The sequence below is a fragment of the Engelhardtia mirabilis genome, assembly GCF_007748095.1.
Lineage (GTDB): Bacteria > Planctomycetota > UBA1135 > UBA1135.
Map to the genome: position 1 here is coordinate 2,133,848 of NZ_CP036287.1, position 57,001 is coordinate 2,190,848.

Annotated in this window: 52 protein-coding genes (2 of these 52 cut by a window edge); 32 read left to right on the top strand and 20 right to left on the bottom strand. The window is 69.5% G+C overall.

The window, feature by feature from the left end:
* The 3 genes from Pla133_RS07750 to Pla133_RS07760 all read left to right on the top strand — a co-directional run.
* Positions 1-754: the 3' portion of an SPFH domain-containing protein gene (locus Pla133_RS07750; protein ID WP_145064345.1), read on the top strand. Its footprint begins 464 nt before the window's first position; only the last 754 of its 1,218 coding nucleotides appear in the window; its start codon lies off the left edge, out of view; its stop codon occupies positions 752-754.
* A gap of 1 nt (position 755) precedes the next feature.
* The gene (locus Pla133_RS07755) at positions 756-1,835 is read left to right on the top strand and encodes an SPFH domain-containing protein (RefSeq protein ID WP_419192227.1); all 1,080 of its coding nucleotides are present in this window, start codon (positions 756-758) and stop codon (positions 1,833-1,835) included.
* 328 nt (positions 1,836-2,163) lie between these two features.
* Positions 2,164-2,373, top strand: a complete 210-nt coding sequence (locus Pla133_RS07760) for a hypothetical protein (protein ID WP_145064347.1) — start codon at positions 2,164-2,166, stop codon at positions 2,371-2,373.
* A gap of 34 nt (positions 2,374-2,407) precedes the next feature.
* Here Pla133_RS07760 and Pla133_RS07765 read toward each other — a convergent pair whose 3' ends face one another.
* The 6 genes from Pla133_RS07765 to Pla133_RS07790 all read right to left on the bottom strand — a co-directional run bounded on the left by Pla133_RS07765 (position 2,408) and on the right by Pla133_RS07790 (position 8,732).
* Entirely contained in the window at positions 2,408-2,965 is a 558-nt protein-coding gene (locus Pla133_RS07765; protein ID WP_145064348.1) for a hypothetical protein, read from the bottom strand.
* Positions 2,962-4,419 (bottom strand): 4Fe-4S binding protein, encoded by a 1,458-nt coding sequence (locus tag Pla133_RS07770; RefSeq protein ID WP_145064349.1) that lies wholly within the window; start codon positions 4,417-4,419, stop codon positions 2,962-2,964. Before Pla133_RS07770 ends, Pla133_RS07765 begins: the two co-directional genes overlap by 4 nt.
* Entirely contained in the window at positions 4,416-4,895 is a 480-nt protein-coding gene (locus tag Pla133_RS07775) for a FixH family protein (protein ID WP_145064350.1), read from the bottom strand. Before Pla133_RS07775 ends, Pla133_RS07770 begins: the two co-directional genes overlap by 4 nt.
* A gap of 4 nt (positions 4,896-4,899) precedes the next feature.
* Positions 4,900-5,511: a hypothetical protein gene (locus Pla133_RS07780; protein ID WP_145064351.1), complete on the bottom strand. Its 612-nt coding sequence runs from the start codon at positions 5,509-5,511 to the stop codon at positions 4,900-4,902.
* Positions 5,512-6,076: 565 nt separating this feature from the next.
* A complete protein-coding gene (locus Pla133_RS07785) occupies positions 6,077-7,828 on the bottom strand; it encodes a methyltransferase domain-containing protein (protein ID WP_419192228.1) in 1,752 nt (583 codons plus the stop codon).
* Between the two features lie 10 nt (positions 7,829-7,838).
* Complete coding sequence (locus tag Pla133_RS07790) at positions 7,839-8,732, bottom strand: hypothetical protein (RefSeq protein ID WP_145064353.1); 894 nt, start codon at positions 8,730-8,732, stop codon at positions 7,839-7,841.
* A 282-nt stretch (positions 8,733-9,014) separates the two neighbouring features.
* On the opposite strand from Pla133_RS07790, the gene Pla133_RS07795 reads away from it, so the two are divergent.
* The 14 genes from Pla133_RS07795 to Pla133_RS07860 all read left to right on the top strand — a co-directional run bounded on the left by Pla133_RS07795 (position 9,015) and on the right by Pla133_RS07860 (position 23,840).
* The gene (locus Pla133_RS07795; protein ID WP_145064354.1) at positions 9,015-10,013 is read left to right on the top strand and encodes a hypothetical protein; all 999 of its coding nucleotides are present in this window, start codon (positions 9,015-9,017) and stop codon (positions 10,011-10,013) included.
* A gap of 85 nt (positions 10,014-10,098) precedes the next feature.
* Positions 10,099-11,184 (top strand): phosphotransferase, encoded by a 1,086-nt coding sequence (locus Pla133_RS07800; RefSeq protein ID WP_145064355.1) that lies wholly within the window; start codon positions 10,099-10,101, stop codon positions 11,182-11,184.
* Position 11,185: 1 nt separating this feature from the next.
* Positions 11,186-12,265, top strand: coding sequence for a T3SS effector HopA1 family protein (locus Pla133_RS07805; RefSeq protein ID WP_145064356.1), 1,080 nt, complete (start codon positions 11,186-11,188; stop codon positions 12,263-12,265).
* Positions 12,234-13,550, top strand: a complete 1,317-nt coding sequence (locus Pla133_RS07810) for a lanthionine synthetase LanC family protein (RefSeq protein WP_145064357.1) — start codon at positions 12,234-12,236, stop codon at positions 13,548-13,550. The genes Pla133_RS07805 and Pla133_RS07810 overlap by 32 nt, the downstream gene beginning before the upstream one ends.
* A gap of 147 nt (positions 13,551-13,697) precedes the next feature.
* Positions 13,698-14,546, top strand: a complete 849-nt coding sequence (locus Pla133_RS07815; protein ID WP_145064358.1) for a nitrilase-related carbon-nitrogen hydrolase — start codon at positions 13,698-13,700, stop codon at positions 14,544-14,546.
* Between the two features lie 655 nt (positions 14,547-15,201).
* Positions 15,202-16,386 (top strand): acetyl-CoA C-acetyltransferase, encoded by a 1,185-nt coding sequence (locus Pla133_RS07820; protein WP_145064359.1) that lies wholly within the window; start codon positions 15,202-15,204, stop codon positions 16,384-16,386.
* Complete coding sequence (locus tag Pla133_RS07825) at positions 16,386-17,243, top strand: 3-hydroxyacyl-CoA dehydrogenase family protein (protein WP_145064360.1); 858 nt, start codon at positions 16,386-16,388, stop codon at positions 17,241-17,243. Before Pla133_RS07820 ends, Pla133_RS07825 begins: the two co-directional genes overlap by 1 nt.
* 57 nt (positions 17,244-17,300) lie before the next feature.
* A complete protein-coding gene (locus Pla133_RS07830) occupies positions 17,301-18,443 on the top strand; it encodes an acyl-CoA dehydrogenase family protein (protein WP_145064361.1) in 1,143 nt (380 codons plus the stop codon).
* 272 nt (positions 18,444-18,715) lie between these two features.
* Positions 18,716-19,060, top strand: coding sequence for a helix-turn-helix domain-containing protein (locus Pla133_RS07835; RefSeq protein ID WP_419192229.1), 345 nt, complete (start codon positions 18,716-18,718; stop codon positions 19,058-19,060).
* Between the two features lie 159 nt (positions 19,061-19,219).
* Positions 19,220-20,404, top strand: coding sequence for an acyl-CoA dehydrogenase (locus tag Pla133_RS07840; protein WP_145064362.1), 1,185 nt, complete (start codon positions 19,220-19,222; stop codon positions 20,402-20,404).
* A complete protein-coding gene (locus Pla133_RS07845) occupies positions 20,401-21,297 on the top strand; it encodes an MBL fold metallo-hydrolase (protein WP_145064363.1) in 897 nt (298 codons plus the stop codon). The genes Pla133_RS07840 and Pla133_RS07845 overlap by 4 nt, the downstream gene beginning before the upstream one ends.
* 10 nt (positions 21,298-21,307) lie before the next feature.
* Positions 21,308-22,096, top strand: a complete 789-nt coding sequence (locus Pla133_RS07850; RefSeq protein ID WP_145064364.1) for a helical backbone metal receptor — start codon at positions 21,308-21,310, stop codon at positions 22,094-22,096.
* Between the two features lie 167 nt (positions 22,097-22,263).
* Positions 22,264-22,818 (top strand): hypothetical protein, encoded by a 555-nt coding sequence (locus tag Pla133_RS07855; RefSeq protein ID WP_145064365.1) that lies wholly within the window; start codon positions 22,264-22,266, stop codon positions 22,816-22,818.
* Complete coding sequence (locus Pla133_RS07860; protein ID WP_145064366.1) at positions 22,815-23,840, top strand: hypothetical protein; 1,026 nt, start codon at positions 22,815-22,817, stop codon at positions 23,838-23,840. The genes Pla133_RS07855 and Pla133_RS07860 overlap by 4 nt, the downstream gene beginning before the upstream one ends.
* 48 nt (positions 23,841-23,888) lie before the next feature.
* Here Pla133_RS07860 and Pla133_RS26080 read toward each other — a convergent pair whose 3' ends face one another.
* Positions 23,889-24,278 (bottom strand): IS3 family transposase, encoded by a 390-nt coding sequence (locus tag Pla133_RS26080; RefSeq protein WP_419192230.1) that lies wholly within the window; start codon positions 24,276-24,278, stop codon positions 23,889-23,891.
* Between the two features lie 50 nt (positions 24,279-24,328).
* Entirely contained in the window at positions 24,329-24,475 is a 147-nt protein-coding gene (locus tag Pla133_RS26085) for a hypothetical protein (protein ID WP_419192231.1), read from the bottom strand.
* A 454-nt stretch (positions 24,476-24,929) separates the two neighbouring features.
* Between Pla133_RS26085 and Pla133_RS07870 the strand changes: the two genes are divergently transcribed.
* The 3 genes from Pla133_RS07870 to Pla133_RS07880 all read left to right on the top strand — a co-directional run bounded on the left by Pla133_RS07870 (position 24,930) and on the right by Pla133_RS07880 (position 28,362).
* Positions 24,930-25,739, top strand: a complete 810-nt coding sequence (locus Pla133_RS07870; protein ID WP_145064368.1) for a hypothetical protein — start codon at positions 24,930-24,932, stop codon at positions 25,737-25,739.
* Positions 25,740-25,840: 101 nt separating this feature from the next.
* Positions 25,841-27,088, top strand: a complete 1,248-nt coding sequence (locus tag Pla133_RS07875; RefSeq protein WP_145064369.1) for an IS256 family transposase — start codon at positions 25,841-25,843, stop codon at positions 27,086-27,088.
* Between the two features lie 866 nt (positions 27,089-27,954).
* Complete coding sequence (locus tag Pla133_RS07880; RefSeq protein ID WP_145064370.1) at positions 27,955-28,362, top strand: hypothetical protein; 408 nt, start codon at positions 27,955-27,957, stop codon at positions 28,360-28,362.
* Positions 28,363-28,473: 111 nt separating this feature from the next.
* Here Pla133_RS07880 and Pla133_RS07885 read toward each other — a convergent pair whose 3' ends face one another.
* On the bottom strand, positions 28,474-28,884 hold the full coding sequence (locus Pla133_RS07885) for a 2Fe-2S iron-sulfur cluster-binding protein (protein ID WP_145064371.1): 411 nt from the start codon (positions 28,882-28,884) through the stop codon (positions 28,474-28,476).
* Positions 28,885-28,913: 29 nt separating this feature from the next.
* The gene (locus Pla133_RS07890) at positions 28,914-31,376 is read right to left on the bottom strand and encodes a DEAD/DEAH box helicase (protein ID WP_145064372.1); all 2,463 of its coding nucleotides are present in this window, start codon (positions 31,374-31,376) and stop codon (positions 28,914-28,916) included.
* 182 nt (positions 31,377-31,558) lie between these two features.
* On the opposite strand from Pla133_RS07890, the gene xth reads away from it, so the two are divergent.
* Positions 31,559-32,326, top strand: coding sequence for an exodeoxyribonuclease III (gene xth, locus Pla133_RS07895; RefSeq protein WP_145064373.1), 768 nt, complete (start codon positions 31,559-31,561; stop codon positions 32,324-32,326).
* A 10-nt stretch (positions 32,327-32,336) separates the two neighbouring features.
* On the opposite strand, the gene Pla133_RS07900 is transcribed toward xth, so the two are convergent.
* Together Pla133_RS07900 and Pla133_RS07905 are read right to left on the bottom strand one after the other, a co-directional pair.
* On the bottom strand, positions 32,337-32,954 hold the full coding sequence (locus Pla133_RS07900; RefSeq protein ID WP_419192232.1) for an LON peptidase substrate-binding domain-containing protein: 618 nt from the start codon (positions 32,952-32,954) through the stop codon (positions 32,337-32,339).
* Positions 32,955-32,964: 10 nt separating this feature from the next.
* A complete protein-coding gene (locus tag Pla133_RS07905) occupies positions 32,965-33,945 on the bottom strand; it encodes a transglutaminase family protein (protein ID WP_419192233.1) in 981 nt (326 codons plus the stop codon).
* A 265-nt stretch (positions 33,946-34,210) separates the two neighbouring features.
* Here Pla133_RS07905 and Pla133_RS07910 point away from each other — a divergent pair, with 265 nt between their 5' ends.
* The 9 genes from Pla133_RS07910 (at position 34,211) to Pla133_RS07950 (ending at position 43,976) form a co-directional block, all read left to right on the top strand.
* Positions 34,211-35,443, top strand: coding sequence for a thiolase family protein (locus tag Pla133_RS07910; RefSeq protein WP_145064376.1), 1,233 nt, complete (start codon positions 34,211-34,213; stop codon positions 35,441-35,443).
* A 164-nt stretch (positions 35,444-35,607) separates the two neighbouring features.
* Entirely contained in the window at positions 35,608-36,501 is an 894-nt protein-coding gene (locus Pla133_RS07915) for a 3-hydroxyacyl-CoA dehydrogenase family protein (RefSeq protein ID WP_145064377.1), read from the top strand.
* Positions 36,498-37,463, top strand: a complete 966-nt coding sequence (locus tag Pla133_RS26090; RefSeq protein ID WP_419192234.1) for a peptidylprolyl isomerase — start codon at positions 36,498-36,500, stop codon at positions 37,461-37,463. The genes Pla133_RS07915 and Pla133_RS26090 overlap by 4 nt, the downstream gene beginning before the upstream one ends.
* Positions 37,464-37,475: 12 nt before the next feature.
* Complete coding sequence (locus tag Pla133_RS07925) at positions 37,476-37,967, top strand: peptidylprolyl isomerase (RefSeq protein ID WP_145064378.1); 492 nt, start codon at positions 37,476-37,478, stop codon at positions 37,965-37,967.
* A 202-nt stretch (positions 37,968-38,169) separates the two neighbouring features.
* Complete coding sequence (locus Pla133_RS07930; protein WP_145064379.1) at positions 38,170-38,952, top strand: enoyl-CoA hydratase-related protein; 783 nt, start codon at positions 38,170-38,172, stop codon at positions 38,950-38,952.
* A 30-nt stretch (positions 38,953-38,982) separates the two neighbouring features.
* Positions 38,983-40,188, top strand: a complete 1,206-nt coding sequence (locus Pla133_RS07935) for an acetyl-CoA C-acetyltransferase (protein ID WP_145064380.1) — start codon at positions 38,983-38,985, stop codon at positions 40,186-40,188.
* A 97-nt stretch (positions 40,189-40,285) separates the two neighbouring features.
* Positions 40,286-42,295 (top strand): aconitase family protein, encoded by a 2,010-nt coding sequence (locus Pla133_RS07940; RefSeq protein WP_419192235.1) that lies wholly within the window; start codon positions 40,286-40,288, stop codon positions 42,293-42,295.
* A 92-nt stretch (positions 42,296-42,387) separates the two neighbouring features.
* Entirely contained in the window at positions 42,388-43,452 is a 1,065-nt protein-coding gene (locus Pla133_RS07945; protein ID WP_145064381.1) for a 3-isopropylmalate dehydrogenase, read from the top strand.
* 86 nt (positions 43,453-43,538) lie between these two features.
* Positions 43,539-43,976 carry a VOC family protein gene (locus Pla133_RS07950; RefSeq protein ID WP_145064382.1) on the top strand — a complete coding sequence of 146 codons (438 nt, stop codon included), beginning with the start codon at positions 43,539-43,541 and terminating at the stop codon, positions 43,974-43,976.
* Between the two features lie 39 nt (positions 43,977-44,015).
* On the opposite strand, the gene Pla133_RS07955 is transcribed toward Pla133_RS07950, so the two are convergent.
* From Pla133_RS07955 to Pla133_RS07980, 6 genes are all read right to left on the bottom strand, one after another.
* The gene (locus tag Pla133_RS07955) at positions 44,016-44,858 is read right to left on the bottom strand and encodes a PP2C family protein-serine/threonine phosphatase (protein WP_145064383.1); all 843 of its coding nucleotides are present in this window, start codon (positions 44,856-44,858) and stop codon (positions 44,016-44,018) included.
* 132 nt (positions 44,859-44,990) lie between these two features.
* On the bottom strand, positions 44,991-45,740 hold the full coding sequence (locus tag Pla133_RS07960) for a hypothetical protein (RefSeq protein ID WP_145064384.1): 750 nt from the start codon (positions 45,738-45,740) through the stop codon (positions 44,991-44,993).
* Positions 45,741-45,912: 172 nt separating this feature from the next.
* Complete coding sequence (gene egtD, locus Pla133_RS07965; RefSeq protein ID WP_145064385.1) at positions 45,913-46,935, bottom strand: L-histidine N(alpha)-methyltransferase; 1,023 nt, start codon at positions 46,933-46,935, stop codon at positions 45,913-45,915.
* 21 nt (positions 46,936-46,956) lie between these two features.
* A complete protein-coding gene (locus tag Pla133_RS07970; protein ID WP_419192236.1) occupies positions 46,957-47,805 on the bottom strand; it encodes a class II glutamine amidotransferase in 849 nt (282 codons plus the stop codon).
* 11 nt (positions 47,806-47,816) lie between these two features.
* Entirely contained in the window at positions 47,817-49,124 is a 1,308-nt protein-coding gene (locus Pla133_RS07975; protein ID WP_145064387.1) for an SUMF1/EgtB/PvdO family nonheme iron enzyme, read from the bottom strand.
* 5 nt (positions 49,125-49,129) lie between these two features.
* Positions 49,130-50,524, bottom strand: a complete 1,395-nt coding sequence (locus Pla133_RS07980) for a glutamate-cysteine ligase family protein (protein ID WP_419192237.1) — start codon at positions 50,522-50,524, stop codon at positions 49,130-49,132.
* 189 nt (positions 50,525-50,713) lie between these two features.
* On the opposite strand from Pla133_RS07980, the gene Pla133_RS07985 reads away from it, so the two are divergent.
* Together Pla133_RS07985 and Pla133_RS07990 are read left to right on the top strand one after the other, a co-directional pair.
* Entirely contained in the window at positions 50,714-51,394 is a 681-nt protein-coding gene (locus Pla133_RS07985) for a response regulator transcription factor (RefSeq protein ID WP_145064389.1), read from the top strand.
* Positions 51,391-52,800 carry an ATP-binding protein gene (locus Pla133_RS07990; protein WP_145064390.1) on the top strand — a complete coding sequence of 470 codons (1,410 nt, stop codon included), beginning with the start codon at positions 51,391-51,393 and terminating at the stop codon, positions 52,798-52,800. Before Pla133_RS07985 ends, Pla133_RS07990 begins: the two co-directional genes overlap by 4 nt.
* A 306-nt stretch (positions 52,801-53,106) precedes the next feature.
* Here Pla133_RS07990 and Pla133_RS07995 read toward each other — a convergent pair whose 3' ends face one another.
* Both Pla133_RS07995 and Pla133_RS08000 read right to left on the bottom strand, forming a co-directional pair.
* Positions 53,107-53,718, bottom strand: a complete 612-nt coding sequence (locus Pla133_RS07995) for a hypothetical protein (protein ID WP_145064391.1) — start codon at positions 53,716-53,718, stop codon at positions 53,107-53,109.
* A gap of 192 nt (positions 53,719-53,910) precedes the next feature.
* A protein-coding gene (locus Pla133_RS08000; RefSeq protein WP_145064392.1) for an efflux RND transporter permease subunit crosses the window boundary here: on the bottom strand, positions 53,911-57,001 show its 3' portion. 101 nt of this gene lie beyond the right edge of the window; 3,091 of the gene's 3,192 nt are visible here — the last part of the coding sequence; its start codon lies beyond the right edge, outside the window; it ends in the stop codon at positions 53,911-53,913.

Genomic DNA, 57,001 nt, shown 5'->3' on the forward strand with positions numbered 1-57,001 from the left:
GCCCTCGGCGGCCGCTGTCGTCCTGGCCGAGAGCGGGCCCGGCGACGGCTTCAAGGCCGAGTGGATCAAGGCCCACGCGCGCTCGATCCTGCGCGACGAGTTCGGGCGCTACACGGCCGAGGAGATCGCCGACCCGGCCAAGCTCCAGACGGCCTTTGCCGCGGGCAAGCGGCGCCTGGACCTCGCGGTCCAACCCTTCGGCCTGCGCGTGATCGAGATCCCCCAGAGTCGCCCGAACTTCGACGACGAGTACGAGCAGGCGATCGAGGAACGCAAGGTCACCGACCAGGACGTGGAACGACTGGTCGCCATGGAGGACCAATTGCTCCAGGAGCGCGAGCAGCAATTGGCCCAGGTCGAGCGCGAGAAGTCGATCGAGATGGAGTCCCTGAAAGGCGACCTCGAGAAGGCGCGCCTGGGCGCCGAGCGTGACGCGATCCAACAGAAGAAGTCGGCCGACGCCTACGCTCTGGAGCGGGTCGCCGACGGTCAGGCCGAGCGCGCGCAGCTCTTGGCCAAGTCCCGCGGATTGACCGAGCGCTACACCAAGGAGGCGGAGGGCGTCGAAGCCCGGGCCACCGCCCTGGCGGAGCGCGGCGAGGTCGTCGTCCGCGAAGCGATCATCGACAAGCTGCGTCAGATCCGCTTCACCTTCGTGCCCTACAGCCGCGATCCGGCACCCCAGCGCCTCGAGCACTCGGGGGACGCGGGCGGATCCGATGCGTCCCGCAAGTCGTCCGTGGAGGGCAACTGACATGAAGAACATCAAGACGATCGCGATCCTGGCCGCCCTCTTGGCCTTCCTGGGCGTCGTGGGCAGCGGGATGCTGCTCGAGCGCATCGGCCCGGCGACCATCGGCGTGAAGCAGAATCTGCTCGGCGGTGGAATCGTCCAGAAGGCGTACGGCATGGGCTACCACGTCGGAATCATCGGCGTGCACCGCTGGCACCGCCTCGACGGGCGCGTGCACTTCCTGAACTTCACCCAGGAGTCGGCGTCCAAGCGCACTCGCAACGGCAACGTCGAGTTCGCCAGCGCCCTCGACATCCGTACCAGTGACAACAACACGGCCTCGCTCGACGTGACCGTGCTGTACGAGATCATCGATGAGCAGGCTTGGATGCTGGTCAACGAGGGCCTGACCCTGGCCTACCAGGACCGGGTCCGCCAGGCGGTCGAGGGTCTCTTGCGCGAGGAGCTCTCCAAGCTGAGCCCGGAGGACTTCGTCAACACCGACGTGCGCCTGGCCAGGGCGGAGGAGTCCCTGCCGCTCTTGCGCGAGACCCTGCGGCAGTACCACGTCGAGCCCCTCGGGATCCTGATCCGCGCCGTGCGCTTCCCCCCGGAGTACGAGGAGAAGCTGCAGCTCAAGCAGCTCACGCGCCAGAACTCGATGCTCGCCACGGCGCGCCAGGCACAGGAGCGCCAGCAGCAGCAGACCCAGTCGATCGAGAAGATCACCGAGGCCATGGAGAAGGAGGCCCGCGGCGAGTGGGACAAGCGTCTCCAGGAGGCCCAGTCGGAGAACCAGGTGCAGATCGCGCAGATCAAGGCCGAGGCCGAGGTCTATGCGCGCACGACGACCGCCGACGCGGACGCCACCCAGGTGACCTACCTGGCCGAGGGCCAGCTGGCGGTCGAGCAGGCCGAGGCGCTGCGGGACGAGCTCCGCAACCGGGCGCTGGACACCGTCGGTGGACGCATCCTGCTAGCGCGCCAAGCGGCCGAGAACCTCGACGTGCGCGAGGTGACCCTCAACAGCAACGATCCGGCGGTCCCGACGATCATCGACGTCGACCAACTGGTTCGTCTGTTGGTGGGATCCGGCAACTGAGGTCTGGGCTCAATCGTTCGGCGGCCAGGCTCGGGAAGAACTCGAGCAGGGCCGCCGAACTCCGTTGCCGGAGCGCGCCGGGGCCACGGGCCGGCATCGATCGAGGTGACTGCAGACGGCCGCTCGAGTTCCGGTTCCTCGCGCGGAGCTCCTGTGCGCGGCCCGTTGTTTCACGGCCCGTCGCGACACGGCCCGTCGCGACTCGCGATCCGCGCTTCGCCAGCGCGCCGTCGCCAGGACGTCCGTGCAAGGTCCGAGAAGTGCGATAGGATCGATCGGCAGTCGCTGGGGCGAGCCCCCCGTCCATTCCCATCGATCCGAGCGAACCATGAACCTGATCCGCGGACTGATCTCGATCCTCATCCTGTCGATCCTCGTCCTGAGTGGCTTCGGCATCGCTTGGTGGGGGAATCCGCCGGCAGCGATTGCGGCCTACGCCGTGGGCGGCAAGGTCATCCTGGGCGTGCTGATCGCGCTCGGAGTCATGGGGCTGGTCGTGCTCTGGCTTCCGCAGCGCGAGCCCGGCCTCAGTACCTGATCGGGCACAGCCAGCGGACCCGATCGAGCACGGCTCACTGCTGCTCCAGCGCTCGCGCCGAGCGGTCGTAGCTGCGCTGGGCGGCCAGCATCCGGATCCAGATGCCCCCGACGATCAGGAAGGGGAAGGCGAACCACAGGATGTCGAGCGCGCCCAGTCCCGCCGGCGTGACCTGGAGGTCGTAGTCGAGCTGGCCGAGCGGTTCGTCGCTGTCGACCTCGCGGATCGAGAAGTGGGTGGGCCAGGTGCCGCGATAGGCGAACTCGAGGTTGCCGATCTGTTGGAAGGGTTCCTCGGGCTTCGCGGCGCGGCTGGCGGAGACGACCCGAGGCGATCCGTCGTCGGCGGGGGCCGCCGAGAGGGCGATCCACAGGTCCTCTGCGGAGCGGCCCTCGGGCGGATCGACGTAGAAGTAGAAGGTGCCGGTGCCAACGTCCGGATCGGTCCAGATCGACAGGGTCCAGGAGCCGATCTGCTCGTCCACGAAGATGGGATAGGGCGGTCCATCGTGGGCGTCGGCGAGCGATGCCAGGGACGCCGCTGCCAGGACGGCCGCGGTGAGGTGACAGGGGAATCGGAGCCGTCGTTTCACAGGTAGGTGCCTCGCATCTCCATCGGTTGGGCCAGGAGCCAGAGTGCTGTGCCGGCCAGAGCCAGCAGCAGGGCGGCCCAGGGCAGGAAGGCGCGCGGCGCGAGGCGCCCGAAGTCGCGCTGGGCCAGTCGCCATGCCAAGGCCAGCGAGCCCGCGCCGCCGAGCGCGAGGAAGCCGATCTCGATCGGCCAGACCTGGGTGTCGGTCAGGCCGCCCAGGCCCCACTTGGGCCCGCCGAGCAGGCCGACGCCGAGGCGCTCCAGGGCGAGCTGGGTGACCGGTACGAAGGTCCACAGGCCGGTCAAGAAGTGGAAGCTGTAGTGGGCCAGCCACACGCCGAAGCCCAGGGGCGCCAGGCAGTAGCTGAAGCGGCGGGCGTGGGCGAGGGCCGAGGTCCCGGTGCCCAGTCGCACCGTCCACGTCACGAGCCCGATCGCCAGGGCAGGCACGAGCGCGAGGCCCAGCGCGAACAGGATCGCCAGCACCAGGAACTCGCTCTGGGTGCCGAGCGACTCGGCCAGCCAACGCTGGAAGGCGTAGACCGGACTCACCATCCCGAAGGCGTTGAGCAGTGCACCGAAGCTGAACAGCACGACCAGCGCTGCCAGGTCGTTGCGCCGGCTGATGCGTCCGATGCCGGAGCGCACCGGATCCACCGCCAGCTCGTCAGCCGGCAGTCGAGAGCCGATGGCGACGTTGTCCTGGGGGCAGGCGTGGACGCAGTCCAGGCAGAAGGTGCAGTCGATGTTGCCGACCTTCTCGGGCAGGAACAGGGCCAGCTCGCAGCCGCGCTGGGTGACGCGCGCGGGCGCCTCGGGGGCCCGCGTGCCGCGGATGCAGTCCTTGGTCGCGCAGGAGTCGCAGGTGCTGCGCTCGCGGATCTTGACCTCGAAGGGGGACAGGGTCGAGGCCACGAAGTTGAACTGCCCGATGGGGCAGATCCACTTGCAGAAGGGCGCTCCCTTGAAGAGGGCGTCCACCAGCAGGGCGGTGGCGAAGTAGACCAGGATCAGGATCGCCGTCGCCGCTGGGCTGGCCCACAGGTCGAGCCACTCGTAGGTGAACAGGACCGCCACGAGCAGGCCGAGCCCGAGCCACTTGCGCCGCAAGGCCCGGGGCAGACGACGGGTCGGCGCGCTGATCCTGCGCGCGAGCTCCCGGGGCAGCACCAAGGGGCAACCCATGCAGAAGACGTTGCCGACCGCGAGGAGTGCGATCACCAGCAGGCCGCGCCAGTGGACCCAGACCAACAGGGTGGCCAGGTTCTTGGGGGCGAGCTGCGGTCCGAAGAGGCCGTGCAGGACCAGCACCGCTGCCAAGAGCAGCAGCGGGACCTGTAGGCACAGGCGCGCGTGGCGCCAACGCAGGAAGGGCCCGAGCAGCGGGACGCGGAGGAGATCGAAGCCCCGCGCCGCGGGCGAGCCGCGGCGCGGGGGCGAGTGAGCGACGGTCATCGCTGCTCGCTGTCGGTCGTCGTCCCCGGGCGCCTGACGCTGACGGCAGGAACGTCGATGACCCGCTCGAGTTGGCGTCCGTCGGCCAGGTCAGCCGACACCACGACGAACCAATCGCCGCCCATGGTGAACTCGAAGGGCGCTTCGTAGCGCCCCGCCGAGGCCTCCACGGCGTCGCCGAAGACGGGCACCATGCCCGCATGGCTCATGTTGCCCTCCACGTGGACCACCGCACCCGCGACGGGCTGACCGTCGGGGCCGCTCAGCTCGACGACGCAAGTCGTCGGGCCCGTGCTCGCGGCCGGGTCGAAGGACAGGGCCACGTCGATCTCGTGGTCGCCCGCGTCGTCGCGGCCACAGGCTCCCGTCGCCAGGACCACCAGCAGCAAGACCCCGGCGGTGCCTGACCGCGAAGCCCACGAAGGCGCCTTGCGAACAGGCCCCGAAGCCTGTTCGTCGCCGAACTGATTGGCCATGGGATCAGCTCGCCGTTCTCGCCGCCGAAGCGCGCTTCTGCTTGGGCTTCCACGCGCAGCTACAGACCGCGCCGTGGGTCACCTCACCGGCCGGCGGGAACATGTGGAAGTACATGCCGATGGCCATCGGGATGAAGACCACGGTGTTGTAGAAGAGGTGCAATTCGACCCTCGGCACCCACAGTTGGATGATGCTCATGGGGACCGGCTTGTCGAACAGGTTGTGGCCGACGAGCGCCTGGCCCTGGAGCAGCGCGTGCTCGATGTGGTGCCAGAACTGGATCCAGAAGGCGATCATCCACCAGGTGCGCGAGCGGCCGGTGAAGCCGGTGCGCAGGACCCACAGGCCGATCAACATCACGATCGCGTAGCCATAGTGCAGGGCTTCGCTCCTGACCAGCCATGGGTACCAGAGGCCCAGCACGCCGCGTGATTCGGGCACCGGCCAACCCAGGGCGTAGATCTGGATCGCTTGGGTCAGGTGTTCGGCCCAGTGGGCCAGGACGACCAGCATGTAGCCCTGGAGGGCGCGCTCGTGCCAGTTGGAGTTGAGCTTCTCGAGGAAGCTACGAGAGCTCGGGGCGGCGAGTGTTGCCGCTGCGGACGGATTGGACATGACGCTGTCGGGGCGGGCCGGCGCTGCGCCGGCGGTACATGTGTGGATCCGCGCGTCCGCTCCGCGGAATCCACGGAGCCGGCGCACGGGAGACGAAGGAGGAGGACCTGGATCCGCGCTCAGCGCGCGAATCGAGCCGTCAGCGGCTGGTGCTCCTCACCGACGAAAAAACCCTGCACGGGCATGAATTGCTCACGAGCAGGGTTCCTTCGCGGAGTCTCCCTGCCGATCGAGTTGACGCTGGTTCCCACGGCCTGGCGTGGACTCACCTTCGCGGTGAGCGGTCCAGCGGCAACGCGTTCGGCGCGCCGGCTGGACCCACGGAAGGGTGGGATCGCAGAAAAGGATCGAGAGCTGTAGACCTCGAGCTTCCACATGGCTGGTTCGTTCGCGACCGGAGGGCCGCGACAAGGGGATGGGTGGTGGCCGCGCTGGCGCGAAGGCCAGGAATCGGGGACACCAGTCGAAACCTACACCGACCGGCGCGGGCGCGCAGCCCCCTGGTGGCGATCAGCTGCCCCGTGGCGACGGCGGCCGGGGGCCCATCAGAGGCTCCGAACGGGCCTCAGAGCTCGAATGAGCGCTGGATCCAAGCGGGGCGGCTGAAGTCCCAGTTGGACTCCGCCATGGCGCCCACCAGGGCCGGGTAGACGCGCTCGACTGCCCGCTGGTACTCGGACGGGAGCTCGAGGCGAGCTGAGTAGTCCGCCAGCGCACTGCGCTCGAACTCGCGCAAGGCCCCGTCTCGCGCCAGGCGCCAAGCCCAGGCCACGGTCGAGTCGGCAGCCTGCTTGCGGTCGTGAACGATCAGGTTCAAGAGGTCGAAGTAGGGCAGGTCCGACAGCTCGTGGCTGCCCCAATCCATCAGGCCGAGCACGGAGCCGTCCGCGCGGACCTGGACGTGCTTCGCGCGCAGGTCCGCGTGGTAGAGCACCAGTGGAACGGCTGCCCCCAGGGCCAGGTTGCGCGCTTCGTCGAGCAGTTGCCCCAGGCGATCGGAGATCCGCGAGTTTCTCGCGTGGCGTTGGACCAGCTCGACCTTGGCGCCGAAGAGGGCGTCGAAGCGCTCGTCGTCGAGGACCACGGGGGCGTCGGTCACCAGCGAGGCGAACTGTGCTACGAGGTCGGCGTAGGTCCGCTGCGCCGCCGCCAGGTCGCCCGTGAGCTGCGGGGCGGAGAGGCCCTCGAGCCGCTCTTCGACGTTGACGTACTGGTCGTCGACGGTGCCCTCCCACACCGGACGCGGGGCGGGGAAGGCCGCAAAGCGCTCGGCCAGCAGTCCCAAGGCCGAGTAGTGACGGCGCGATTGGCGCTCCTGCGCCGGCGAGAGGGCCAGGTGCATGGCCCAACGGGCGCCCGTCCCCGCGGTCAGCACCACGCAGGTGTTGCCGCGAGTGGTGATCAGGTGCTCGGGATCGGGAGTGGGGACGCCGACCGCCGACGCGACCGTTTCGAGCAGCCGGTCGATGCGCCGTCCTCGCAACGGGTCGGACCCGGCCCGCAGGGCATAGCTCGGCGCGAGCAGGGGAAAGAGCCCTGCGCGGTGGGCCGCCATCTTCACCACGTTGCGGCGCTCCATGGGCCCGACCGTGAGGTGCGGACCGCGGCCGTTCAGATCGACGGCGTGGCTGAAGTCGTGCCGGTGGGGGTAGAGGGCCAGGGACTCCACCGCCGGGTGGCCCACCCGCGCCAAGGCGCGGCGCCAAGCCGCCGCGCTGCGCTCGCCCAGGGGCGGCGAGAGCGCTGCACGCATGAACTCCAGGGGCCGCAGGACGTGGAAGTCCGCCCGGCGACCGGAGGAGCGCTTGTAGGCGAAGCGGTTGTCCGCGACCACCAGCAGCTCGCCGCGCGAGACGCGCGCCAGCTCGGCCAGCTCGGCGTCATCGGCTCCGCCGCGCTCGTCGACGACCAGGTCGAAGCTGCCATCGGCGAACGGCAGACGTCGGCGCGGATCGGCGGCCACGAAGTCGGAGGCTCCATCCACCAGCGCCCGGTCGCGATGCCGGCACCAACGCAGGCGGCGCGGCTCCGGGTCCACGACCGTCAGGTCGAAGCCGTTTCGGGCCAGCGCCACCGCCGTCCCCGAGAGGGCGTCGCCCACCAGTAGCGCTCGCCCGCCCCTCGCGCCGATCAACGGCAGCCATCCGGCGCGCCCCTCGCGCACCCGCTGCATCAGGATCTGGGCTCGATCGTCGGGCAGCCCGCGCAGCAGCTCCTCGAGGGTTGCGCGCCAGTCCCCGCCGGAGTCCAAGCTCGCCAACGCGGACTCGAGCTCCGCTCCGTCGAGGGTCGGCAGGCGAGGGTCGTCGAGATTCATCGCCCGACGCTCACTGGGGCGAGTTCCCGCCCAGCCAGTTGAGCAGCAGGAACAGCCCCGCATGGACGGCCGCGGCCACCGCCATGGGGCGCCGAGACGGGCGGGGCACGACAAGGATCAGCGGCACGAGGGCGAGGGCGGCGGTGACGAGCATCCACGGTCTATCGGCGACCACCTCCAACCCGCCGGAAAGGCCCGCAAGCACGGCCAAGAACCAACACCGCCGGTCACCGAGCCTGGCAGCCAGGCCCGCGAAGACCGCGGCCGGGAGCATCATCAACCCCATGGCGAGTCCCACGACGACCCAGGTGGATTGGCCGGGTGGAAGCGCCCTCTCGTTCTCCAACAGGGTCGCGGCGCCGGCGGCCAGGACCAGGGTCATCGACCGCCGCTGAAGTACTCCCACTGCACTTGCGCGCAGGGCGAATGCACACGTCCCCGCGATCGCCAGGGACCAGAGGGCATCGTCCAAGGCGCGCCGGCCGCCGCCCAGCAGGAACGGAGCCATTGCCACGGCGACCACACCCAGACTCAGGCCGGCAGCGGCCAGGGGCCTGACCCCGTGGCCGTCGGGATCGTCCGCGCGCAGCGGCCTGCGCGGACGCATGGCCCGGGGCCCGAGCCCTCGCAGCCCGAGGGCCAGGGCGACGGGCAGGGCCAGGATGGCGAGGGTCCAAGCCTCGTTCGCGTGGACCGCGGTGGCGACGGCCCGCAAGAGGCTGCCGAGCAGGAACGAAGCCGCGAACGCGCCTGCGATCTCGGTTCGCTCGCCCAGCCCGGGTGCACCCGGGGGCAGCAAGCTCAGCAAGCAGGCCCCCGAAACCAACCAACCGAGCGCCGCGACGATCGAGTCGGGGCTCCAGGCCAGGGCTTCAGCAGCGGGACCGATCGCGGCGGGCGACATGGCGACATCCTACTCACGCGGGCCCGGGTCTCGCACTCGGGTCAGATTCGACTTCGGGCGCGAATCGCCCGCGCGACAGCGGCGCCGATGACCTGTCCGTGGCGGGTGGGGACGACTGCGGATTCGCGGCGTTCGCCGCCCGTCGAACGTCCCGTTCGATGTCTATGTCGAGCGTTCGATCCCAACCGATCCCGCGCGACGACCGTGACCCAGACGCGCCGGTGGTGCGTCGGCCGCGAGTCCGTGGGGGCACGGAAGGGGAACCCAGAAGGAGAGTGAGACATGGCTGACAAGCCGTCCGGCTTCGTCGCTGCGCTGGTCAAGGACCCCGCGCACCCGCCGAAGACCAAACTGTTCACCGGCTACGTCGGTGAGTCGAGCAAGCCCAAGCACATGCGGATCTATCTGGATCCGGAGCTGGCGAGCTTTGTCGAGGTGCCCGATGGCGCCGTGCTCTACCGCACGGAGGCTGCGGACGCTGCCGGCCTGGGCGCACACCACGTGTGGGTCGACGCCAAGCTGCTGGACGAGATCGACCTGGGCTCGGGGCAGAAGTTGACGCCGATCTCGCCGGTCTTGCCGACCTGCCCGACGACACCGCCGACGTTGCTGCCGGTTTGTCCGACCAGCTTCCCGCCTGCCTGCGGCTCGGGCTTCACGCCGGTCTGTCCGACGCAGAGCCCGCTGCAGTGTTTCACGCAGACTCCACAGCAGTGCCTGACACAGCCCCAGGTCTGCTTCCTGACCCAGTCCGGTCCGCTCTGCCCGACGAACGGCCACCCCATCTGCCCTGTGGCGTCGCAGCCCGGGCCGTTGTGTCCGACGGCGGGCAATCCCATCTGTCCGACGAACGGCAACAAGTTCTGCCCGACCGGTGGCAGCCCACTGTGCCCCACGGCAAGTAGCCCGCTCTGCCCGACGAACGGCAACCCGATCTGCCCGGTGGCTTCGCAGCTCGCCCCGCAGTGCCCGACCGGAGGCAGTCCGATCTGCCCGACCGGAGGCAATCCCTTCTGTCCGGTGCAGACGACGACGGGGCCCGCCTGTCAGTTGATCACGCAGAATCCTGCGGTCTGTGGCCTGCAGACGGCGAACCCGCTCGCCTGCAACCCCGGACCGTCGGCGGTCGACGCTTGTCCCTCTGCACCCGGTGGGTGTTTCGACCTGACGCCGCAGTTCACGGTGACGCCGGTCGCGAACGCGACGGCGAACTTCACGGCTCAGTTCGGCGGTGCGTTCAACGTCACGCCGGCCTTCCGCCAGCCCGGGACGATCGGCTGATCGCGACCCACCGCGGATCGCGCGGCGCGCGCCGTCGAATGGCGCGCGCCGCCTTGCCCGCACAGCACGAACACACGAAGCTCCCATGCAGCTCTCCACTCCCGAGTTGATCGACTACCTCGTCGAACGTCGCTTGGTCGATGGCCGGGACTTGGTCGATGGCAAGGTGGTCGTCGCCGACGTGACACGCCGCAACCGCAATCGCCGGGTCGAGGTGGAGGGGGCCCGCGGACTGTTCATCAAGCAGGCGGGGGAAGACGATCAACGCAAGCGCGACTCGCTGGTGCGCGAAGCGGTGACCTACGAGTTCGCCGTCGCCGGGGGCGAGCTCGAGGGACTCGAGAGCGTGACGCCGCGCTACCTGGGCTTCGACCAGCAGGCCGGGCTACTGGTGCTCGAGCTGCTCGACGCCCATGCGAGCCTGGGCGACGAGCTGCGCGCTTCCTACGGCGTGCGGCCCGAGGTCGCGGCCGCCTGCGGGGACGCCCTTGCCGTCGCCGCTCGCTCGGGGATGGGGGTCGCCTTGGGAGGTGGAGCGCCGGCGCTACCCCGGGCCTTGCCCTGGCCCCTGGTCTTCCACGGCGCCCAGCCGATGCCGGGGGTCGAGGGGTCTGCCGGTCAGTCCCAGCTCCTGGCGGTCGTGCGCGCCGACGCCGCCCACGTGGGAGTCCTGTCCGAGATCGCTCGGGGCTGGCGGGTCGAGGCCCTCGTCCACGGCGATCTCAAGTGGGACAACTGCGTCGTCGTCGACGGCGGCAAGCGCTTGGTGCTGCTCGACTGGGAGTTGGCCGACCTCGGCGACGCCGCCTGGGACCTGGGCTGCCTGCTGCAGGGGGCGCTGTCCCAACTGATCGTCACCTCGCCCCAGCAGAACCTGGCGGCCTTCGCCTCCGGGCAGCCGGGGCCGCAGGTTGCCGCCCACCTGGCGCCGTCCAATCGCGCGCTGCTGGAGGGCTACGCCCGCACGGCGGGGCTGTCCCGCGAGGCCTTCGCGGACCTGCGCCTGCGCGCCCTGCGCTACGCAGCCGCGCGCATGGTGCAAACCGCCTACGAGTTCTCGATGGGGGCCGCCGAGCCGCCGCCCCAGGCCTGGGCGACGCTGGCCTGCGGCCGCGCCCTGGCGCTCGAACCGCCCGCTGCCGCGCGTCTGCTCTTGGGGGAGGGCAACTGAGATGGAAACGACCACCATGCAGGCCGCTGGCACCGTCGCGGGCGAGGCGGGGACCAGCCGAGTCGAACGCGAACTCGGGCCGCTGCTCAGCGCCCTGAGCCTCGACGACACCGGCCGGCCGGCCGTGAATGGCGAGCCGATCGCGGCGGTCCATCCCACCGCCTACGGCGAGCCCGCGCCGTCCGATCCCCAGGCGGGGCTGCTGCAGCAGCTGACCTACGCCATCTACGCGCGCTTCCATTGCGCTGCGCCCGGGGAGCCGCCGGCGGCGCAGGGCGCTCCGACCACGGCGGCGCAGTGGGCGGAACGCACCCGCGCCTACCAGGCCGCCAATCGCGGTCGCGACGGGTGGGACGCGGGATGGACCGTCGAGGGGCTGGAGCCCGATGGCGCCGTGCGATTGGCCAAGGGCGATCGCCGGCGGCGTGAACTCCCCGGTCGCTTCGCCGCGCAGGACACGGGACGCCCGTGGCTCCAACCCGGCGACCTGGTCTCTGTCGCGGCGCCGTCTAGTTCGACGGCGGTGCAGCCCGGGTTCTTCTTCCTGCTCGGTCAGCGCGCCGGATCGGCCGACGACGAGCATCGCATCGCCCGCATCTACTGGAACCTGTCCGCCGAGGGCGCGGAGCCCTGGATCGCGGCCACGTCCCACGCCCTGCAGCGGGCGGGTCTGCCCTTCCGAGCCAAGGTCCTGATGGATCCGGTCGGGTTCGCCCGCTGCGACTCGGCCGTGCTGTACCTGGCCCGGCGGCACTTCGAGGCCTGCCTGCCCCTGGTGCGCGAGATCGCGGTCCAAGTGGGGGATTGGCTCGGGGAGCGGACGCCGCCCTTCACCCTGCGCCTCGCTCCCGGTGTCGCCGTGGCCGAGGACCCTGGCGAGAGCTTCGGTCTGCACCGCGCGCGCCTGGTCGCCGAGGGCCTGCTAGCGGCGCGGTCGACCGGGAGCGACGCGGATCGAGCGCGAGCCGTGGTCGACGCCTTCCGACGCGCGGGCCTCGATCCCGATCGTCCCTACCTCAATCCCGGCAACTTCGATCGCTACCAACAACATGCTCACCACGATCTCAACGCGACGATCTGAAGCCCCGTCGATCCCGGCCAGCGTCCCGCAGTCGGACAACGAGCAGCGCGGCCGCGACCTCGGCGTGGCGGCCTCGATCGGTTGGCGACTGGTGCGCGAGGCCCATTGGGACGGGCAACGCTGCAACTGGATCGGCGCATCGATGGAGCTGCGACCCGCCGGTTGGCAGGCCGTCGAACGCAGCTTCGGCCCGGACCTCTACGCGGGCACCTCGGGCATCGCGGTGTTCCTCGCCAGGCTCTACGCCCTGACCGGCGAGGCCTGTTTCGCGCGGACGGCCCAGGGTGCGATGTCGCAGGCCCTCTCGCGCTTCGATCGCTTCGAGGGTCCGCTGGGTCACGGCTTCTACGCAGGGAGCTGGGGCGTGGTCTGGGCTGCCCGGGAAGTGGGCTCGATGGTGGCAGACGGCGCCCTGGTCGAGTGGGCTGCGGATCGAGTGCGTCTGGGCTTGCACGCGGACCTCTCGGCGGCGCCCACGGACCTGATCGGCGGCGCGGCCGGAGCGATCGGCGCGTTGCTCGATCTGGAAGGCGAGTCGAAGGACGGCTCGGCAACGGCCCTCGCGCTGCGCTACGGGGAGCACTTGCTCTCGAAGTCGCGGGCCGATGGTGACGGAATGGTCTGGGACACCATGGAGCAGGGCGTTCTCGCGCCGCTCTGCGGCCTGGGGCACGGGGTCGCTGGCATCGCCTGGAGCCTGTTGGAGCTCGCGCAGGCGACCGGCGATGGGCGCTTCCGGGAGGCCGCGCGGGCCGGACACCGCTACGAGCGTCGATTGTTCGACGAGTCGCGTGGCAATTGGCCCGACCTGCGCGATCACAGCGCCTTCGGGGGCGCAGCCGGGGAGCCGTCGTTCGGCGTCGCCTGGTGCCACGGCGCCGTTGGCATCGGGATCGCGCGGGAGCGGTCGATGCGGCTCGATTCGAGCGATCACGAGCTCGCACGCGAGTACGCGGTCGCCGCTCGCACCACCGCGGCCCACATCCACCAGCTGCTCGACGCGGGTGGTGCCGACGCCTCGCCCTGCCATGGCTTGACCGCGGGGGTGGAGCTGCTCGCGAGTCTGGGCGAGGCGGCTGGCGACCTGGATCCGCGCGATGGGGTCAGCCGCTTTCGGACACTGGGTCTGACCCACGAGGCCGAGGGGCGGGCTTGGCCCTGCGGCGTGCTCGGCGGGGGCGAGGCTCCGGGCTTGATGCTGGGCCTGGCCGGGATCGGGCACGCATTCCTGCGCCTGGCGGATCCCGTCGGCTGCCCGAGCCTCTTGCTGGTCGGACCGCGCTGAGCGGCGGGCTGGGCTTTTGGCGGACTGGGCTTCTAGCGGACTGGGCCTTGCGCGTGCTGGGCCATTCATCGCCTGCGTCGCTCGAGCTCATTTTCGTTCGCGGTCAGCGCCGCACGCGGTCGGTGTGATGGCGAGTAGAGTGCGCCCGTGCGGATTGGAGCCTGGCAATTCGATGTGCGTCGCGGAGAGCTGGCCGCCAACCTGGCCGCTGGCATACGCGGCCTCGAAGCCGCGTCGCGCGCGGGCCTCGAACTGGTCGTCCTGCCGGAGATGTGGCCGACCTCGTTCCTCAGCGCAGGTGGCCCGGCACCGGTCGAGGCGGACCGCAGCGCCTTGGACGCGGCGGTCCGCGCGAGTTCGGAGTCCGTCGCGCGGTTGGTCGAGCGCGCCGCCGAGCTCGGCGTCGCGGTCGCTGGGAGCGCCTACGGTGCCGCGCCGGAGGGGGGCCTGCCGCGCAACCGCTTCAGCCTTTGGTCCCGCGGCGAGGAGCTCTCGGCCTACGACAAGGTGCATCTGTTCTCCGTGACCGGGGAGAACCTGGGCTTCTCCGCGGGCGAGCAGGCACCCGCGGCCGTCGCCCTGGGCCCGGCCACCGTGGCGGGGGTGATCTGTTACGACCTGCGCTTCGCCCCGGTCGTCGAGGCGGCTCGGCGGGCGGGCGCCGACCTGTTGTTGGTGCCGGCCCAGTGGCCAACCCCGCGGGCCAGCCACTGGTTCTCGCTCCTGGCCGGGCGCGCCGTCGAGGCCCAGGCCTTCGTGTTGGGGGCCAACCGCACCGGCGTGGAGCTGATGGGGCGGCGGAAGCGGGCGCTTGCCTTCGGGGGCCACTCGGCCTTGGTAGGTCCGGATGGCGTGACCCTCGCCCGCGGCACGGGAGTGGGAGCCGAGGAGCTGGTCTGGGCCCACGTTGACCCGGACCAGGCCCGCGCCCTGCGACGGGAGGTGCGGGTCGCCGACGACCGCCGGCCCGAGCTCTACACCCGCTGGCAGGGATAGGCCCCGGCCGGGCGCAGGAGAGGGCAGCTCCTCTGGACCCTGCGGATGAAATCCCCACGGAGAGGCCGGATGAAACCCCTGCGGAGAGGGCCGCCAGGGCCCTTTCGGCCCTCGATCGGGCCGGGCCCGTCGGCGCCGGGCTCCGGCCGAACGAAATGAGCCGGCGACCCCGAAGGAATCGCCGGCCTCTCACTGTCTCTCTCAGGGGGGCTTCTAGCAGTCGCCCGCGCCGACGAAGAGGCACTCGGCCCCCTCGACGGGTGGTTCGGCGAGCAGTCGCCTTCGACCCACCTGCGCCTAGTGAGCCGGATCGGGCCCCCGGCCCGCAACGAATTCTCCACCATTTTTCCACCGATCTCTCCACTGTCGCGCAGTCGGCGCGACGGCCTCGCGGGGCTCGCCCTAGTCCTCGGTCCCCCATGGGCGAGGCGCGCTCAGGCGCTTATGATCTTCCGCCCTCAGGGTCCTCTTCGCCCGTCCGACGCCCCCCGGGTCGGACTCGACGACGGCCTCTCCCCCCCTCCTCGCGACCGCTCGATCCACTGCCCCCGGCGGTTCCGAGCGAATTCGCCGCGCGCCTTGCCCGGGCGTCGCGGTGGACGCGGGGTCGTCCCCGGTCCTTGGACCCCAGAACCCGTTCCACTCAGGAGACCCGGTGAAGGAAGCGGTCATCGTCAGCGCCTGCCGTACGCCGATCGGCAAGTTCCAAGGAGGCCTCAGCGGCTTCCGCGCACCCCAGTTGGGGGGCTTGGCCATCGCCGAGGCCCTGCGCCGCGCCGGAGTCGACGCCGGTCTGGTCGAGGAAGTCATCATGGGCAACGTGCTGCAGGCGGGCTTGGGTCAGAACCCGGCGCGTCAAGCGGCGATTGCTGGCGGTGTGCCGACATCGGTGGGATCGGTCACGATCAACAAGGTCTGTGGGTCGGGACTGAAGGCCGTGATGCTCGCGGCGCAGGCGATCCGCGCAGGTGATGCGGACGTGCTCGTCGCGGGCGGCATGGAGTCGATGACCCAGGCGCCGTACCTCTTGCCCGAGGCTCGCGCCGGCGTGCGTCTGGGGCACGGCAAGTTGCTGGACTCGATGGTCAACGACGGCCTGTGGGACATCTACAACGACTTCCACATGGGCATGACCGGCGAGCTCGTCGCCGACAAGCACGACATCAGCCGCGCCGCCCAGGACGAGTTCGCTGCGAACAGCCACCGCAAGGCCGCGGCGGCCACCGAGGCGGGTCGCTTCGACGCCGAGAAGTTCACGGTCGAGGTTCCCCAACGCAAGGCGGACCCGATCGCCTTCACCACGGACGAGACCATTCGCGCCGGTATGACGGCGGACTCGATCGCCAAGCTGAACCCGGCCTTCAAGCGCGACGGCGGAACCGTGACCGCCGCCAATGCCTCTGCGATCAACGACGGCGCCTGCGCCCTGGTCGTGATGAGCGCCGAGAAGGCCGCCGAGCTCGGCTGCAAGCCCATGGCGCGGATCACCGGCTACTCGACCGGCGGTCTCGATCCCGAGTGGGTCATGATGGCGCCGGAGGTTTCGATCCGGAAGCTGTCCGAGAAGCTCGGGCGCAAGGCCTCGGACTTCGACTTGCACGAGATCAACGAAGCCTTCTCGTCGGCAGCCTGCGCGCTCACGCGCGTGCTCGACCTCGATCCGGAGAAGGTCAACGTCAACGGTGGGGCGGTCGCACTGGGCCACCCGATCGGCGCGTCCGGAGCGCGGATCCTGACCACCCTGCTCTACGCCATGGCCCAGCGCGGCGCCCAGACGGGCATGGCCTCGCTGTGCCTCGGCGGCGGCAATGCCGTCTCGCTGGCCGTGGAGGCGCTCTGATGGGCTGCACCTACAAGCGCGTCGCCGTCATCGGCGCGGGCACCATGGGCAACGGCATCGTGCAGACCTTCGCCGCCGGCGGGGCGCAGGTGACGATGATCGATCGCGACGACGCCGCCCTCGAACGCGGCGTGGCGACGATCGGCAAGAGCCTCGCGCGCTTCGTCGCCAAGGAGAAGATCGACCAGGCCACGGCCGATGGCATCTCCGCTCGGATCTCGACCTCGACCAGGGTCAAGGACGCCGCCGACGCCGAGCTGGTGGTCGAGGCCATCGTCGAGCGCCTGGACGCCAAGTCGGCCCTGTTCGCGGAGCTGGACGCCGTCTGCAACCCGGGCGCGATCCTCTCCAGCAACACCTCGTCGATCTCGGTCACGGCCCTCGGCGCGGCGACGAAGCGCCCCGACAAGGTCGTCGGGATGCACTTCATGAACCCCGTGCCGCTGATGAAGCTGGTCGAGATCGTGCGGGCCCAGGAGAGCTCGGACGAGACCGTGCGCGCGGTGATCGAAGCCTCGGAATCCCTGGGCAAGACTCCGGTGGAAGTGAACGACTACCCCGGTTTCGTGTCGAACCGGGTGCTGATGCCGATGATCAACGAGGCGGTCTACTGCCTGATGGAAGGCGTGGCCGAGAAGGAAGCCATCGACACGGTCATGAAACTGGGGATGAACCATCCCATGGGTCCCCTGGCCTTGGCCGACCTGATCGGATTGGACGTCTGCCTGGACATCATGAACGTCCTGCACCGGGACATGGGCGACAGCAAGTATCGTCCCTGCCCGCTACTGCGACGAATGGTGACCGCAGGGAGGCTGGGACGCAAAGCCGGCAAGGGCTTCTACGACTACGAGTGACGCCTGCGTCGGCACCCCCCGACGCGACGACCCCACAAGGACCGGCGAGAACGAGCAATGGATTTCGACCTGAACGAAGACGTCCAGATGGTGCGCGACATGACGCGGGATTTCGCCGACGGCGACTTGATCCCGCGCGCCACCCAACACGACCGCGAGGGGACCATCTCGAAGGAAGTCTTCGAGAAGATCGCCGAGCTGGGTCTGTGGGGCCTGACCATCCCCGAGCAGTTCGGCGGCGCCGGCCTGGGCAACGAAGCCCTGACCGCGGCATTGATCGAGCTCAACCGCGGCTGCGCGGCGACGGGCGTGACCCTTTCGGTTCACAACAGCTTGGTCGGCGCGCCGATCAACAAGTGGGGCACCGACGAGCAGAAGGCGCAGTGGCTGCCGCAGCTCGCGACGGGCGAGATCATCGGGTCCTACTGCCTGACCGAGGCCAACGCGGGCTCGGATGCCGCCGCGGTCCAGACCAGTGCGGTGCGTGACGGTGACGGCTGGGTCATGAACGGCACCAAGCTGTGGGTCACCAACGGCGGTTGGGCCGGCGTCTTCCTGGTCTACGCCCGCACCAATCCGGACGTGTCCAAGGCCAAGGGCATGAGCTGCTTCATCGTCCCGAAGGACACGCCTGGCGTGCGCGTCGGCAAGACCGAGCTCAAGGCCGGCATCCGCGGCTCGTCGACCACCGAGGTCGTGTTCGAGAACGTCAAGCTGCCGGCCTCCGCGGTGCTCGGCGAGGTCGACAGCGGCTTCAAGGTCGCGATGGACACCCTCGACGGCGGCCGCATCGGTATCGCATCCCAGGCGGTAGGTATCGGCCGCGCCTGCCTCGAGGCGTCGATCAAGTACGCCGGCGAGCGCGAGCAGTTCGGCCGCCCGATCGGGCACTTCCAGGCGATCCAGTGGAAAATCGCCGACATGGCCTCGCGGCTGGACGCGGCCGAGCTGCTTTGCTTCCGCGCTGCCTGGCTGCGCGATCGCCAGCGACCCTGCACCCGCGAAGCGGCCCAGGCCAAGCTGACCGCGTCGCTGGCCGCGAACTTCGCGGCCGATGAGTGCCTACAGATTCACGGCGGATTCGGCTACACCGATCACAGCCACGTCGAGCGCCTGTTCCGGGATGCGCGAATCACCGAGATCTACGAGGGCGCGACGGACATCCAGCGCCTGGTGATCGCCCGCAATCTCATGGGTTGAACCCCCCCGAAGGTCGGAGCCGCGAAAATCCGCCAGGCCCGGCCGGAGACGCTAAGGTGGGAAGCGGCAGCCAGGCGGCGCGCTTGCCCGCGACCTGGCCCCTTCGGTCCGCCGCCTGCCAGGGCGGAACGGGGGGAAGCGCTGGACGACCCACGACGGCGGAATGAAGTGACTCGGTTCGCTCCGCAATCGACGACGGTCAGCCTGCCAACCGTCCACCGAGCCCCCCCCACGAAGAACCGAGACGGCGCACTGGAGCGAGAAGCCTTGCGATGAGCGGAAGCAACGACCCCGACATCCTCAACATCGAGCAAGCCGCGGCCCTCTTGGGAGTGAGCGTGAAGACCTTCAACAAGGTGCTCCACTCCCAGGACCTGCCCGCCCGCAAGATCGGCCGCGAGTGGAAGTTCTCGCGCAGCCACCTGATCGACTGGGTCGGCGCGGGACGCAGCAGCGAGTTCTACAAGGACAGCCAAGCGGACAACGCCGACATGGTGAGCCCCCAGCCGCCGACCTCGAGCAATGGCACCAGCCAAGCGGAGTCTCCTGCTGGGCGGCGCAGCTCGGAGCCGTCCGAAGAACGGCGCACCTCGGGCTGGCGCCTCTCGCTCGACTGACCTAACTGTCTCTTCTTGAGTTCCAGCTCTTCTTGAGTTCCGGCTCTTCGTGAGCACATCGTCCCCCCGATCGCTGCCTCTGCGGAGCTGCGCGAACTTGGGAGGAGCGGCCCCGGGGCGACAACCCCGGGATCTCGAGCCCGATCGGGCCCTCACCTGATGACCACCGTCTCCCCCAGCACCTCCGATCTTCCCTCCATCGCCCACGGCCTCGAGTTGACCGAGGACCAGCGGATGATCCGCGACATGGTCCGCGAGTTCGCCCAGGCCGAGGTCGCCCCGATCGCCCACGAGATCGACGAGGAGCACCGCTTCCCAGTCGAGATCTGGAACAAGATCGTCGAGCTCGGCCTGCCGGGGATCCCCTTCTCCGAGGAATACGGCGGGTCCGGCGGCGGCACCCTGGCCTACGCGATCGCCGTCGAGGAGATCGCCAAGGTCTGCGGCTCGACCGGTCTGACCCTCGCGGCCCACGTCTCCCTCGGCACCTGGCCGATCTACGCCTTCGGCAACGACCGGCTCAAGCAGCTCTACGTACCCAAGCTGATCGCCGGCGAGTACATGGGGGCCTACGGCCTGACCGAGCCCAACGCGGGGTCGGACTCCGGTGGCACCCAGACCACGGCGGTGCTGGACGGCGACGAGTACGTGCTCAACGGCCGCAAGTGCTTCTGCACCAACGCCAACCACGCGGGCGTGTTCATCGTCACGGCGGTGACCGACAAGTCCCTGGGCTCCAAGGGCATCTCGGCCTTCGTGGTGCCCCGCGACACGCCCGGCTTCAGCCTGGAGAAGGGCGAGGTCAAGCTCGGCATGCGCGGCAGCGACTGGGCCAGCCTGGTCTTCGAGGACGCGCGCATTCCGCGCGACCACCTGCTCGGGCCCGAGGGCCAGGGCTTCAAGACCTTCATGAAGACCCTGGACGGGGGCCGCATCTCGATCGGCGCCCTGGCCCTGGGGATCGCAGAGGGCGCCTACGAGAACGCCCTGCGCCACGCCAAGGAGCGCGAGGCCTTCGGCAAGACCCTGGCCGACCAGCAGGCGGTGGCCTTCAAGCTGGCCAACATGGCTCTCGACATCGAGGCCTCGCGGCACCTCGTCTACCACTCAGCGCGGGTCAAGGACGCCGGTCAGCCCTACACGCTCGAGGCGGCGATGGGCAAGCTGCACGCGTCGGAGACGTCCATGCGCGTGACCTACGACGCGATCCAGATCTTCGGCGGCTACGGCTACTCGCGCGAGTACCCGCTCGAGCGCATGTGGCGCGACGCGAAGCTGTGCACGATCGGCGAGGGCACCAGCGAGATCCAGCGCCTGATCATCTCGCGTCAGATCCTGCGGTGAGCGTTTCGGTCGGGGCCGGAGCGGTCGCGGCGGGGGCGGGCGAGACCCGCACCGTCGGCGGCTGGACGGTCACGGCCCTGTCCGACGGTGAGTTCCGTCTGGACGGCGGCGCCATGTGGGGCGTGGTCCCCGCGAACCTCTGGCGACGGATGACCCCGCCCGCGGACGACAACACGATCCGCATGGCGCTGCGCCCGTTCCTGGCGCGGCGCGGCGACGCGGTGGTGTTGATCGAGGGCGGCGTCGGCGACCGCTGGAGCGACAAGCTGCGCGGCATCTACCACCTGGACGGTGGCGGCTCCCTCGCCGCCAGCCTGCGCGCGGCCGGGGTCGAGCCGGGCGAGGTCACCCACGTGGTCGCCTCCCACTGCCACTGGGACCACATCGGCGCCCTGGTCGACGCGGACGGTGCGCCCCTGTGCCCCAACGCTCGCCACGTCGCTCCGCGTATCGAGGTCGAGCGCTGCCTGAAGCCCGACCACGTGCGCCGCGGCTCCTACCGCCCCGAGGACCTCGAGCCGATCGTCGCCGCTGGGCTGATGGACCCCTTCGACGGCGAGGTGGAGCCGGTGCCCGGGCTCACGGTCCACGCCCTGGGCGGCCACTCCGACGGGGTCAGCGTGGTCTGCCTGCGCGAGCCGGGCCGCGACCTGGATCGAGCCGGCCGCGACGCCGCGGTGTTCTGGTCCGACGTGGTTCCGACCACGCACCACGTCCAGCCGCCCTACATCATGGCCTACGACATCGACGTGGAGCGCTCCTTCGAGCAGCGCAGCGAGTGGATCGCGCGCGCGGCCGAGGCGGGCTGGCTGGGGCTCTTCTACCACGACGACGCGCAGCCCTTCGCGCGCATCGAGCGCGGCGAGAAGCGCTTCGTCGCGACGCCTGCCTGAGCCCCGCGCGATGCGCGTCGTCTCGCTCTGCCCGTCAACCACGGAGACCCTGTTCGAGCTCGGCGTAGGCGCCTCGGTCGTGGGGCGCACCAAGTTCTGCGTCGAGCCGGCGGGGCGCGTCGAGGCCGTAGCGGTGGTGGGGGGCACCAAGGATCCGAAACTCGACCGCATCGTGGCGCTGAAGCCTGACCTGGTGCTGCTCAACGAGGAGGAGAACCGCCGCGAGGACGCGGACTCGCTGCGGGCGCGCGGCGTGCCTGTGCTCGTGACCTTCCCGCGCGACGTGGCCGAGACCGCGGCAGCACTACGCACGATCGCCGCCGCGGTCGGCGCCGTCGAGGCGGGTGAGCGCATCGCGGCCCGGATCGAAGCGCTGCGCGGCGAGATCGCCGCGCGCGCCCGAAACCGAGCGCCGGTGCGCTTCGCCTACTTGATCTGGCGCAAGCCATGGATGGCGGCCGGCGCGGGCACCTTCGTCGACGCGCTGCTCGCGACCGCGGGCGGCGTGAACGTGTTCTGCGCCGGCGAGGAGCGCTATCCGGCCACGACCGCCGCGGACCTCGCGAGCCGCGCTCCCGACGTCATCCTGCTCTCCAGCGAGCCCTTCCCCTTCGCCGCCAAGCACATCGACGAGCTCTGCGAGCAGACCGGCCTCGCGCGCGAGCGCTTCCAGCTCGCCGACGGCCAACTCCTGTCCTGGCACGGCTCGCGCACGCTCCTGGGCCTGCCCCACGCCGAGCAGTGCCTGGCTCTGACGAGGCCCGCGGGGGCACGCCAGCGGATCGACGGGGAAACGTGAGGCAACGCGTGTCGACCTCGGAGGTGCAGGCGACCTCTCGGCGGCGCTTCACGAAGCGCTCGGTGCGCCCCTGTCCGACACCTGCTGGCTGTCGGAGGCCTTGTCGAATCCGGGGGGGGTAGTCTCGCGTCAGAACGGCTTGTCCGTGGATGAAGTCCGCTGGCCCAGTGATCAGCGCACTTGCAGCCCAGACCCTCTCCGGAGTGTTTTCGATGTTGTCCGATCGCGTTCCTTTCCTCCCGAGCCTCGGCGCCTTGGCCTGCCTCGTCTCGCCCGCTGCGATCGCGCTCAGCGACAACCCGTGCCCTGGCTGTGAGATCTCGATCACCGACAATGCGCCCATCGCGAGTTTCGGGGCTGGAAGCCAGGCGATGAACTACATCTCCATGGTGGACCATGGGGACTGCTTCCTGCAGGTACTCGAAGGTTGCAAGGACGGCTCACCGTGTACCTTCTTCCACCAGTGGTCTTTCGCGTCGGGGACCTGCGGAGATGCCCAGGCAGGCTGGGGCTATCGGTACTGGGACATCGACGATCCGGGCCAGAGCCATGGCGCCACGGACAGCGGAACTGGCCAGACCACGGGCTCCAACTCGATTTGGATCGCCTGCAACTCCGAGTACGAGTCGGCGATGGTTGTCACCAATGCCTGTGATCCTCCTCAAACCTGTTTCGCCCGTTCGGCTGCCAAGTGCTCGGACTGCGTAGGATCTTCGAAATGAGGACCAAGTGGAGAGTCGTCTCAGCGCTCGGGTTGGTGGCCTTTGGCGCTGCCTTGGGAGTCCTGTTGACCAAGGGGGCGGGCGCCGGAGGTGGCGAAGCTCCCCACCCGAGCGCGGCCGGCGGTCCTGAGCCTGCGGGGAACGTCGAGCTGGCTGGCTTGACGGGCGCGTTGCGAGCGCCCTCCGGACCCGAACCGGCGGCCGACGAGCCCGAGGCGAGCGTGGCACCGACCGGGCCCGCGTGGATCTCCGATGGCTCGCAGATCCGAGTGCGCGGCCGGACCATGGAAGACGTCATGCGCGATTGGCACGGCGCGGACTGGCCGCTGGTCGAAGAAGTCGTGCTGAGGTCGCTGAACGATCCCGAGAACATCGGCCTCGATCGACCGCTCGAGCGCGACAGCCTCGGCGACATGGACGGGTGCCTGGAGCGCGCGCCGGAGCTCGCGCTGAAGTGGTACGACAATGGGCCCGCACCCGTGGCGATCAAGCGCTTCCCCGGCTCCCACGTCCCCTCGACGTTTCCGGCCGAGCTCCTCGCGCGGCGCCTGGTCCGGGAGCCGTTCCTGTTCCCGGGTCAGCTCCCCTCGTCTCCCGCTGCGGCGGATGTCGACATGGAGCACCCCGACTGGGATGCATTCGTGCAGTGGCTCGCTGGCGAGCGAGAGACCTTCCTCGACCTGGGCAACTCATTGATCGAGGCCCAGCGAACGTGCATCCGCGAGACGCTGGAGGCGACTACGCGCTTCGAGCGACCCGCCCATGGGGAGCTGTACTTCGCCCCCTTCATCACGCCGCACTCGCCGCAGGCGGACCCTCAGGATCCCGCGTACGAACCGCCCAACGGGATCGTCCTGCTCATCGGCGAGGGGAACGGCCCCTGCGGGATGTTCGGCGGGATCTACTACCTGAGCTTCCGCGAGGTGCCGGCGGTCGCCGGGATCCTGGCCGACTGGCGGGCCTACAGCGCGATCCTGTCCGAGGAGCTGTTGGCCCGGGTGGAGCAACTTCCGCTGCTCTAGGCTGCTCGAGGGCTGCGTGCCGAGCCGAGTCAGGTAGGGGCGAGACCGTCAGTCGTCGTCGGCCTCGTCCCACTCGACCCCGTCGGCTACACGCGTCCGTCGGGCGCGCGCGAGTCGACCCGCGGCGCGGGCTGCCTCAGTGGTGGTCTTCGGAGACCAAGTTCCGGTTCCAGCGGGGATCTCGACCGCCGCGTCGCAGCTACTGCTTGTCAACGAGGGCTGGCGGGTGGCCCACAACCTCTGGATGGACTTGTGGTTCACCGGCCAGCCCTCGTTGACGAGCAGTCGGTGGATGCGTCGGTAGCCGTACCAGGGGTGCGCCATCGAGAGTCGCCGCATGTCCTTGACCAGCACGAGCTCGTCATCGGGAACTGCGAGCTCGCGCCACTGTGTCGATCGAGCCTGCCCGACGAGTCGGCAGGCCGCCCGTTCGCCCATGGAGTGATCCTCCATCGCGTGCCGGACAGGCCGACTTCTGCTCGTCGGGCTCAAGAGTTTCCCTCTGCGATGTCCTTCAGCACCTGGTTGTCCAAGGCTTGCCTCGCCACGAGTCGCTTGAGCGCTGGGTTCCCGCGCTCTTCCGCGTCGCGGAGCTTCGCCAGGATCTGGTCGGGGGTGTGTCGTCGTTGGGCCATGCTCGGTCCGTTCTGCCGAAGATGGGGCAGTTGGACTCGAACAGTGGCTGGGAGCGTTCTTGGCGGTCATTCCACTGCGTTTCCGCTTCATCTGGCTCCTGCTGCCCCTTCTCTTGACAGCCGCCGGGATTGCTTGGCCCTTGGCACCGGTTGGCCAGACCGACTCTCTCACGGCGGCCAATTCGCGGACTGATTACCATCGGCCAACGAATGGAGCATCCCCGGACCTGGTTGCGCCTGCCACACAAGCGTTGTCCCTGGAGACGCTGTGCATCGCCGAGAGGTTGGATCTTCTGCGTCATTCGCAGGTCACCCCTCGCTCAGCCTCGATAGACTTCGAGAATCGGGAGGGGTTGGTCGGCTTGTCCGCCGATGGTGACCTTTGCCCTCCTTTTCTTATCGCTCCGTTCGATCGTGAACACCTCTTGGGCGGGCCCCTCAATAACCGGATGCCATGTTCCAGTCGCTACTTGCCCTGGCAGGACCGACCCTCAGTTCAACGTCAGTCACGCCAGTTGAGGCTCAGGGATTCGTCGATATCACCTCTGGCGTTTACGAGCTGTCCCAGTCTCTCGTTGTCGACTTCAGTGGAAGCGGGCTGCTCGAGAACACCTTGAGCCCGTCGATCTTCGTCAACGGTTTTGACGTTTCTTCGTCAGCAATGATCACCTGGGGCTCACAGGAGTTCATAGATGACGACGGCGATGGCCTGGCAGAAGAGTGCTCAGCTGAGTTCTCATTCGACCTGTCGCTTCTCAGCCTCGTGCCTCGTGACGTGATACGAGTCGACGTCACCGCCGGAACGGCGACAGGCCCAGATACATGGGCAGACGCCGCCAGCGTACATGCCAACGTGGAGGTTCACGGCTCTTCCAGGCTGTACGACGGCGAGGCCGACTACGACATCGCCGTCTCGCTGTACGCGCTGGAGCACGTCTCTGGTGCCTACTCGATTGAGGTCAATGGAGTTGACATCTCGAGCTTGGTCCCTGTCTATGACGAGGCGGCGCTCTATGACAACGCCGATGCAGCAGGCTTCAGTCGAACCAAGTTCCTACGCGCCCGACTCGACTTCTCGTCTGTCACAGTCGTGGAAACAGACTCCGTCATTATCTCTTACTCCGCAGCTACCCCGACCGCGACCTCGACAGGCCACTTCGAGGTGTCACGGATTTCTGATCCGGTGCCCGGCCCTCCCCCTTGTCCGAAGGAGAAGGTCGAGGAGGCAATGGACAAGCTGGAAGAGGCAATCAACGAGGTATGACCAGAAGCGGTGGACGGTGAACTGAGAGGAAACGCGACGTACCCTTGGTGCTCGACATCACTCGACACCCAAGCCCCCAACGCGGGGGAAGGACACGCCGCATGAAGCAGCCTAGCGACTCGATCCAGTTCCAGCCAGACGCCCCGACCGCGGACATCCTCCAGGACGTTCTCCGAGAGGGCGCCCGGAAGATGCTCATCACGGCCCTGCAGGCGGAGGTCGCCGAGTACATCGACGCCCACGCGGACCAAGTGGACGAGCAGGGCCGCAGGCTCGTGGTTCGCAACGGCTCGTGCCCCGAGCGCACGATCCAGACCGCGTTGGGCGACATTCCGATCGCTCGTCCTCGAGTCGATGATCGTCGCTTGGACGACGGCGGCAATCGTATCCAGTTCACCAGCAAGATCCTGCCCCCTTACCTGCGCCGCTCGAAGACCATCGAGGAGCTGATCCCGTGGCTGTACCTGCGCGGAGTCTCGACCGGCGACTTCGGCGAAGCGCTCGGTGGCCTCCTCGGCGAGGGGGCCGCCGGTCTCTCGGCCTCGACCGTGGTGCGCCTCAAGCAGGCGTGGGAAGAGGAGCACCGGACCTGGAGCAAGCGCGAGCTCGCAGGCAAGCACTATGTCTACCTGTGGGCCGATGGCATTCATTCGAACGTGCGCCTGACGGACGAGCGCGCCTGCATGCTCGTGATCATGGGCGCCACGGCCGACGGCAAGAAGGAGCTGGTGGCCGTCCACGATGGTGAGCGCGAGAGCGAGCAGTCCTGGACCGAAGTGCTGGTGGACCTCAAGGCCCGTGGCCTCTCGATCGCTCCGAAGCTGGTCGTCGCGGACGGCGCGCTCGGCTTCTGGAAGGCCAGCGCCAAGGTCTGGCCAACCGCGCAGGGGCAACGCTGCTGGGTCCACAAGACGGCCAACGTCCTGAACAAGTGCCCGAAGTCGATGCATCCCAAGATCAAGGCTTCGCTGACCGAGATCTGGAACGCCGAGACGCGAGAGGACGCCGAAGCGGCCATGATCCTCTTCCAGTCCATCTACGGCGCCAAGTACCCGAAGGCGGTCGAATGCCTGCTCAAGGACCGCGAGGCAATGCTGGCCTTCTACGACTTCCCGGCCGAGCACTGGCGCCACCTACGCACCACCAACCCCATCGAATCCACCTTCGCGACGATCCGGCTGCGAACCAGCCGGACCAAAGGCGCAGGATCCCGAGCCGCCTGCCTCGCCATGGTCTACAAGCTCGCCAAATCGGCCGAGAAGACCTGGCGGAAGCTAAACGGCCACGAACACCTCGGAGACGTCATCCGAGGCGTCCAGTTCAAGGACGGCATCAAGGTCGCCGCGTGACCTCCCCGGGAATTCCATCCACAGCTCTTGGCAATACCTCGCAATCAACCCAACGAGTGATCCCGAGCCTTCCGATGAAGAACGCGCCGAGGCAATCAAGGCCGCTGTGGCAGTGCTCTTGGACGATTGCCCAGGCCTGAGAGATCGCAAGGTGAAGCACCTGGAGGGCACAGACTCGGACAGAACCCTCGGAATAGATCACGACAGCAACGGTTCATCGTCGCTGACCAGCGATGACGATTTTGTGATCTCGGTTGGAGGGAACCGCGACGACGACCCTGGCGGCGACGGGCACACGGCATCCGCAACAGCGACCTCGGATCATGGAGCGGCTATTGCCTGTGGCGGCAACGGAGGTTCCGCCGATGGAGCTGAGCCGGCAGGAAAGGGTGGCAAGGGGAAGGCGGTCTCGGCTGCCGGGGAAGCGTTCGCCGCTGGCGGTACTGGAGGAAGTGCCTGGACCGGCGGACAGACGAGCACTCCTGGCGGCCAGGGCGGAACGGCATGCGCCAAGTTCGACAACGGAGACGACGCCGGACAGGCTGGTCAGATCGGAAGCCAGTCGGGGGGCGGGGGCGGATACTTCACGATGAAGTCGGCCACCAATCCAATGTCGGGGTTCATGCCGACTAGCTAGGCACCTACCCCGGCTTGACAGGGAATGGAGGCGTGCGACTGAACGGAGTTGCACGCCGACTGCTTGTTGGCTGCCCGGCGAGTGGCGTTGGTGCGTTGATGAGAGCGCCCCATCCGTCTTCCCCGTCTCCTCGACGTTCCCGGCCGAGGTCCTCGCGCGGCGCCTTGTCCGGGAGCCGTTCCTGTTCCCGGGTCAGCTCCCCCCGTCTCCCGATGCTGCGGGCGTCGACATGGAGCAGCCCGACTGGGATGCATTCGTGCAGTGGCCCGCTGGCGAGCGAGAGACCTTCCTCGACCTGGGCAACTCGCTGATCGAGGCCCAGCGAACGTGCATTCACGAGACGCTGGGGGCGACCACGCGCTTCGAGCCGCCTGCCCATGGAGAGCTGTACTACGCTCCCTTCATCACGCCGCACTCGCCGCAGGCGGACCTTCAGGATCCCGGGTACAACCCGCCAGACGGGGTTGTCCTGTTCATCGGCGAGGGCAACGGTCCCTGCGGGATGTTCGGCGGGATCTTCTGCCTGAGCTCCCGCGAGGTGCCTGCGGTCGCTGGGATCCTGGCCGACTGGAAGGCCTACAGCGCGGTCCTGTCCGAAGAGCTATTGGCCCGAGTGGAGCGGCTTCCGCTGCTCTGAGCTGCTCGAGGGGGCAAGCGAGCCGCGCCAGTCAGGGGCGGGACGCAGCCGACGTCCGACTCGGCCCAGGCGCGCGCCTCGCTCGCGACTCGGCGCGCGGCGCGGCCCCGCTCAGTGGTGGTCTTCGGAGACCAGGTTCCGATTCCAGCCCGGGATCTCGACCACCACGTCGCAGCTACCGTCGGGGACAGTCTGACAGGCCAGACGCGACTCGGTGGTCAGACCGGGCGCGTGGTCGAGCTGGTCCTCCTCGTCGTCGCTGGCCTCGTTGCAGCTCTCCAGACCCTCGCGAATGATCACGTGGCAGGTGGAGCAGGCGCAGACGCCGCCGCAGGCGTGGTCGATGTCCACGCCGTTGCCGCCGGCGATTTCGAGCACCGAACCCGGCAGCCCGTCGCGGGAGTAGGGCAGTTTCGAGGGATCGACTTCCACGACCTTGCCCTCCGGCATGAAGGTCATGCGGTAGGAACGGGTGGGCAGCCGAGTCTCGGCCTGCCGGATGAAGGGGTTGGATCCGCCCATGGGGGTGTGCTCAGTCGTCGGTCGAGGGGTCAGAGGCCGGCGCCGAATCCACCTGCGCCAGAGTCGTCGGACTTGCGAGGGGCCCGTTCGGATTTCTCGCCGGCCGAGCGGCGCGGGCGCTCAATGCGCTCAGGACGCTCCTGGGACTCACGGCGAGCGGCACGCTTGGGCGGGGAAGGCGACTCATCGAGGCCCATCCCGAAGCCGCCACGCGCGGGGGCCGATTCCTCGGAGCCAGTTCTCGGACGCTCGCGCCGCGGAGCCCGGTCGGCCGACTCGCGCCGGGGACGCTCCTCACGCTCTGCGCGAGGAGCCTCATCGCGGTTGCGCCGGGGCCGCTCTTCGCGCTCGGCGCGCGGCGACTCGTCACGACTGCGACGCGGACGCTCCTCACGCTCTGAGCTGGGAGCCTCGTCACGACTGCGACGGGGACGCTCCTCCCGCTCGGTGCGGGGCGACTCGTCACGACTCCGGCGCGGACGCTCCTCACGCTCTGCGCTGGGAGCCTCGTCACGACTGCGACGGGGACGCTCCTCCCGCTCGGTGCGGGGCGACTCGTCACGACTGCGGCGCGGACGCTCCTCACGCTCTGCGCTGGGAGCCTCGTCACGACTGCGACGGGGACGCTCATCCCGCTCGGTGCGGGGCGACTCGTCACGACTGCGGCGCGGACGCTCCTCACGCTCTGCGCTGGGAGCCTCATCACGACTGCGACGGGGACGCTCCTCCCGCTCGGTGCGGGGCGACTCGTCACGACTGCGGCGCGGACGCTCCTCACGCTCTGCGCGCGGCGACTCGTCGCGACTGCGACGCGGACGCTCCTCACGCTCAGAGCTGGGAGCCTCATCGCGGTTGCGGCGGGGCCGTTCTTCGCGCTCGGCGCGCGGCGACTCGTCACGACTGCGGCGCGGACGCTCCTCACGCTCTGCGCGCGGCGACTCGTCGCGACTGCGACGCGGCCGCTCTTCACGCTCGGCGCGCGGCGACTCGTCGCGACTGCGACGCGGACGCTCTTCACGCTCGGTGCGCGGCGACTCGTCGCGACTGCGACGCGGTCGTTCTCCGCGCTCCGCTCTCGGCTCTTCGTCGCGCGAACGACGGGGGCGCTCTTCCCGCTCAGCACGAGGCGCTTCATCTCGACCGCGGCGCGGGCGTTCCTCGCGCTCGGGCTCCTGGGCGGGTGCTTCCGCGGCGCCGCGCTCCAGCAGGATCTCGGGATCCGTGAACATCACGCGGCGCAGGTCGCGCTCGGCGATCTCGTCGACGGTCCAGGTCATGCGCCCGGCGATTTCGCGCCAGCGGCGGGTGTCCTGGTTCGGAACGAAGGTCAGGGCGTGGCCGCTGCGACCGGCCCGGCCGGTGCGGCCGATGCGGTGGGTGTAGTCGGAGACCTCGCGCGGGACGCCGAAGTTGATCACGTGGGTCACGCCGGAGACGTCGAGGCCGCGCGAGGCGACGTCGGTCGCGATCAGGGCGCGGACTTCACCGCCGCGGAAGGCGGACATGACGCGGAAGCGGGCCGCCTGGTCGTAGCCGCCGTGCAGGGCCTTGACGCCGAAGGGCAGGCGCTCGAGGCGACGGAAGAGTCGGTCGACGTCGGTGCGGCGCTCACAGAAGACCAGGAACAGGTCGTCCGGACCCGAATCCATCAGCAGCCGTCGCATGACGTTCGCGCGGTCCTCGTCGTTGACGAAGCACACGTGCTGCACGATGCGATCGACCGTGGCCACGCCCTTGGCGGTGGCGAGCTCGACCGGGTTCTTGGTGTGCGAGCGCGCCAGTTCGAGCAGCGGCGGGGGGAAGGTGGCCGAGAAGAGCAGCGTCTGGCGCTCCTCCGGCAAGAGGTCGAGGATCTTGCGGACGTCGTCGAGGAAGCCGATCTCGAGCATCTCGTCCGCTTCGTCGAGAACGGCGAATTCCGTCCACGGGAAGTTCAGGAAGCGCTGGCCGGCCAGGTCGAGCACCCGCCCGGGGGTCGCGACCACGAGTTGCGCGCCGGCGTGGAGGGCCTTGACCTGGGGCGGGATCGGGTCGCCGCCCACGAGCAGCGCGACCTTGATGCCCCGGGCGCGGCCGAGCTCGGTCAGCACTTGGGCCACCTGTTGGGCCAGCTCGCGGGTGGGGCACAGGACCAGACCGAGGACGGTCGAGCGGGCGGGATCGAGCTTGGCGATCATCGGCGCGCCGAATGCCAGGGTCTTGCCCGTGCCCGTCTCGGCCTTGGCGATCACGTCGCGTCCCTCCAACACCGGCCCGATGGCCAGCTTCTGGATCGGGGTGGGCGAGGTGATGCCCATGTCGGCGATGGCCTGCTGGACCTCGCGCCCCAGATCCCATTCGCTGAAGCTCTCGATGTCCGGGGGCTCGTCGTTCGGGTGGAGCTCCTCGACGGGCTCGGCGGATCGCTTGGTCGCGCCGCCCGTGCGGCCCTTGCCGCCGCCGCCACGTCGCGGGCCGCCCTGCTGAGGGCGCCCCTTTCGCATCTGGGTCATTGTCGATTCCTGAGTCGGGTGTCTACCCGAGATCTGCGGACAGCGGCCCGCGATCAAGCCGAGCAGTATATCGCCTGGCACCCCCGGTCTGGAGGGCCGGATCGAGCTGGTTGGGCCCTTGGCCCCGATCTCGGGGGGCGAGCGGGACGCACTGGCGGCCGCTGACCGCTAAGCTCCCGCCCATGCGCTGCGCGACCTGGAACGTGAACTCGATCCGCGCCCGCCTTCCGCGGGTCCTGGAGTGGCTGGAGCGGCAATCGCCCGATGTCGTCTGCCTGCAGGAGACGAAGTGCCTGGACGAGGTCTTCCCGCGCGAGCCGATCGAGGACCTCGGCTACAACATCGAGACCTTCGGTCAGAAGACCTACAACGGCGTCGCCATCCTGGCCAAGGGCCGGATCGAAGAGGTTCACCGCGGACTGCCGGGTGACGAGTCGGACATCGAGGCCCGGGTCATCGGAGCCCAGGTGGAGGACTTCCTGTTCCTGGACCTCTACGTGGTCAACGGCCAGGAGGTCGGGGCGCCCAAATACAGCTACAAGCTCGAGTGGCTCGAGCGCGTCCGGCGCCTGATCGACGAGCGCTACGACCTGTCGGAGAAGGTCGTGGTGACCGGCGACTTCAACATCACCTTCGACGACCGCGACGTGTACGACCCGGAGAAGTGGCGCGGGAAGATCCTGTGCTCCGACGCCGAGCGCGAGGCCCTGGCGCGGATCATGGACCTGGGCCTGATCGATGGCCTGCGCCAGCACACCGAGGAGGCCGGGATCTACACCTGGTGGGACTTCCGAACCAGGGGCTTCCAGCGCGGCAACGGCCTGCGAATCGACCACTTCCTGCTCTCGGAGGCGGCCTCCAAGGTCTGCACCGCGGTGGAGGTCGACACCGAGGAGCGCGGGCTGGAGAAGCCCAGCGACCACGCGCCGGTGATTGCGACCTTCGAGTAGCGCGCGCCGCTCAGTCGCTCGCGAGGTCGAGCGCTATCTCCGCGCGGCGCTCTGCGTCGAGGGTCGAATAGAGCTGCTGCCAGGTCTGGTGGGGCGGGTTCAGCCGCAGGGCCAGGAGGTCGGCCAGGCAACCGATCGGGAGGTTATCGGGCAGATTCAGCAGGTCCTCGCTGCGGGCCAGGATCGCGCCGGTGAGCTTCTCACGGAGCTCGCTTTCCCGCGTCACCGGCGCCGGGGTCTCCTCCAGCTGCGCCGCCGAGACGAGTCGGTACTCATGGTCGCTCTCGCACTCGGCGATGCGGACCCGCGACTTGCCCAGCAGCATGATCAGGAAGCGTCCATCGGGCAGTTTCTCGAACTGCACGATTTGCCCCAATCCCGCCACGGGATGCACCGGAGGCGCGTCTTGCATGTCGGACTCGTGGCCCTGGACCACGGTTCCGAGCACGAGTTCGCCGGACCCGTCGAGCACCGCTTCGACCATGGCGCGATAACGCGGCTCGAAGATATGCAGCGGCATCACGGCGTGGGGCACGAGCCACACGTTTGCCAGGGGGAACAGCGGAACGACCTGCTCCTTCGCAGGCAGATCGTCGGGCGGCGGCCAGCAGTCGGGGACGTCGATCAATGCAGGTGCCTCAGGCGCTCTCGGGATCGGCGTGGGGGTGCTGGCTGCGGCTGCGTGCGACCGTCTCGGCCACACGCCGCAGTTGGCGCGCGGTGCCGTCGTCACCGCGGACCGTGTGGCCATTGGCGAGGTTGAGGACGTGGCGCTGGAACAGGGCGGCGTCGTCCGCGTCGCGGAACCAGTCCGGGCGCGGCGCCAGGCCGCGGCGCATCAGATAGGAGAGGCACTCCTTGCGTGTGCGAACCACCCCGGCGTGGAAGGGATCGACGAGCATCGAGCGCTCACCCGCGTGCAGCCGACACATGACGTGCCCGGGGAGCGGCACCCCGGTGGCGTCCAGGCCGGCGCGACGGGCAGTGAAGATATAGATCGCCACGAGGGTCAGCGGCAGCCCGCGCCCCAGCTCCAGGGCCCGATGCAGATGCACGTGGTCGGTGGCGTGGTAGTTCTCCCCGGGGCCGCGCAGCCCCTCCTCGCCGGCCAGGACCGTGACCAGGGCGTGGGCCTGGTCGAGGCCGGGCTCGCGCTCGGCGCTCCGCTCCCGAACCCGCTGGCCGAGGTCGTCCAGGCGCCGACGGGTGGCGCGGGCGTCGAAGTGGGGGTCGTCCACCGCGGCCAGGCGGTAGAGGGCGGATTCCAGGTCGTCGATCCCCCGCCCGGCCTGGGACAGGAGTCGGCGCAGGACCTCCCGCCGCTCCATCTGGGCCAGGATCGAGCGCGCGCGGGCCCGCCGGCGGGGCGCTTGGCCCCGGGCCGCCCGGTCGAGGGCCGGTCGAGCGCGGCGTCCGGCCGACAGCAGCTCGGCTCGAACCGCCTCCCAGGTCGCCGGGGCATCGTCCTCCAGGAGGTCCACCAGGGCCGTCAAGCGCGCCTTCTCGACCCCGGCCAGGCTTCCCGAGGGGAGCTGCGACGGGGTCTGTGGATCCAGAGCCAGGGTGGGGCGCTGGAGCCCGCTGGGGTCGACGGAGGGCTTGCGGGGGCTCGGGGTCATCGCTGGGTGGTCTCGGCACCCTCGGTCGGACCGAGGGATAGGAGCTCGTTTATAGGTGCAGACGGGCCCGGGCTGTAGCGCCCGATCGGCGGGATGGTCGTCCTGCGGCCCCGGCGCGGCCATCGGCCCGCCTTGCGTGCCCCATTGGACCCCCCTATCCTGGTCCGCCTGAATTCGCGGCCGATCCCGTCGGTTGGCCCGAATCCCCTCCGAACGGCCCCGGCGCAACACCCAGGTGGTGCCAACCGGCGTCGCGATCCAGTCCATGACGTCCAATCCCTCGCCCACCGCCGGAGCGCGCTCCGCGGCCTCGCCGGTCGTGATCACCCACGCCCTGCGTACGCCCATCGGCAAGTACCTCGGCGCGTTCGCCGAGTTGAGTGCCGCCGACTTGGGTAGCGGCCTCGTCGCCGAGCTGCTGCAGCGCTCCAAGGTCGAGCCCGGCGAGGTCGGTGAGCTGATCTTCGGCAACGGTCGCCAGGCCGGTGGCGGACCGAACGTGGCGCGTCAGATCAGCGTGCGAGCCGGGCTGCCCGTCGAGGTTCCGGCGCTGACGATCAACATGGCCTGTGCCTCGGGCCTGAAGTCCATCGCCCTGGGCGCCGACTGGATTCGCCTCGGCCGCGCCTCCGCCGTGGTGGTGGGGGGGGTCGAGTGCATGAGCGGCCTGCCCTTCTTCCTGCCGAAGATGCGGACCGGCTATCGCCTCGGACACGCCAAGGTCGTCGATGCCATGTACCAGGACGGCTTCGACTGCCCCCTGGCCGAAATGGTCATGGGCGCGACCGCGGAGGGTCTGGCGCAGGAGCTGGAGATCTCCCGCGACGAGCAGGACCAGTTCGCCCTCGACAGCCAGCGCAAGGCGGCCGCGGCCGTCGAGGCCGGGCGCTTCGCCGACGAGATCGTCCCGGTTGCGGTGCCCCAGCGGCGTGGCGACCCGCTCGTGGTCGCTGCCGACGAGCACCCCCGGCCCAGCACCAGCCTGGAGTCCCTGGCGAAGCTGCCGGCGGTCTTCGCGAAGGAGCACGGCACCGTCACGGCCGGCAACGCCTCGGGCATCACGGACGGAGCCGCGGCCCTGATGCTGATGACTGCCGAGCGCGCGGAACAACTGGGGCACACGCCCCTGGCCTACGTCGGCGAGTGCGCCGAGGCCGGGGTCGATCCGCGCCGCATGGGCATCGGCCCCGTGCCGGCCATGCGCCAACTGGCCGAACGCTGCGGGCGTCGCCCCGGCGACTACGATCTGATCGAGTTGAACGAAGCCTTTGCCGCCCAGGTGCTGGCCTGCCACCGCCAGGAGCCCCTGCCCCTGGACCGGCTCAATGTGAATGGCGGCTCGATCGCCCTGGGGCACCCGATCGGCGCGACCGGCGCGCGGATCGTGGTCACGATGCTGCACGAGTTGGCCCGGCGCGGCGGCAGCCACGGCCTGGCGACCCTGTGCGTCTCCGGCGGAATGGGGCTCGCCGCCGAGTTCCATCGAGAAGGCCTATAGGGCTCGCAGCGCGACTGAAATCGCCCTACTGAGCCCTGAACCTGGCTGAGCGCCCGCTGCGCCCCCCGGCTGCTCGCCCCCCGAATCCACCCATCGCCCGCCCGCCTGAACGCGGTCGGCGCGGACTCGAGTCCCCAACCCCACCCCGCAACAGAATCCTCCTCATGGCAATCAAGAAGGTCGGCGTGATCGGCTGTGGCCTCATGGGTCACGGCATCGTCCAAGTCGCCGCACAGTCCGGCTTCGAGGTCGTAGCCCTCGAGTCGACCCAGCCGGCGCTCGACAAGGGCCTGGCCCGCATCGAGAAGAGCTTGGCGAAATTCGCCGAGAAGGCCGTCGAGAAGGGCAAGCAGACCGAGGACCAGGCCAAGGCCTTCGTCGAGGCGGCGCGCGGTCGCATCCTCGGCTCGCTCGACAAGCAGGACCTGGCCGACTGTGACCTCGTGATCGAGGCCATCGTCGAGGACCTGGACGTCAAGAACGCGCTCTTCGCCGAGCTCGGCAAGATCTGCAAGCCCGAGACGATCCTGGCGTCGAACACGTCGTCGTTCCCGATCTCCGAGATGGGGGTCGCCTCCGGGCGCCCCGAGCGCATGGTCGGCCTGCACTTCTTCAACCCGGTGCAACTGATGCGTCTGGTCGAGGTCGTGCGCGGCGAGCAGACGGCTGAAGACGTCTTCGCCCAGGCCAAGGCCTTCGGCGAGGCCGTCGGCAAGACGCCGGTTTCCTGCAAGGACACCCCGGGCTTCGTGGTCAACCGACTGCTTGTGCCGTACATGAGCCAGGCCCTGTTGATGCTCGATCGCGGCGACGCGACCAAGGAAGACATCGACGCGGCCATGCAGTTCGGCTGCGGCTACCCCATGGGCCCGTTGACGCTGACCGACTACGTCGGGCTCGATACGACCCTGTCGATCCTCGAGGGCTGGGTCGAGCGCTACCCGAACGAGCCCGCATTCGTCATTCCGCAGATCCTCAAGGACAAGGTTGCGGCCGGGAAACTGGGCCGCAAGTCCGGTGAGGGCTTCTACAAGTGGGAAGGGGACAAGAAGTCATGATCGCAACAGCAACCATCGCCGCCCTGGCCAGCGCCCTTGGGGCCCCCGCGTTCGCCGCTCCGGCCCTCGGAGTCGAACCGACAGCCGTGGCCCAGGAGCAGGCTCCCGTGGTGACCTTCGAGGCACCGACGATGTACGTCGCCGGGATGCCCTACGTCGTCGACGTGCGGATCCAGGCCCCGGCCGAGGGCGCGTCGGCCGCGGGCTGGTGGCTCTCGCCCGCCGGCTTCCTGATCAACGGCGAGCCGGCCCAGCGTCGCGAGAGCGAGGCGCTGATCAAGCTGCCGCCCAACGCCTTGATGAGCCTGAGCTTCGACCTGGGGCCCTTCATCACCGCCACCGGCAACTTCGAGTTGTCCTTCGCTCGGGCGGCCTACGAGGGTGGGCCGGTCGCGGTCGACTACTTCGTCGCGGTGCCCACCGAAGGCGAGGCCAAGGTCGACTTCATGACCATGCCCCTCGAGCAGTTGGACGACTACCAGGTGGTGCTCGAGACCAACCGGGGCACGATGGTCGCCGACTTCTGGCCGGAGGTCGCGCCCAACCACGTGCGCAACTTCCTCGACCTGTCCTACACGGGCTTCTACGACGGCACGCTGTTCCACCGCGTGATCCCCGGCTTCATGATCCAGGGTGGCGATCCGTACACCAAGGATCCGAGCAAGTCGCGCCTGTGGGGAACCGGCAATGGTCCGCGGCAGCTTCAGGCCGAGTTCAACGACCGCCAACACGTGCCCGGCGTGCTCTCGGCGGCGCGCTCGCAGGACCCGAACTCTGCCTCGTCGCAGTTCTTCCTGATGCACGCCCGCTCCACGCACCTCGACGGTCAGTACAGCGCCTTCGGGCAACTCACCCGCGGTCTCGAGGTGGTCGACAAGATCGTCAAGTCGCCGCGCAACGGGCAGGATCGCCCCGATCAGCCCCAGCAGCTGATCCACGCCATCGTAGTCAAGAAGAGCTGAACGGAGAACCAAATGGGAAACTACGACGACGTGACCGCGGTGCTCGACACGACCGCCGGCGAGATGAAGCTCGAGTTCTTCGAGGACAAGGCCCCGGGCCACGTGAAGAATTTCGTCGAGCTGGCTGAGAAGGGCTTCTACGACGGCACGATCTTCCACCGCGTGATCCCCGGCTTCATGATCCAGGGCGGTTGCCCCGAGGGCTCGGGCCGCGGCGGCCCCGGCTACCAGATCAAGGCCGAATTCAACGACGTGCCGCACACCCGCGGCGTGCTGTCGATGGCTCGCTCCCAGAGCCCCGACTCGGCGGGCAGCCAGTTCTTCATCTGCCACGGCGACGCCGGCTTCCTCGACCGCCAGTACACGGCCTTCGGGCGTCTGGTGGAGGGGGACGACACCCTCGACGCGATCGCCCAGGGCGAGACCTTGCCCGGCGGAGAGAAGTCGAGCCCCAAGAACCCGGTCAAGATCAACTCGGTTCGCATCGAGCGCTCACAGGGTTGAGTTTGACTGGACTGGGCCCGACTGGATCGGGCCCGACTGGGCCGAGCAACGAGTCGCCTCGAGGTCGTCGCTACCTGGCACGAGCCGCCGCAACGGGCGCGCCCGGCCGACGGTAGTGGCGGCCACCCGGCGCGCCGCCCCGCGGCCGCTCGGGACCCCCTCGATCCAACCACCGCACCCCGCATCCCGATCCGAGATCAAAGTGAGCTACGAGAACATCCTGCTGGAGGCCGCAGAGGGCATGGCGACGGTGACGATCAACCGTCCCGACAAGATGAACGCCCTGAACGACGCCACGCTCCACGAGCTGGCCCACGCCTTCGACGCCGTCAAGGCTGACGACGACGTGCGCGCGATGATCCTGACGGGCTCCGGTGACAAGGCCTTCGTGGCTGGCGCCGACATCAACGAGCTGGCGAAGATGAAGCCCCTGGGCGCCAAGGACCTGGCCTTCTTCGGCCAGAATGTCCTGAGCCGCCTGGAGACCATGGGCAAGCCGACCATCGCAATGGTCAACGGCTTCGCCCTCGGCGGCGGGCTCGAGCTGGCCCTGGCCTGCACCCTGCGGACGGCTTCCACGTCGGCGCGGGTCGGCCTGCCGGAAGTGAGCCTGGGGATCATCCCCGGCTACGGCGGCAGCCAGCGCCTGGCGCGCATCGCCGGGCCCGGTGTGGCTCGCGAGTGGATCCTGACCGGCGACATGTTCGGTGCGGAGGAGGCCCACCGCGTGGGCGTGGTCAACCGCCTGTTCGCGCCCGAAGAGCTGCTCGAGGGCACGCACAAGATGGTCAAGACGATCCTCTCGCGCGGTCCGATCGCGGTGCGCCTGGCCCTCGAGGCCATCCGTCGCGGTACCAACATGAGCCAGGCCGAGGGCGAGTTGATCGAGACCGACATGTTCGCTCTGGCGGCGACCACGCAGGACATGCAGGAGGGCATGACCGCCTTCCTCGAGAAGCGTCGCCCCGAGTTCAAGAACAACTGATCCCGCCAGGGACCTGAAGACCAAAGACCCATGAGCAAATCAATCGTCCTCGTCGGCGGCGCTCGCACGGCCATGTGTGAGTACAGCGGCACCCCCAAGTTCGGCAAGTTCAAGGACGTGTCGGCCATCGACCTGGGCGCCCACGCGGCCAAGGCGGCCCTGGAGCGTGCCAAGGTCGGCGCGGACACGGTCGACCACGTGGTCATCGGCAACGCGCTGCAGACCTCGAACGACGCCATCTACGGCGCGCGTCACGTGGGCCTGAAGGCCGGCACGCCCCACGGGGTCCCGGCCCTGACCGTCAACCGCCTGTGCGGGTCCGGTATCCAGTCGCTGATCAACGGCGCGCAGATGATTGCCCTGGGCGAGGCCACCACGGTCCTCGCCGGCGGCATGGAGAACATGAGCCAGGCGCCCTACGTGCTGCACGGTGCGCGCCAGGGCTTCCCCTTCGGCACCGCGCCGCAGATGGAAGACCTGCTCTTCGCCAGCCTGCAGGACCCGTTCTGCGGGCTCTACATGGCGCAGACGGCCGAGAAGGTCGCCAAGCGCCTGGGCATCAGCCGCGAGGAGCAGGACGCCTACGCCCTGCGTAGCCACCAGCTCGGCGCAGCGGCGGTGAGCGAGGGTCGCTTCGCTGAGGAGATCGCGCCGTACACGATCCAGACCCGCAAGGGCGACGTGGTCGTCGACACCGACGATCACATCCGGCCCGACACCACCCTCGAGGGCCTGGGCCAATTGCGCGCGGCCTTCGGCAAGGACGGCACGGTCACCGCGGGCAACGCCAGCGGCATCGTCGACGGAGCCGCCGCCGTGGTGATGACCACCGCCGATCGCGCTGCTGCCGACAAGTTGGACGTCTTCGCCCGCGTGCTCTCCTACGCCACGGTCGGCGTGGACCCCTCGGAAATGGGCATCGGCCCTGTTCCGGCCATACGCGCCTGCCTCGACCGGGCCGGCGTGGCCCTGGGTGACGTGGATCGGATCGAGATCAACGAGGCCTTCTCCGCCCAGTACCTGGGCTGTGAGAAGGAGCTCGAGCTCGACCGCGACAAGGTCAACGTCAACGGCGGCGCGATCAGCCTCGGGCACCCCCTGGGCGCGACCGGCAGCCGCCTGATCCTGACCCTGATGTACGAGCTGCGCCGCTCGGGCAAGCGCTACGGCGTGGCCAGCGCCTGCATCGGTGGCGGTCAGGGCATCGCGATGCTGATCGAGAACCCCGACGCCTGAGACGCGAAGCGACGCGATTCCAAACGTCGACCGGAAGGTCGGCGGTGTCCGCAGCGCCGGGAGCCGCGTGCTCCCCGGCGGAAGGTTTGACCCCTCCGTGAACTCTCTGATCCACACCCACGACGACGGCTCTCGGGTCGTGAAGCTCGACCCCGACCACAGGGTTCTGTTCCTGTTCAAGGACCTCGAGCAGATCCGCCGTCAGCTCCGCGGCGAGGTCGCCTTCCGCATGGCGGACATCGACCCCGCGGACCTCCTGGACGACATCAACACCGACGTGATGACGCCCGCGTGGGTCTGCTTCCGGCACAAGCCCGAGGACATCGCCCTGGACGCCTACGCGGGTCTCCTGGATGACTCCGGCGAGCGGGTCTTCGGGACCCGGGCGCTGATGGATGGCGGCTTCAAGGCGATCGTGTCCGGTCAGCGCAAGGGCACCGGGTCCAGCCGCGAGACGGCGGTTCAGTGCGAGAAGTGGTCGGGCATCGAAGCGGTCTTCGCCTCGTCGTTCGCGCCGATCCACGAGCGCAACAACCTCAATCTGGGCCAGCTGCTGGGTGGCCACGAGTTGATCGTGCGGCTGCAGGCCGGCGAAGCAGTGCCCCTGGCGGAGTTCACCGGGGAGTACGACCCGGTCACGCGCACGATCGTGGAGGCGGGCGGCCTGTTCGCCTTCGCGGCCAAGTACGAGGCGGGCGAGGCGACGGTTCCGCTGCCCGACACCGCCCGCCGCCCGATGACCATCGCGGAGAAGATCATCGCTCGGCACCTCGTTGGCGCCGATGCTGCCGCGGAGCGCTTCGTCGCCCCCGGCGACGCCTGCCTGGTCAGGGTGGACGGCGGCTACAGCCACGAGTTCACCACGGCCCAAGTGCACTACTTCCTGCAGTCCGAGTACGGCGACGACTACGGCATCCCCGACGCCTCCAAGTTCGCGGTCTTCGAGGATCACCTGCTCTACGCCGACGGCGTGGCGCGCATGGCGCCCTTCGCGCCCCAGATCCAGACCCTGCGCGACCTGCAGCTCGAGTTCCAGCGCCACACCAAGGTGCGCGACTACTCGGCGAAGGATGGCGTCAGCCCGGGTATCTGCCACCAGGTGGCTCGCGAGCACTTCGTGGACCCGGGGGACTTCATCCAGGCCACCGACAGCCACACCTGCATGGGCGGTGGCAACAACGCCCTGACCTACGGCGTGGGCGCGACCGAGTACGCGGGCCTGATCTACTCGGGCTTCACCTTCGTGCAGGTGCCGGAGTCGATCCGCTTCGAGCTGGTCGGCGCCCTGCGCCCGGGTTGTACCGCCAAGGACGTGATCCTCCACATCCTGCGGACCCACGCGGTGGCAGAGGAGACCCTCGACCGCTCGATGGAGTTCGGCGGTCCCGGGCTGGCCTCGCTCGACATGGACGAGCGTGCCACCCTGACCAACATGGCCACCGAGTGCACCGCGAAGACGGGCATCTGCGAGGGCGACCGGATCACGGCGCAGTGGTTGGCCGCGCGGCGCCCGGGCCAGACCATCGAGCAGATCGAGGCCAGCTTCGTCAGCGCCGACGAAGGCGCGACCTACGACGGCGGCGTGCACACCATCGATCTCTCGACGATTGAGCCGATGGTGGCCGAGCCCGGCGACCCGACCTACGGGAAGAACATCGAGGACCTGGGCGAAGTCGCGATCGACATCGCCTACGGCGGTTCCTGCACCGCGGGCAAGGAGCGCGACCTGGACTTCTACGCCGAGGTGCTCGCCGAGGCCCTGGACGCCGGTGCGCGCATCGCCCCCGGCGTGCGGATGTTCATCCAGTACGGCAGCGAGAGTGTCCGCGACTACGCCCGCGCCAAGGGCTACGTGGAGATCTTCGAACGCGCCGGTGTCACGGTGATCGACCCAGGCTGTGGAGCCTGCATCGGCTGCGGACCGGGCGTCTCCGACGACGCCGAGCAGGTCACCGTGAGCGCAATCAACCGCAACTTCCGAGGCCGCAGCGGCCCCGGGAAGCTGTACCTGGCTTCACCTCTGACGGTCGCGGCCAGCGCCGTGGTCGGACGCATCGCGGCTTACCGGCGCGGCATGTTCGCCGCCCACGCGACCGGAGTCTCCTGACTCGAGCCCCGCTCGAGTTTCCAACAGAACACCCCCCACCCGGATCGTCGGAGACGCATCTTCGCGCGCCCGTCAGGATCCCCCCAAGACCCATGAAGCAGTACGACATCGCGTCCATCGGTGGTGATGGCATCGGCCCCGAGGTGACGGCCCAGGCCATGCGGATCCTCGACGCGGCAGCCGAGCAATTCGGCTTCTCGCTGAAGATCCAGGATTACCCCCTGGGGACCGACTACTACCTTGCGAACAACGAGATCTTCCCCAGCTCGATCTTCGAGGAGTGCAAGCAGCAGCACGCGATCTTCCTCGGGGCGATCGGCGATCCGCGCGTGCCCGTGGGCATGATCGAGTTCGGCATCATCGCCAAGCTGCGCTTCGAGCTGGACCTCTACATCAACCTGCGTCCGGTCAAGCTTTACGACGCGCGGCTGTGCCCGCTCAAGGACAAGACGCCGGAGGACATCGACATGTTGATCGTGCGTGAGAACACCGAGGGTGCCTACTCGGGCATGCACGGTTTCGCGCACAAGGGGCAGCCGCTCGAGGTCGCGACCCAGACCATGGTCTACACCCGCGAGGGGGTCGAGCGTGCGGTGCGCTACGCCTTCGAGCTGACCAAGACGCGGGCCGAGCGCAAGGTGACCCTGGTCGACAAGGCCAACGCCATCCGCGCCCAGGACATCTGGACCCGCACCTTCGCCGAGGTGGCGGCCGAGTACCCGGACGTGGCCACCGACCACGCCTACGTGGACGCCGCCTGCATGTGGATGATCAAGAACCCCGAGTGGTTCGACGTGATCGTGACCCCCAACCTGTTCGGCGACATCATCACCGACCTGGGCGCCAGCTTGCAGGGCGGCATGGGCATCGCGGCCAGCGGCAACATCCACCCGGGTCAGGTCAGCCTGTTCGAGCCGATCCACGGCTCCGCGCCCAAGCATGCAGGCAAGAACGTGGCCTCGCCGGTGGCGGCGATCATGGCCGCTTCGATGTTGCTGGACTACGTCGGCGAGAAGGAAGCTGGCGCCGCGATCGAGACCGCCATCGTGGACCTGGTTCGCGACGGCAGTATCCGCGGCGTCTCGACCGCCATGCACCGCACCGACGAGGTCGGGGACATGGTGCTCGAGCGCATGCGCTCGACCGCGGGTGTCTGACCGCGACGAGACCGAGCCAGGTGAGGCCTGGCGGTGAAGGGACCCGGGGTGATCTGCGATCGCCCCGGGCCCCTTACCATTGGCCCATGTCCGCCTCCGAACCCCTGCCCGGGGCCAGGTTCCACCTGGCCTTCCCGGTCGACGACCTGGCCGCGGCCGAAGCCTTCTACGCCGTGCTGCTCGGGTGCCCGATCGGTCGGCGCTCACAGGCCTGGATCGACTTCGACCTGGGCGGGAACCAGCTCACCGCCCACTTGGTGAGTGGGACGGAGCAGGGCGTGGGCAGCAACCCGGTCGATGGAGACCAGGTGCCGGTGCGCCATTTCGGCTTGGTGCTCCCATGGGAAGTCTGGGAGGCCCTGGCCGAGCGCTTGGCCGCCGCGGGCGCCGCCTTCCAGATCTCACCCCGCGTGCGCTTCGTCGGTGAAGTGGGGGAGCAGGGGACGTTCTTCATCCACGATCCCGCCGGCAACGCGCTCGAGTTCAAGGCCTTCCGCGACCCGCGACGGCTCTTCGCCCGCTGAGTTGGCCCGCGAGCCGCTCGCCTGGTGGTGCGACCTCGGTCAGGGCGCCAGGCGGAAGGTCGCGAAGGTCAGGTCGTCGGGCTTGGACGGAGCCTGGCCGCCCGGTGCGTTCATGCGCTCGGTGGCGACCGACTCGAGCTGCTGGCACACACTGGCCAACTCGCCGCCTCTGGACAACTCGCTCAACTCGGCCAGGGTCAGGTTGTCGAACAGCCCGTCCGTGGCGAGCAGCACCGTGTCGCCGGGGTCGAGCTCGATCGCCGACGAGAACTCGATGTGGATGCGCTCCAGTCCGAGGCAGTTGAAGATGATGTTGCGGTGGTCGTGAAAGAAGGCCTCGGCTTCGGTGATCAAGCCCGACTCGAGGGCATAGCCCACCGGCGAGTGGGCCACCGTCTGCAGCCTCAACTCACCGTCAGCGTCGAAGATCAGGATCGCGCTGTCGCCCGCGTGGTAGGTGCGAAGCTGCCGGCCGAGGATCTCGACCGCAGCCAAGGTCGTCGCACCGCCGTCGCCCGTCTCGCGGATGGCCCGGTGTGCCAGCTCGATGCCGTCGAGCACCGCGTTCCGCAGGCGGCTCTCGGTCACGTCGCCCCCGAGTTCGCCGAGGGTCCGACCGATCTCCTCGAGGGCTCGGGTCGAGGCCATCGCGCCGCCCGGTAGCCCGCCCACGCCATCGGCCACGGCGATGACCACCGCATCGCCGACCCGGAAGACGGCCGCGCCGTCCTCGTTCCGATCCGGATGCAGGGGCGAGGGCGAGGTGTAGACGACGAGCTCACCCGCGGTGAGATCGATGCCCTCGCAGATCCGCCGGTTGCAGCCGGTGTAGAAGCGAGTCGTGAACGCGTCCTGCGCGGAAAGGGGAGGTCCGGGGAGCATTGGGCCTCATGGCCTTGATTCGGTTGGGGAGTCCTGGCTCGATCGCCAGTCAGCGACGAAGTCAGGTGCAGATCGGAGTCGGGGCAGGTTGGTAGGGGGCAGGTTCGTCAGGGAGCATGGGCATGAACCCCGTCAGCGGAGCTGCCCGGATGTCATGGCCGGGGAAGGGCTGGTAAGGCCACCGCTGTTCGCGCGGATTCGGCCGCGAGTCGTCGCGTCGGCGCCCTCGCGTCGACGGTCGATGACTCGGAAGGCGCAGTCGAGTACGAGTTCGCCACGGCGCGCGATCCCGTTGGGCGCGGTGACTTCCAGGCTGTGGACGATCAGCGGACCGAGGCCCACCTGCCCGCGGGCCAAGGGCTGGCGGTCGATCAGCCAGCTCAGGGGGTGCGGATTGAGGACTCGACCGCCCTCGGCCAGGAACAGCTCGGCCTGGCGCGTCGAGACGAACATCGAGCGCTCGGTGCGCGGACCGGGGGTCGCGCGAATGCACACCCGGCGCGGGCCGGAGCGAACTTCGACCTCCAGGTCGCCCCTTGCGGTCTCGTTCCACTGGGAGTGGCGCGGCGGACGCTCCGCACTGCGCGGGACGCCCCAACGCTCCGGCCAGCCGGCGCCGATCCGCGCGCTCGACCAGCGGTCGAGTACCCACAGGCCGCGGGCGCCGTCGGCGCGCGACACCGGCACTCGCCAGGCGATCAGGGCGACGTCGCCACCCAGGGGCAGATCGATCGGCGCGGCGCAGGCGAGCTCCAGCAGAACCCAGCCCTCACGCTCCACCGCCGTCAGATCGCTGGGCAGCGCTTCTCGAAGCGCGCGGGCGGGTGCGCGATAGAGGATCGAGACCTGGCGTGCCGGCGGTCCCGCGAGAGCGGAGAACATGCCCATTGCGCGACACTGTACCCCGGGCACCCGCTCCCGGTGCAAGGGGGCCAGGGGGCGGCCATCGAGCCCGCGAGTACGAGTTGGCCGCCGCAGGGACACACTCGATCCGCGCCAGGCCCGACCCACGCCCGGGGACGGCCGTGGCGGCCCTGGCACGGTCGATCGGAGTTCAGTCCGCCGTACCGGATCCGGTACGAGTCGTGGGCACGGCACTCGGCTCCGCCACGGCCAGGCCGAAACGGCGCGCCCGATCGAAGAGGAACTGGACCGGCTCCAGCCCGGCGGCCCGCAGCTCGGCGCCCACGTCCGACGGCGAGAATTTGCCCGAGACTTCCACCCGCAGGTACTCGCCCCGCTCGAAGTCCAGGGTCAGGTCGAGGGCCTCGATCCGCACGGTCATGGCCGCTGTCGCCACCAGGCCGATGTCCATGCGACGCGCGGCGGCGTCCCAGGTGCCGCGGTAGCGGAACCGTTCGGGGTCGAAGTCCGCGCCATAGTCGCGGTTGAGCACGACCAGCACGTTGCGGATGAACTCGCGGGTGACCCCGGCAGCGTCGTTGTAGGCGGCCTCGAGGGCCTCGCGGTCCTTGACCAGGTCGAAGCCGAGCAGCAGCGCGTCACCGGGTCGCAGAAGGCTGTGGACCTGCTTCAAGAACGCTCGGCGCTCGGACTCCATCAGGTTGCCGATGGTCGAGCCCAGGAAGGCGACCACGCGCCGACCGGGGTGGGGCACGGCGTGGAGGTCGGTGTGGAAGTCACCGACCACGCCGCGCACTTCGAGCTCCGCGTAGTCGCGGCACAGCACGTCCGCGGCCGCACGCACCGCGTCGTCACTGACGTCGAAGGGCACGTAGCGCGACCCGCCGTGCTCCAACATCGCCTCGAGCAGGGCGCGCGTCTTGCGCGACGAACCCGAGCCGATCTCGAACAGCTCCTCGGGCCGGTAGCGCTCCATGATCGCCGGCGCGTGCTGCTCCAGGATCTCGGCCTCCGAGCGCGTGGGGTAGTACTCCGGCTGGCGCGTGATGCGCTCGAACAGCTCGGATCCGTGCCCGTCGTAGAGCAGCTTGGGTTGCAGCTCCTTGGGACTTCCCGCCAGGCCCGCGCGCAGCTCGTCGAGCGCCTCGCGCTCCTGCTCCTCGGGCCCCTCGAGTCGGCGAATGATCAGGGTCGGCGTGGAGTCGTCGCTCATGGTTCCGGCGGGGGAGGTTCGCTACTCCGCGGGGGGGCTCGGTGCACCGACTTCGAGGGCCACCGAGCGGAGGGACTCCGCGGGCCGATCGACGCACATCCGGACTTGGGTCTGGTCCGGAACCGGCTCCCAACTCGCCGGCGGGCTCTTAGTCGATCCCGGGTCCGGAATCGAGCCTTGCAGGGGTTCGGAAGCGATCTGCGCGCTCTCCGCTTCCTTGTCCGCCCGAATGTACAGGCTGTTCGGAGGCAGGCCAACCGCCGAGCGGATCGCGCTCAGGCTGCCCCCGTCGACCGCCACCGAGACCAGGTTGGCGCGTACCCCGGCGGCGACGCAAATCTCGGCGAGCTCCGCGGTGGCCGCGGCGTGGGCCTCGGCGAGCCCGGCCGCGGGACGCTCGCGCAGGTGGCGGCGCAGCAGCGCGAACAGCACCAGGGAGTCGGTTCGGACCTGCAGCTCGCCGAAGAGGTCGTCGGGCAGCCGCGCCAGGACACTCCTCGCGACGGCCCGCTCGAAGTCCTCGACGAAGCCGTTGTGGGCGAAGGCCACGCCGTCGGCGACGAAGGGGGCCACGGCGGCGGCGCTGAAGGGCATGCCCGGCGTGGCCGAGCGCACCGCGGCGAGGATCACCTCGGCCTCGATTCGCGGCGCCAGTGCCGGCAGGTTCGGATCGCTCCAGGGCGGCCGCTCGGTGACGTAGCGCAGGGGCTCCCCCGCGCCGCGCCGCGGCCACCAGGCAACGCCGGTGCCGTCCACGTTGACGTGCCCCGAGCACATCTCGCGCGGCCGGTAGGCCTGGACCTCGAGCGAGTGCTCTGGATCGTAGAGCAGCGAACTCAGCGGGACCCGGACCCCGACGTGAGCGCCCAAGCGGCACATGCTCAGGCGTCCCAGGCCAGCCGGCAGCCGGCGAAGATCTGGCGTCGTTCGGGCAGGTCCCAGTTGCGGTAGGTCACGCGCGCCAGGGCCCCGGCCGCGGCCCACGACGAACCCCGCAGGACCCGATAGCCACGGTCGAAGAACACCTGACTGTACTCCGGGTAGGGGAAGGGCTCGAAGCCGCGGTAGCCGTCGAAGCTCGACGCGGTCCACTCGTGCACGTCCCCGAGCATCTGCTCGATTCCAAGGGGCGAAGCGCCGCGCGGGAAGCTGCCCACCGGCGCGGGGCCGTCGCGCCGGCCGTCGCAGTTGGCCCGCGCCTCGTCGATCTGGGGCGTGCCCCAGGGATAGGGGGCGCGGGCGCCGCCGGCTGTGGCTGCGTGCTCCCATTCGAACTCGGTGGGCAGGCGTGCACCGACCCAGGTGGCGAAGGCCTCGGCCTCGTGGCAGGAGATGTGTTGCACCGGCTCGCGCGGATCGACGGCGATCTGCCGCCCGAAGCGGCGCACGCTCCAACGCCCGTCGTCGTTGCGGGTCCACCCCGCGGGCGAGCGAGCGCCACAGCGCGCCAGCCAGGAGCGACCCTCAGCGGTCCACAACTCCGATCGCGCGTAGCAGCCCGCTTCGACGAAGGCCAGGAAGCGGCGGTTGGTCAGCGGATAGCGATCCAAGGCGAAGGGGGCCAGCTCGACCGCATGGCGCGGCCGCTCGTTGTCGTAGGGGCCCCATTCGGTCTGCCCACCGATCACGACCTCGGCGCCGGGCAGTTGGATCCGCTGCTCGTCGTCGACGGCCGGCGCCTGCTCGGCTCGGGGCTCTCCGGCCATCGGATCGGCCGTCGGAATGGCGACGCCCAGGTGTTGGAGCGACTGAAGCAGGGTCTCCTGGTGCTGGGCTTCGTGCTGCACGAGCATCGACCAGACGTAGCCCGATCGCACGAGGTCGTCGCCGTCCGTGAGCCGCGCCCGCTCCAGCCCCTCGAGGGTCCGCGCGCGTACCCGCTCGAGTAGTTCGAGGGCACCGTCGCGATCCAGGAGAGGCAAGTCACAGCGCTTGGACCTGGGCTGCTCGAAGGCGTCGTAGAGCTCGTCGAGCTCGGGGGCCGAGACCCGCTCGGACTCGCCCAACACCCGCCGCACGCCCCACAGGTCCTCGAAGCTGGCCAGGTGGCCGAGATCCCAGATCCCCGGACCCAGGGCGGCGTCCGCGCGACGGGCCAGATCCGCAGCCGAGGTCGCTTCGACCAACTCGAGGGTGCGACGGCGCGCAGCGGCCAGCTCGCGACGCAGTCGCTCCCGCAGGGCGTCCATCGGCGTCAGACGGCGGCGCTGCAGCCGCTGCCGTCGGCCCAACGCAGTGCCGCCGCGGGGCCCACGGCTACGGCGGCGCGCAACTCGTCGACCGGGGCCGCGGTGCGCGCGAAGAAGCGCTCGGCGAAGGCGCGCGCATCCGACATGTGTTCCTCGCGCATGAACTGCGGGCCCAAACGCTCCATGCCGTCGAGGGCCGTGCGCCACAGGAAGTCGACCTCGTCGCGCAGGCGCGGGATCTCGAGTCCGCGCTCCGCGCTGTCGCGCCAACGTTGGTCGAGACCGGCCAGGCTCGGCGCGAGCCGCTCGAGGGCCAGTCCGCGCGCCCGCTCGTCGTAGAGCAGGCCACAGACGAAGGCCACGGCCGCCGGTCGCATGCAGTAGGGCAGGGCGTCGATGCCGCGCAGCTCGAAGAACCCCCGCGGACGCACCTCGAAGAAGAGCGTCGTCAGGTGGTAGTCGAGGTCGTCGATCGTCGGCCAGCCGTGGACCGGGTGGCCGCGCTCGATCCAATCGCGGAAGCGCAGGCCGGGCTCACCCGTGACCGCGTGGCCCGCTTCCGTGCGGAACAGCAGCACGTCGGCGTCCAGAGCCGCCGCGGCGTACTGGCGCTCGGGCCCCTCGAGGCTGCCGTCGAGGAGCCCGGCGGGGAACCCCGTGCGGGTCGGGTCGATGGTCTGCCAGACGCGGGCGCGCCGGCAGTGGAAGTAGTCCTCACCCGCACGTTCGGGCGAGGTCGAGAAGATGCCGACCAGGGCCGGGCTGAGCAGGTTGCCCAGCAGCCAACGCTCGTCGCGCACTTGCCTGGAGCCCAGGTCGACGTTGACCTGCAGGCTGCACGACAGGCGCATCATCCACGGACCGCTCGGGCCGCGGGCGTCGAAGTAGGCCGCCATCGATCGGTAGCGGTCGGCATCGAGCTGTTGCGGCACGTCGCCCGGTCCGAACCAGGGGTCGAGGCCCAGGGAGATCAAGGCCACCCGGCGCGGACCGAAGACCTCCTCCAACTTGGACACCACCGCGCGCACGTCGTCCAGGGCCGCCGAGGCACTGGGATGGACGGCGGTGGAGTGCTCGATCTGGGCACCGGGCTCGAAGGTCAGGCTGCCGCCCTGGGTCAGGCCCACGGTGGGCGGGACCCGCTCGGGGTCGCGGGCCTGGATCAGATCGTCGCGCCCGGCGACCTGATCGATCGCCTCGAGTACGCCGCCGGGACCCGCGAGGGGTAGGCGTCGCAGGGGTCGCCCCTGGGCGTCCATCTCGATCGCGAAGCGCTCCGGCTCGAGGCCCACGTCGCGGGCACCGGCTCGGGACTCGTCGATCTCGGGGAAGGCGCGGGCAGCGGCCCGCTCCAGCGCCTCGTCGACGGTGATGGTCAGCTCAGGGTCTTTGGTGGGCATGCGAGTTCTCGGGAGGGCCCATCTTAGGTGGGCTCGGTGGGACCTCAACCGAGGTGCTACGAACTCCGGTGCCCGGCCGGACTTCGATGTGGAGCCCGGTCCCCTCGGACCCGACCCGGGCCCGATCCTGTGGCCTCGCTCATGTCCCCCGGGACCCGCGCCACTCGGCGGGTTAGTCTGTGGGCGACCATGCGAATCCTGCTCATCGAGGACTCCGAGCGGCTCCAGCTCGCCCTGACCACCGGCCTTCGCAAGGAGGGCCATGGGGTCGACGTCGCGGGGGACGGCGAGGCTGGCCTCAGCTACGCCCGCAACAACCAGTACGACGCCATCGTGCTGGACCTGATGCTGCCCAAGATCGACGGGTTGACGGTGCTCCAGACCCTGCGCGAGGAGGGTAACGACACCCACGTCCTGGTCTTGACCGCCAAGGACACCGTCGACGAGCGGGTCACGGGCCTGCGCCGCGGGGCCGACGACTACCTGGTCAAGCCCTTCGCGTTCGACGAGCTCCTGGCCCGACTCGAGGCCCTCGGGCGGCGGGTCTACAACGCCAAGAGCCCCGAGGTCACGGTCGGGGACCTGATGATCGACACCAGCGCCAAGTCGGTGGAGCGCGCCGGCCGCCGCATTGACCTCTCGACCCGCGAGTACGCGCTGCTCGAGTACCTGGCGCGGCGCCTGGGCGAGACCGTGTCGCGGATCGAGATCGAGGACCACCTCTACGACGAGACCAGCCTGCCCACCAGCAACGCCGTCGATCGCGCGGTGTGCAGCCTGCGGGCGAAGATCGGCGGGCCTGACGATCTGCCCCTGATCCACACTCGCCGCGGGCTGGGTTACGTGCTCGAGGCGCGCGAGGACCGTTGAAGACCCTCGTCGGTCGCCTGACCCTGTGGTTGGTCGGCGGGGTGGGGGCGACCCTGCTGCTGGTCGGGCTCCTGATCTGGACTCGCGTGGACGCGTTCCTGATCGACTACTTCGACGACAACCTCTACACGCGGGTGCTCTCCCTGGGCGCGGCCGCGCAGTGGGACTCCGACGGGATGGTCTCGCTCCCCTACGAGACCGCCCTCTACAAGGACTACGAGGGGCCCTTCGAGCGCGACGTGTTCCAGGTCGTGGATCTCGAGGGCGAGGAACTCGCGCGCTCGCCCACCCTCGGCGTCGGTGCCGACATCACCCTGGATCCCGAGCGCATCCAGCAGGCCTGGGCCAGCAACAGCGCGGTGACCGCGGACCTCGAGCTCCCCGGCGGAAGCTCTGGACGGGCGGTGGCCATGGTGCTCGAGGTCGCGGACCCCGAGGGTGAGCCGCGCCGTGCACTGTTCATCGTCGCGACGCCGCGCCTCATGCTCAGCCAGGCGCAGAAGTCGTTGTTCGTGCCCCTGTCCCTCGGAGCCCTGGCGGCGTTGATCGGGCTCGGGGTGTGGGTCCGCGCCGTGGTTCGGCGGGGCCTGCGGCCCCTGGAGGACATCGCCGATCGCCTCGGCGACCTCGACGAGGACACCCTCGAGCGCCGTCTCCCCGTGGTCGACCTGCCGGGGGAACTGCGTCCCATCGCCGGTCAGGCCAACGCCCTGTTCGACCGCCTCGACGCCGCCTTCGAGCGCGAACGGCGCACCACCAACAACATCGCCCACGAGCTGCGCACGCCCATTGCGGAGCTGCGCGGCCTGACCGAGGTCGCCCTGCGCCTGGGTGATGACCCGGAGTTCGCTGCCAAGACGGTCGCCGAGGCCTACGCCATCGCAACCGAGATGGATCGCATCGCGACGACCCTCCTGCGCGTGGCGCGGGCCCAGGCGGGCGAACTCGAGGTCAAGCGCGAGGTGCTGAGTTCGTCCGCGGTGCTCGAGCGCGCGATCCGCTCGGTCGGCGAGAGCGCCCGCGGCCGCGGGATCGAGTTCGAGCTGAAGTTGCGCGACGACCTGGAGCTGGCCGCCGATCCCGACCTGCTCGACCTGATCCTGATCAACCTGCTGTCGAACTCGATCCAGCATGCACCCGCGGGGGACCGGGTCACCTGCGAGGTCTGGCGTGGCCAGGACGACGTGCAGTTCGTGATCGAGAACACCAACCCCGGACTGGAGCCCGGGGACATGAAGCACCTGACCGAGACCTTCTGGAAGAAGGACGACGCGCGCACCGACGCCGTGCACACGGGTCTCGGGCTGGCACTCGTCGATCAGCTCGCGCAGACCTGCGGCTACAGCTTCAGCATGGCCCTGGCAGGCGACCGCGTGCGCGCCCGGGTCACCGTTCCGCTCGACTGACGCGGCCCGGGAGGGCCAGGCCTCCAGCCTGATCGGGCTAGTGTCCTGGATCAGAAATTCGGCGTCACTGCCCGGAGGTCCGATCGATGCTGGCTAGGCGCGCCGACGACGCGTATCCGCTGCGATACTCGGAGGAGGCGCAACGACGCCAGCGGCGATCGGAGCCCGGGAAGTGACGCCGAATTTCTGATCCAGGACACTAGGCGCGCCGACGACGCGTATCCGCTGCGATACTCGGAGGAGGCGCTGGCGACGCCAGCGGCGATCGGAGCCCGGGCAGTGACGCCGAATTTCTGATCCAGGACACTAGTCCGTGATCGGGCGCAACAACCGCCGCACCCGGTGGTCGTCGGTCAGGTGCAGGGAACGGGCCTTGCGCACGAAGGCGTAGCTCTCGTGGCGGCCGACGTCGGACGCGAGCAGAAGCCGACCGCGCGCGCTGCTCCAGACCCCGCGGTCGCCGGCGTCCTGGCCGGTGAGTCCGTCGCTGGGCTTCGCGGCCGGATCGGCGGGACCGCGGGCGAAGTGACCCTCGGGCGCTAGGAGCAGCAGCACGGTGTTGGTCAGGGCGAAGCTGGTTTCGTCGCCGTGCTCCGTCCAGGCGTAGAGACCGACCAACTCTCGGTCGCGGGGCGCGGACTGCGGTGCGCGTCGCAGCCCGGGGACGGCGACGTCCTGCTCGAACCGCCGCCGAGCACGCGGCGTTCGCTCGAAGGCGCGGTGGATCGCGTCCACCAGCTCGCCCAGATGGTTGGCGCGCCGTGGGTCCGAGATCAGCCGCCCGATGCTGAGCAGCTCCTGTTCGCTCGGCTCGTTGTCCAAGGCGATCGCGAGCTGCTCGAGATCGTCGGCGCAGGGATCCAGTCCGGCGTCGATGCGCCGAATGCACGCGGCGATGAGGGGGGCGAGGGTCGGCATGGAACGATCGCGAAGCTAGCAGAAGTCCGCGTCGGGCGATTCAACGTCCCAATGCTCGCGCCGACCGGGCACTGGGGGTCGCGGGAAGTTCGGACCCAGGGACGCCGCCCATTGCCGCCCCGCATCCGGGACGGCGACGGGGGCCAATTCGGCCTCAGCCAGGGCCATGGGGCCGCTGTCGGGGTCCAGCGGTCACTGCACGGCGCGATCCACCCTCGGACGGCCCGGCAGCAATCGCTGGACCAAGCCCCGCGCGTCCTCCTGGATCAGGTAGAGCGACGGCACCAGCCCGAGGGTGATGAACGTGGCGAAGGCGACCCCGAAGGCCAGGGAAATGGCCATCGGAATCAGGAACTTGGCTTGCACCGAGCGCTCCAGCATCAGCGGGGTCAGCCCCGCGAAGGTCGTCAGGGAGGTCAACAGGATCGGCCGGAAGCGCGTCCGACAGGCATCGATCGCGGCCTGTGAGGCCGACTTGTGCGGGTGGGCGATGCGTTCGCGGTTCACGAAGTCCACCAGCACGAGGCTGTCGTTGACGACCACACCGCCCAGGGCGACGACCCCCAGGACCGAGATCATCGAGAGCTGGTAGCCGGTCAACAGGTGTCCACCGACCGCGCCCACGAGGCCGAAGGGGATCGCGCTCATCACGATCAGGGGTTGGAAATAGGACCGGAACGGGATCGCCATCAGCGCGAAGATGCCCAAGAGGGCCACGGCGTAGAGCCGCGCGAGCTGCGAGATCGTCTCGGCCTGCTCCTGCTGTTCGCCCACCATGGACCAGCGGCTGCCGGGGTAGGCGGCGACCAGGCGCGGGAGGATCTCCTCCTGCAGCCGCGCGCGAACCGCGTTGGGGTCCGCCATGGCGTCGTCCACGTCGGCCGTGACCTCGATCGCGCGCATGCGGTCCGCGCGCATGATGGTCGAATCGCCGCGCGTCTCGAAGGCGGTGGCGACCTCGCCGAAGGGCACCTCGCCACCGTCCGGCGTGCGCACGCGCATGGCCGCGACGTCGGCCAGGGACAGCCGTTCGTCCTTGGGGTAGCGGACCATCACGTCCACGTCGTCGCGCCCGCGCTGGATGCTCTGGGCCTCGTCGCCGTAGAAGCCCTGTCGCACCTGCCGCGCCAACTCCGCGCGACTCAGACCCAGGGCCTGGGCCTGGGGCTTGACGTCCAAGCGCAGCTCGCGCTTGCCCTCGCGGAAGGTGTCGGCGATCGCGAAGACGCCGGGCAGGTCGCGCAGCTCCGCGCGCAGGTCGTCGGTCAAGGCACGCAGCCGCGACGTGTCCGTGGACTGCAGGCGCACGTGCACCGGCTTGCCGGAGGCGATCAGGTCCGAGTCGAACTCGAGCTCGATCGCACCGGGGATCTCGCCGACCAGGTCACGCCAGCGCTTGGCGATCTCGAGCGAGGGCACCTCGCGCTCCTGCGCCGGGGCCAGCTCCAAGGTCACCTCGGCCAGGTGCTCGCCGGAGAAGCTGCCGCCGATGCGGCCGCCGTTCGAGCTCTGATCGCCGCGGAAGGGCTGGGAGCCGACGGCGGTGAACCAGTGCCGGATCAGGTCGGGCTGACCCTCCGCCGCCAGCTCGTCCTTGAGCTCCACGATCGCGGCCTCGAGCTGGGCCGCCGCGGCGGCCGTGCGTTCGATCGGCGTTCCCAGGGGCATCGACACCTGCGCCGCCACGTTGTCGGCCTCGACCGGGGGCATGAAGTCGAAGCGGATGTGCCCGCCCGCGACCGTCTCGAGCGTCAGGGCCAGGGCCACGAGCCCGGCGCTGAGCGTCGCGTAGCGGAAGCGCAGCGCGGCCCTCAGGGTCGGCGTGAAGAAGCGGTCGACGAAGGTCTCCTGGCCATCGGCGATGCGCTTCTGGAAGCGCACCCACCAGACGAAGGGCGGGCGCTCGGAGAGGCGGTCGAGCAGGTGCGAGCTGTGGGCCAGGTGGGCCGGCAGGATCAGCAGCGACTCGATCAAGGAGAACAGCAGGGTCGGGATCACCACCGCGGGGATGATGAACCAGATGCGCCCGCTGAACCCGTCGAGCAGGGCCATGGGCACGAAGGCCAGCACGGTGGTGAAGATCGCGAACTGCACCGGTTGCGACACGTCCAGGGCGCCGCGGCGACTGCCCTTGATGCCGCCCTCACCCCGTTCCTGGAAGCGGTGCACGCTCTCGCCCACGACGATCGCGTCGTCGACCACGATGCCCAGCACGAGGATGAAGGCGAACAGGCTGATCAAGTTGATCGAGCCACCCAGGTGGGGGAGCATCGCCAGGGCGCCGAGGAACGACACCGGGATGCCGAGCGCCACCCACAGGGCCAGGCGGAAGCGCAGGAACAGCGCCAGCACCACGAACACCAGCCCCAGTCCACTCAGGCCGTTCTGGATCATCACCCGCAGGCGATCGCGGAGGATGATCGACTGGTCCTGCCAGGTGTCGATGTTGAGTCCCTGGGGCAGGTCGAGGCGCGTGCGTTCCACGTAGTCGCGCACGGCCGCGGCGATCTCGAGCGCGTTCTGGTCGCCCACGCGGTAGACGCGGATCTGGGCCGATGGCAGCCCGTCGAAGCGCGTGCGTTCGTCGGTGTCGGCGAAGGCGTCGACGACCTGCGCCACGTCGCCCACCGTGAGCCGACTGCCGTCGGGGGCCGTGCGCACGACCAGGGCCTCGAAGGCCTCGCGCTCCTTGGCGCGGCCGGCCGTGCGCAGCAGGATCTCGCCGCCGCGGGTCTTGACCGAGCCGCCGGGCAGCTCGATCGAGCCCCGCCGCACGGCGGCAGTGACCTCGTCGAAGGTCAGCCCGAACTGGCGCAGGCTGTCCTCGGAGACTTCGATCGAGATCTCGTAGGGCGGCGCGCCGGCCAGTTGGGCCTGGCTGATCTCGGGCAGGGCCGAGAGCTCCTCACGCACCCGCTCGGCCAGGCGCCGCAGGGTGAACTCGTCCGTGCTTCCGAAGACGGTCACGTCGATCACCGGCTTGCGCGTGACCAGCTCCGCCACGATCGGTTGCTCGGCCTCGTCGGGGAAGGTGTCGATCGCGTCCACCCGGACCTTGACGTCGTCGAGGACCTCGCGCGCGTCGGCGTCGCTGCGCACCTCGACGGTCACCGTGGCCATGTTCTCGGCGGCGGTCGAGGTGATTTCTTCGACTCCCGAGACGTCCCAGATGGCCTCCTCGATCCGCACGCAGATCGACTGCTCGGTCTCCTCGGGCGCGGCACCGGGGTAGGGCACCTGGATCGTGACCATGTCGGAGGAGAGCTCCGGGAAGACCTCCACC

Coding starts and splice junctions, on each gene's coding strand:
- Pla133_RS07755 (WP_419192227.1), top strand. CDS start 756: ATGAAGAACATCAAGACGATCGCGATCCTGGCCGCCCTCTTGGCCTTC.
- Pla133_RS07760 (WP_145064347.1), top strand. CDS start 2,164: ATGAACCTGATCCGCGGACTGATCTCGATCCTCATCCTGTCGATCCTC.
- Pla133_RS07770 (WP_145064349.1), bottom strand. CDS start 4,419: ATGACCGTCGCTCACTCGCCCCCGCGCCGCGGCTCGCCCGCGGCGCGG.
- Pla133_RS07775 (WP_145064350.1), bottom strand. CDS start 4,895: ATGGCCAATCAGTTCGGCGACGAACAGGCTTCGGGGCCTGTTCGCAAG.
- Pla133_RS07780 (WP_145064351.1), bottom strand. CDS start 5,511: ATGTCCAATCCGTCCGCAGCGGCAACACTCGCCGCCCCGAGCTCTCGT.
- Pla133_RS07785 (WP_419192228.1), bottom strand. CDS start 7,828: ATGAATCTCGACGACCCTCGCCTGCCGACCCTCGACGGAGCGGAGCTC.
- Pla133_RS07790 (WP_145064353.1), bottom strand. CDS start 8,732: ATGTCGCCCGCCGCGATCGGTCCCGCTGCTGAAGCCCTGGCCTGGAGC.
- Pla133_RS07795 (WP_145064354.1), top strand. CDS start 9,015: ATGGCTGACAAGCCGTCCGGCTTCGTCGCTGCGCTGGTCAAGGACCCC.
- Pla133_RS07800 (WP_145064355.1), top strand. CDS start 10,099: ATGCAGCTCTCCACTCCCGAGTTGATCGACTACCTCGTCGAACGTCGC.
- Pla133_RS07805 (WP_145064356.1), top strand. CDS start 11,186: ATGGAAACGACCACCATGCAGGCCGCTGGCACCGTCGCGGGCGAGGCG.
- Pla133_RS07810 (WP_145064357.1), top strand. CDS start 12,234: ATGCTCACCACGATCTCAACGCGACGATCTGAAGCCCCGTCGATCCCG.
- Pla133_RS07825 (WP_145064360.1), top strand. CDS start 16,386: ATGGGCTGCACCTACAAGCGCGTCGCCGTCATCGGCGCGGGCACCATG.
- Pla133_RS07830 (WP_145064361.1), top strand. CDS start 17,301: ATGGATTTCGACCTGAACGAAGACGTCCAGATGGTGCGCGACATGACG.
- Pla133_RS07835 (WP_419192229.1), top strand. CDS start 18,716: ATGAGCGGAAGCAACGACCCCGACATCCTCAACATCGAGCAAGCCGCG.
- Pla133_RS07840 (WP_145064362.1), top strand. CDS start 19,220: ATGACCACCGTCTCCCCCAGCACCTCCGATCTTCCCTCCATCGCCCAC.
- Pla133_RS07850 (WP_145064364.1), top strand. CDS start 21,308: ATGCGCGTCGTCTCGCTCTGCCCGTCAACCACGGAGACCCTGTTCGAG.
- Pla133_RS07860 (WP_145064366.1), top strand. CDS start 22,815: ATGAGGACCAAGTGGAGAGTCGTCTCAGCGCTCGGGTTGGTGGCCTTT.
- Pla133_RS26080 (WP_419192230.1), bottom strand. CDS start 24,278: ATGGGCGAACGGGCGGCCTGCCGACTCGTCGGGCAGGCTCGATCGACA.
- Pla133_RS26085 (WP_419192231.1), bottom strand. CDS start 24,475: ATGGCCCAACGACGACACACCCCCGACCAGATCCTGGCGAAGCTCCGC.
- Pla133_RS07870 (WP_145064368.1), top strand. CDS start 24,930: ATGTTCCAGTCGCTACTTGCCCTGGCAGGACCGACCCTCAGTTCAACG.
- Pla133_RS07875 (WP_145064369.1), top strand. CDS start 25,841: ATGAAGCAGCCTAGCGACTCGATCCAGTTCCAGCCAGACGCCCCGACC.
- Pla133_RS07880 (WP_145064370.1), top strand. CDS start 27,955: ATGGAGCAGCCCGACTGGGATGCATTCGTGCAGTGGCCCGCTGGCGAG.
- Pla133_RS07885 (WP_145064371.1), bottom strand. CDS start 28,884: ATGGGCGGATCCAACCCCTTCATCCGGCAGGCCGAGACTCGGCTGCCC.
- Pla133_RS07890 (WP_145064372.1), bottom strand. CDS start 31,376: ATGACCCAGATGCGAAAGGGGCGCCCTCAGCAGGGCGGCCCGCGACGT.
- xth (WP_145064373.1), top strand. CDS start 31,559: ATGCGCTGCGCGACCTGGAACGTGAACTCGATCCGCGCCCGCCTTCCG.
- Pla133_RS07905 (WP_419192233.1), bottom strand. CDS start 33,945: ATGACCCCGAGCCCCCGCAAGCCCTCCGTCGACCCCAGCGGGCTCCAG.
- Pla133_RS07910 (WP_145064376.1), top strand. CDS start 34,211: ATGACGTCCAATCCCTCGCCCACCGCCGGAGCGCGCTCCGCGGCCTCG.
- Pla133_RS07915 (WP_145064377.1), top strand. CDS start 35,608: ATGGCAATCAAGAAGGTCGGCGTGATCGGCTGTGGCCTCATGGGTCAC.
- Pla133_RS26090 (WP_419192234.1), top strand. CDS start 36,498: ATGATCGCAACAGCAACCATCGCCGCCCTGGCCAGCGCCCTTGGGGCC.
- Pla133_RS07925 (WP_145064378.1), top strand. CDS start 37,476: ATGGGAAACTACGACGACGTGACCGCGGTGCTCGACACGACCGCCGGC.
- Pla133_RS07935 (WP_145064380.1), top strand. CDS start 38,983: ATGAGCAAATCAATCGTCCTCGTCGGCGGCGCTCGCACGGCCATGTGT.
- Pla133_RS07945 (WP_145064381.1), top strand. CDS start 42,388: ATGAAGCAGTACGACATCGCGTCCATCGGTGGTGATGGCATCGGCCCC.
- Pla133_RS07950 (WP_145064382.1), top strand. CDS start 43,539: ATGTCCGCCTCCGAACCCCTGCCCGGGGCCAGGTTCCACCTGGCCTTC.
- Pla133_RS07955 (WP_145064383.1), bottom strand. CDS start 44,858: ATGCTCCCCGGACCTCCCCTTTCCGCGCAGGACGCGTTCACGACTCGC.
- Pla133_RS07960 (WP_145064384.1), bottom strand. CDS start 45,740: ATGTTCTCCGCTCTCGCGGGACCGCCGGCACGCCAGGTCTCGATCCTC.
- egtD (WP_145064385.1), bottom strand. CDS start 46,935: ATGAGCGACGACTCCACGCCGACCCTGATCATTCGCCGACTCGAGGGG.
- Pla133_RS07975 (WP_145064387.1), bottom strand. CDS start 49,124: ATGGACGCCCTGCGGGAGCGACTGCGTCGCGAGCTGGCCGCTGCGCGC.
- Pla133_RS07980 (WP_419192237.1), bottom strand. CDS start 50,524: ATGCCCACCAAAGACCCTGAGCTGACCATCACCGTCGACGAGGCGCTG.
- Pla133_RS07985 (WP_145064389.1), top strand. CDS start 50,714: ATGCGAATCCTGCTCATCGAGGACTCCGAGCGGCTCCAGCTCGCCCTG.
- Pla133_RS07995 (WP_145064391.1), bottom strand. CDS start 53,718: ATGCCGACCCTCGCCCCCCTCATCGCCGCGTGCATTCGGCGCATCGAC.